The organism is Longimicrobium sp. (assembly GCA_036377595.1).
GTDB lineage: Bacteria > Gemmatimonadota > Gemmatimonadetes > Longimicrobiales > Longimicrobiaceae > Longimicrobium.
The window spans coordinates 1-48,402 of record DASUYB010000172.1 but is presented as its reverse complement, the minus strand read 5'-3'; the positions used below and the strand labels follow the sequence as shown (position 1 = coordinate 48,402).

Here is a 48,402-nt window from a genome sequence, read left to right as displayed (position 1 = left end):
TTCCGGAGGAACAGGTTCTTACAGTGGGCGGCGTCGATCCCTGCCCAGTGCTCCAGCCCCTCGTCGCCGGTCGAAATGGCGGGATGTTCATAACGGTCGAACGGAATCTCCAACTGCGCGAGACGCGCCAGCACCGGCTGCTCTTCGATAAGAACGCTCACGATTCTCCTGCTGCTGCTCGAGGGGCGGATCGGGTTGCGTGCGCCACGCGGAGCACGGCGGCGCCCGCGAGTCTGCCTGCCCGCAGGTCGTCCAGGGCGCGGTTGGCATCCTCGAGTGCGAACGCGGTCGTGTGCGTGCGGATCGGGATGCGGCCGGCGACCTCGAGGAACCTGACGGCATCCTCCCGTGTGAGATTCGCCACCGAGCGGATCGATCGCTCGCCCCAGAGCCGTTTGTACTCAAACGAGGGGATCGCGCTCATGTATATGCCTGCACAAACGACCGTGCCGCCGGGCACGACGCGCGAGAGCGCTTCGGGAACCAGCGCCCCCACGGGCGCGAAGATGATCGCCGCATCGAGTGGCAGCGGCGGCGGCTCGGTGGAGGCCCCTGCCCACGCAGCCCCCAGCCCGCGCGCAAGCGCCTGTGCCGCATGGTCGCCGGGAGACGTGAACGCGAACACCTCACGGCCGTCCGCGATCGCGACCTGCGCCAGGATGTGCGCGGCGGCACCGAAGCCGTAGATCCCCAGCCGCTCCGCGTCGCCCGTCATGCGGTACGCGCGGAAGCCGATCAGCCCCGCACACAGGAGCGGCGCGGCCTGCAGGTCGGGATATTCCGGGGGGATCGGGAAGCAGAAGCGGGCGTCGGCCGCGGCGTATTCCGCGAACCCGCCGTCGAGGTGATAGCCGGTGAAGCGCGCACGGTCGCAGAGGTTCTCGCGCCCCGAGCGGCAGAAGCGGCACCCGCCGCACGTCCACCCCAGCCAGGGCACGCCGACGCGATCGCCAATGGAGATGTCGGCGACGCCCTCGCCCAGCCGCACCACCTCGCCGACGATCTGGTGGCCCTGCACGAGGGGGAGCTTCGGCTCGCGCAGCTCGCCGTCGCGGATGTGCAGGTCGGTGCGGCACACCCCGCACGCGCGCACCCTCAGCAGGATCTGCCCGCCCCCCGGCTCGGGAACGGGCAGGTCGCGCATCGCCAGCGGCGTCCCCGGCGCGTCCAGCACCATCGCGCGCATGGCCGACCTCCGTCAGGATTCGCCCATGAGTCCCAGGATGATCCGCGACGGACCGGTCAGCGAGTACGTGACCAGGCGCCCCTCGCGACGCTGCTCCTGGACGTATCCCAGCCGCTGCAGCTCCTTCACGTTCTGGGACACGGTTCCCTGTGACAGACCCCAGAGGGCGATCAGCTCCCTTTGGGTGAACGTCCCATTCACGTTCCGGAGTGCGAAAAGGTACTCGAGCAGCGTATCAGAGAGGGTCGCCTCCGCCTCGGTCGCCAGCATCGGCGCCAGCACCGCCATGAGCTCCGGCAGCTCGATGGGGGATCCGGGAGGATCCGTCAGCCCGATCAGCTCGTTGGCGCCGGTATCGAGCGCGCGCAACGTACCTCGCAGGTCTCCCCTGTAGATCCGGTACACGGCCCGTGCGGCCTCGTCCGCCACCGGGGGCCGGACGTCGCCCTTTGCAAGGCGCAGGTGTGCGTAGCGCCGTGCGAGGAGGCGCTGGAACGCATCCTCCCCCAGCGGCTCCAGCGGACGCGCGACACCGAACACGCTGCGCAGTTGCGCGTGGGGAGCGACGATCGAGCGCACCGCCTCGGGGGTGCCGACCAGCACGAAGTGGTAGCCGTCGATCAGGAACACGTCGCGCAGATCCCGCATGACCGCGCCGGCCCTCGTCCGCTCCGCGTCGGTGACGAGGTTTTCCAGGTTGTTGATGTGGACGACGATGCCCGAGAATTTGTGCGCCCGCGCCGCAGCCGAGAGGTCGCGGAGGAGTGGAGGGATCGTGAGCAGGCCTGAGTGAAACGCCGCGCGCTCCGTTCGCTGGCTAACATCGCGGTCGAACCCGAACCCGGCGACCGACGCCGCTACCTTCACGTCACGAACGCGCGTGTCCAGCACCAGGCGCCGCGCCTCGTCGACCACCGGCTCTTTCGAGAGCGGGTGCCCGGCTTGGCTGGCGACCGCGTCGTAGACGTAGCTGAGCAGGCGAACCAGCAGCGAATCGGCCGTGTCTGCGCCGGCCGCGCTTACGGGGTCAGGGTAGCTGAGATAGCCGCCTGCGGCCGCCCGCGCCTTCACGAACTGGGTCAGCGTGGTCTTGCCGAAGCCGGACAGCCCTTCGACCGTCTGACGGCTGCTCGCCGAGCCCCCGATCACGTTCAGAAGGCGGGTCGCCTCCTGGTCGCGCCCCTCGAAAAGATCGATCGGGTAGCGGCCGGTCCCCTGGAGATCCTGCTGGAAGAACGGGCTCTCCGTCAGGTTGTACAGGTGCCAGAGGTTCTTCAGAGGCATGGATCCCCCAGCAGCAATTATTGGTTGCAATCACCACACAGCCAATAACTATGTTTTATTTGAACGGTTGTCAATAACCCTATATTATTGGTATCGGGGCACTATTCAACCAATAATCGCAACCGAGCCCGGATTGCGGCGCGAGGTTGCCATCAAAAGACCCGCTTGGGAGATCAGTAGTCGCCCTCGTCGGCCTCGGCTTCGACGCCCATCTCGGTGAGCATGTCGGCCAGCTCGTAGACGGCGGTGAAGTCGTCGATGTAGACGGAGAACTCCTTCCCGGAGATCGCCGCGTCGGCCGCCTGGCGCGCCTCGATGCGACCCATCCCCGTGTACTGCTGGATGGTGCTGGCGATGGTCTCGGGGCTCACGCCGTAGCGGACGCGGCGGATGTGCACCTGCGGCATCGTCTCACCCCCTCGTCCGGCGGAGCGCCTCGGCCAGATCGATCCGCCCCTCGTAGATCGCCTTCCCCACGATCGCGCCGCCGATCCCGCCGCGCTCGCGCGCCGCGGCCGCCACCGCGTCGACATCCTCCATCCCGCTCATCCCCCCGCTCACGATGACCTCCGCGCCGGATTCGGCCGCCAGCGCCGCGGAAAGCTCCAGGTTCGGGCCGCCCAGCATCCCGTCGCGCTCGATGTCGGTGTGCACGATCGTCCGCGCGCCGAGCTCCACCATCTTCCCCGCCAGGTCGAACAGGTCCGTCCCGCTCTCCTCCGTCCATCCCCGCGCGGCCGGCCGGCGCCCGCGCGCGTCGAGGCCGACGGCGATGCGGTCCGCGCCCCAGCGCTCCACCGCGCGGCGGACGAGCTCGGGGTTCTCGATCGCCGCGGTGCCGATCACCGCGCGCGCGGCGCCGGCGTCCAGCACCTCGGCGAGATCCTCCTCCGTCCGCAGCCCGCCGCCCGTCTGCACCTTCAGCGGCGTCTCGGAGACGATGCGGCGGATGAGCGCGCGATTGGAGCCGTCGCCGAACGCGGCGTCGAGGTCGACCACGTGGATCCACTCCGCGCCCGCGTCCGCGAACGAGCGCGCTACGGCGAGCGGGTCGTCGCCGTAGACCGTCTCGCGGCTGGCCTCGCCCTTCTCCAGCCGCACGCAGCGGCCGCGGCGCAGGTCGATGGCGGGATACAGGGCGAAGCCGTCAGCCACGATCGCGTTCGCGCCGGGGCCGCTCGGCGAGCTTGACGCCGGCCTCGCGCTCCATCGCCGCGACGCGGGCCTCGACCACCTCGCGGAAGCGCGACCCGGCCACCGGCTCGGCCTGGATCTCCTTCACCGACGCGGGGTTGATGGGCCGCCCGTTCTCGCGGAACTCGTAGTGGAGGTGCGGGCCGGTGGCCAGCCCCGTCATCCCCACGTACGCGATCACCTGCCCCTGCTTCACCCGCGTGCCCTCGTCGATCCCCTTCGCGAAGCCGCGCAGGTGGCCGTAGCGGGTCGAATACCCGCGCCCGTGGGCGATCTCCACCACGTTGCCGTATCCCCCCGCCCGGCCGGCGCGGCGCACCACGCCGTCGGCCACCGCGCGCACCGGTGTTCCCGGCGACGCGGCGTAGTCGATCCCCACGTGCGCGCGCCAGCGGTGCAGGATGGGGTGGAAGCGGGCCAGGGTGAAGCCGGACGAGATGCGGCGGAACTCCAGCGGCGCGCGCAGAAAGCCGCGCTTCATCGCCTGCCCCCGGCCGTCGTACCACCCGTCCTGCCCGTCGTGGCGGAAGAGGTACGCGTCGTACAGGCGGCCGGAGAGGAGGAAGCGCACGGCCAGCAGGCGCGAGCGGCGCGCGGTGCCGTCCGGCCGCACGGTGCGCTCGTAGAGGATCTGGTAGCTGTCGCCGGGATTGAGGTCGTTGGAGAAGTCGATCCGCGTCTCGAAGATCTGGTCGGCGATCTGGTCGGCGATCCGGGTGCGCTCGCGGCGCGGGATGTCGCCGTGCCCCTGGCTGAGCGCCTGGTAGAGCGACGAGCGCACGGTGCCGCTGAACACCGCGGTGTCGGTGCGGACCTCGACCGAGTCGACGCGGGCCTTCAGCGCGCCGCCGCGGCCGTCCACGCTCAGCACGCGGTCGGCGTCCAGCTGCAGCGTCATCCGCCGCACGCCGCCGGTGCGCGCGGCGAAGCGCAGGTCGAACTCGCGTCCCTCGCCCACCTCGTGCTCACCCGCGGAGTCGGGGAGCTGCGCGAGGATGGCGGCCGCCTGCGCGGCGTCGATCTCCAGCTGGCGCAGCAGCTCGCCCAGCGAGTGCCCGTGCCGGAGCTTCGACTGGCGCACGGTCTCCAGCGGCGCGGCGTGCGCGGCGGGAAGGAGCGCGGGCGGAGGCGGCGGCGCGTCGTCCTTCGTGCCGCGGACGAACGCCGCGCCCAGCGCAACGCCGAACACGCCCATCACCCCCATCGAGAGCAAGCGGTAGGGATTGGCCATCCCCGGTACCTCCTGGATCTGGATCTGCTGCGGTGGATCTGTGGATCTGTAGCGATTGGACTGCAGCTTCGACGAAGCCAACCTGCGGAACTGCCGCGAACCCGGCGGACTTTCAGCCTGTCAAGACGGATTCACTACAGGCCGCGGCATCGCGCCCTCTCCCGGCTCGCTTAGGCTCGCCACCCTCTCCCGTACCTGGAGAGGGTGGCACGCATGCATCCGCGCTGGCCCCTGGCGTCGCAGCCGCCCATGCGCTGAGTGGCCGCGAGCGAAGCGAGCCTCCGTCCCTCCCCCAGTCGGTTTTGGGGGAGGGACCGGCGCGAAGCGCCAGGGAGAGGGCCTCCCCGCCGGCGCGATGCATCGCAGCTCATTCACCGCGCCGCATCCGTCGAAGGCCCCCCCAAGCGAAGCGCAGCGAGCCCCCGCCGTCCAGCGGGAACTCGCTGCGCTCGCATCAACTTACCACGATCTCCCCCATCAGTCCATCTGGCGGCGGATGAAGGTGGGGATCTCGAGGTCGTTCACGTTCTTCTCCGGCTGCCGGGGCGGCACCGGCAGCCGCGTGACCGGCGTCTCGCGCGCCGGCTCGCGCTCGGGCGCGGGCGGCGGCGTGCGCGGGTGGAACGGCGTGGGCTCGCGCTCGGCCGGCGTGGCGGGGGTGCGCGGCGCGAACGGCGAGGGGCCGTCGCCCGGCATCACCACGCGCGAGCCGGAGAGCGGGCGCACCTCGGCGCGCGGCGCGCGGAAGTCGGGGCGGATCACGCCGTCGGGGCGGCGCTCGTACACCGGCTCCTGCCGCTCGAAGCCCGTGGCGATCACGGTGACGCGCACCTCCTCCTTCAGCCCGCTGTCGTGCACCGCGCCGAAGATGATCTCGGCGTCGTCGCCCGCGGCCTCCTGGATGATCGAGGAGATGGTGGTCACCTCGTCGATGGCCAGGTCCATTCCGCCGGTGATGTTGATCAGCACCCCGGTGGCGCCGCTGATGGAGATGTTGTCGAGCAGCGGGCTGGAGATGGCCTCCTGCGCCGCCTCGACCGCGCGGTTCTCGCCCTTGCCGAAGCCGGTGCCCATCAGCGCCGCGCCGCGGTTCGACATGATGGTGCGCACGTCGGCGAAGTCCACGTTCACCTCGCCGGTCACCCGGATCAGGTCCGAGATCCCCTGCGTGGCGTGCAGCAGCACCTCGTCGGCCTTCTTCAGCGCGTCCTTGAAGGTGGTGCCCTTCCCCACCACCGACAGCAGGCGCTCGTTGGGCACCACGATCATGGTGTCGGCCGAGCGCTTCAGCTCGGCGAGGCCCGCCTCGGCCTGCTGCATCCGCTTCTTCCCCTCGAAGAGGAAGGGCTTGGTGACGATGGCGATGGTGAGCGCGCCCAGCTCGCGCGCCATCTCGGCGATGAGCGGCGCCGCGCCGGTGCCGGTGCCGCCGCCCATCCCCGCGGTGACGAAGACCAGGTCGGCGCCCTCGAGGGCCTTGCGCACCTCGTCGCGGTTTTCCTCCAGCGCCTCGCGCCCCACCTCGGGGCGGGCGCCGGCGCCCAGCCCGCGGGTGAGCTTCTGGCCGATCTGGATCTTGACCGGGGCCTTGCTCTTTTTCAGGACCAGCGCGTCGGTGTTCACCGAGATGAACTCCACGCCTTCCAGGTCCTCGTCGATCATCCGGTCGACGGCGTTGCCGCCGCCGCCGCCCACGCCCACCACCTTCATGCGGGCGTTCTGGGGCATGGGGTCTTCGTACTCGAAGATCATCGTGGGTTCGCTCCTCCGGTCGCGTGGGAGGGTTCCGCCGGTAGGGTTCGCATGCACGTGTCCTGGGGCCGTTGGACCTAGAAGAAGTCCGCGAGCCAGTCCTTCACTCGGCGCAGCGCGCCGGAAACGGATGCTCCGGAAGCGGCGCCTTCGGGGGTGTCGTCGATGAGTCGGCGGGAGCCGTAGATGACGAGGCCGGCAGCGGTAGCAAACTTGGGCCGCCGCACCGAATCCGCAAGCCCGCCGAGTCCGTCTCCGGGCACCCCGATGCGCACCGGCGCGGCAAAGCTGCGCTCCGCGAGCTCGACGATTCCCGCCAGCGACGCGCCGCCGCCGGTGAGCACGATCCCGCCCCCCAGCTGGTCCGCCAGCCCGCTCCGGTCCAGCTCGGCGGCGACGAGGCCGAAGATCTCGTCCAGCCGCTGCTCGATGATGTGCGCCAGCAGCTCGCGCGCGACGTGGCGCGTCTGCCCCTGCGCCGGCCCGGGGATCTCGAACGTCTCGTTGGGATTGACGAGATCGGCCCGCGCCGAGCCCCAGCGCTCCTTCGCCCGCTGCGCCTCGGCGTAGGGGAGGGAGAGGCCCTTGGCCAGGTCGTTCGTCACCGTCGCGCCGCCCCAGGGGAGGGACGCGAGGTGGCGGATCTTCCGCTCGTGGAAGATGGCAACGTCGGTCGTCCCCCCGCCCAGCTCGACCAGCGCCGTGCCGATCTCCTTCTCGTCCTCCGACATCACCGCCTGCGACGAGGCGATGGGCTCCAGCACCAGCTCGGCCACCTGGTACCCCGCGCGCGTCACCGACTTGCGGATGTTCTGCGCGGCGCTGGCGCTGCCGGTGACGATGAAGACCTCGGCCTCGAGGCGCATGGCCGCCATCCCCACGGGGTCGCGGATGCCGCCCTGCGCGTCGACGATGTACTCCTGCGGGATGGCGTGGATCAGCTCGCGGTCGGCGGGGATGGGGACCGCGCGGGCGACCTCGTTCACGCGCTCCACGTCGCCGGCGCTCACCTCCTGGTCGCGCGAGCCCTGCGCGCGGCCCACGGCCACCACGCCGTTCGACGGCCACGCGTGGATGTGCTCGCCGGCGATCCCGGTGTAGAGGCGGTCGACCTTCACCCCCGCCATCAGCTCGGCCTCCTTCACCGCCTTGCGCACGGCCTCGGTGGTGGCCTCGATGTCGGTGACGATCTCGCGGCGGATGCCGGTGGTGCGCGCCTGGCCCACGCCCAGGATCTTGACCTGCGCGCGCTGCGGCGCCTCGCCGTCGATCTCGGCGATCACGACGGCGGTCTTGCTGGAGCCGATGTCCAGGCCGGCGACGACGGTTGGGCGCATCAGGTCGGGTGCGTGGGAACGGGGGTCTTCACGGCGTTCGGGGATTCGCGGCCAGCCGGCCAGCGGACGACCACCTGGTCGTCGAAGCGTGCGTCCACCACGGGGCGTCCGTGGCGCGTGGTGTCCGCGGCCGCCCGCCGGGCGACGTCGTCCAGCGCGGCGCGGAGGCGGAGCAGCTGCTCCTGCGGCAGCCCGGCGCGGACCAGCACGTCCAGCGCGGGGCGGCCGAGCACCAGGCGGATCTCGCCGCGGGCGGGGCGGAGCTCGCTCACCCGCGCCATCAGCGCCGGCTCCAGCTCGGCGAGCCGTCCTGCCTCGGCCAGCGCGGCGCGCACGTCCACGTCGGTCACGCGGCCGCGGTCGTCCGTCCTCACCCGCCCGTCCAGCAGCGGGAGATCGATCTGCTCGCGCGCCGGATCGACCGAGAGCACCTCGCCGTCCGCGGTGGCGGGACGCAGCGTCCCCGCCAGGACCAGCGCGGCGGGCGTCTTCTCCGTCACCCGGATGCGCAGCGTGCGCGGGAGCACCCGCACCACCTGCGCGTCGGCGACGGCTGGATGCCGCTTCAGGGCGGCGACGAAGGGCGCGGGATCGCTCCACACGTTCGTCCCCACGAGGACGCCGCTGGCGCGCAGCACCTCGTGCGGGGCCAGGAGACGCGCGCCCGTCACCTCCACCCGCTCCGCGCCGAACCAGTCGATCTCGCGGCCGAGCGGCGGCGCCCACCAGGGCGACGCGGCCGCGGCGGCCAGCGGGATCGCGAGCAGGGCGAGGCGGAGCTTCCTCATCGCGCCATCTCCGCCGGCTCGCCCAGCATCTCCAGCAGCTCGCGCGACGCCTCGTCCAGGTTCCCCGCGCCCATCGTCAGGCAGAGGTCGCCGGGCCGCAGCTCCGCGGCGACGGCGTCGACGATCTCGTCGCGCGAAGGGACGTAGCGCACGTCGCCGCCGACCTCGCGCGCGGGGGTGGCGATCAGCTCGCCGGTGATGCCGGGGATGGGCTGCTCGCGCGCGGCATAGATGTCCGTCAGGAACACCACGTCCGCCGCCGCCAGCGCCCGCCCGAACTCCGGCGCGAAGTCGCGCGTCCGCGAGTACAGGTGCGGCTGGAAGACCGCGACGAGACGGCGGTCGGGATGCGAGGCCCGCGCGGCGCGCAGCGTGGCCTCGATCTCCGTGGGATGGTGCGCGTAGTCGTCCACGAACAGCACCCCGCCCGCCTCGCCCACGTGCTCGAACCGGCGATCAATCCCCGAGTACTCCGCCAGCCCGCGCGCGATGGTCTCCCACGCGATCCCGAAGCGCCGGGCGACGGCGACGGCGGCCAGCGCGTTGCGGACGTTGTGCAGCCCCGGCGCCCGCAGCGTCGCCGTCCCCAGCACCTGCCCGCGCTCGCGCACGGTGAAGCGCTGCGCCGCGCCGTCCGCGACCACCTCCTCCGCCCGCAGCATCGATCCCGCGTTCAGCCCGTACGTCATCACCCGCTCGGGACCGCCGCGGAGACCATTCGCGAGACGCGACGCGCCGTAGTCGTCGGCGCAGCAGGCGATCATCCCGTCGTCGGGCACCGACTCGGCGTAGGTGAGGAAGGACTCCTCCACCGCCTCGAGCGAGCCGTAGATGTCCAGGTGGTCGGCCTCGAGCGTGGTGACGACGGCGATCTTCGGCGCCAGCTGGTGGAACGAGCGGTCGTACTCGTCTGCCTCCACCACGTAGACCCTGTCCCCACCCCGCCGCAGGTTGCCGCCCCACGCGGGGACGTGCGCGCCCACGAAGCCCGTGGGGTCGAGCCCGGCGGCGGCCAGGACGGTGGTGGTGAGCGTGGTGGTGGTCGTCTTCCCGTGCGTCCCCGCGATGCCGACCACGGTGCCGCGGTTGACGATGGCGCCCAGCGCCCGCGCCCGCTTCAGCACCGGGATCCCGCGCGCCCGCGCGGCGGCGATCTCCGGGTGGTCGTCCGGCACCGCGGCGGTCATCACCACGGCGAGGCAGTCGGCCACGTGGGCCGGGTCGTGCCCCTCGGTGATGAGGGCGCCGTGGCGGTGGAGGAGCCGCGCGGAGGCGTTCACGTGGTCCTGGCAGCCGGTGACCTGTCCGCCCGCCAGCAGCAGCATCTCGGCGAGCGGAGCCATCCCCGCCCCGCCGATGCCGACGAAGTGCACGGGGCCGCTGCGGGCCAGCTCCACGAGGTCGATTTCGCTCACCATTCTACGGTTCTGCAACCTTCCCTGATAGGGCAAAGGGCTCGTCTCGAAAGTGCCCGGTGCCCAGTGCCAGGTGCCCAGTTCCAAGTGCCAGGAACTGGCAGTGCGTGAGTGCGAGAGTGCATCAGTGCGCGGCTCCCTGCCTCTCCCCTGCTTCTCCGCGGCGGGCCCCCGGCGGCCCGGCTCCCGACGATCCCCATCCACCACCCGCCACCGGGGGCGATCGCCGCGGAATGATCACTCGCCAGCTTCTGCCGCGGGAGAGGCATCGTGCCCGCCCGGCGCGGTAGCCCTCTCCCCCCGACCCCCTCCCCCAAAACCGCCTGGGGGAGGGGGAGACCTCAGCGCGGGGTCAAGTTCGGCGCGGACCACCTTCATCTGCGCGGCCGCGGCCGGCCCCCTCCCCCGGCCCCTCCCCCGCTGCGCAGGGGAGGGGAGAACTGCGAACTCAGCGCACTCTCCGATGCTAGTCCGTCGCGCCGGCGCCGGCTCTGGCTACCTCTCCCGGTACGGGAGAGGTGGCGAGCCTGGGCGAGCCGGAGAGGGCTCACTTCGCCGGCACCAGCCGCAGCAGCTCGGCCGCGATCCGGTCCGCCGCATCCGGCTTGCCGCGCTCCTTCGCTCTGGCGGCCACCTCGGCGCGGCGGGCGGGGTCGGCGGCGAGGCTCATCATCTCGCCCCACAGGCGGCCCTGGCCCAGCTCGCTCTCGGGCACCAGCAGCGCGGCGCCGGCGTCGGCCAGGGCCACCGCGTTGTGGTGCTGGTGGTTGGCGGCGGCGGTGGGGAGCGGCACCAGGATCGCCGGCACGCCCCAGGCGCACAGCTCCGCCAGCGACATCGCCCCCGCGCGGCTGATCGCGAAATCGGCCGAGGCCAGCGCGCCGGGCATGTCCTCGATGTACGCCATCGGCTTCACCCACGCCGGCCGCCCGATCTCCCCCAGCCTGGCCTGGATCGAGTCGAAGTTCGCCGTCCCCGTGGCCCACAGGATCTCGAATCCCGCCGGCGGCGCCTCCAGTCTCCCTTCCGCCACGCCGCGCAGGTCCGAGAGCAGCGCCTCGTTGACCGCGCGCGCGCCCTGGCTCCCCCCCGTCACCAGGCAGACGGTTCCCTCCCCCAGCCCGAAGTTCGCGCGGGCCGTCGCCCGGTCGACCGCGAAGTCGGGCGGCTTGATGGGGTTGCCGTACTCGAACACCTCGGTGCGCGGGCCGGGCTTCAGGTACTTCCGCGCCTCGGGAAAGGCGAGGTGCAGCTGCCGCGCGCGGCCGGCCAGCTTGCGCGTCACGAACCCCGGAAACGAGTTCTGCTCCTGCAGCGCGAACGGCACCCGGCGCATCATCGCGTAGAAGACCGCGGGCCCGCTGGCGTATCCCCCCGTCCCCACCACCACGTCGGGGCGGAAGGCGGAGAAGATGCGCCGCAGCCGCGACCAGGTGCCGAACATCGCCGGCACCAGCTTCCAGTTCTCCCACGGCCGCGCGCGGCGGATCGGCTCCATCGGCAGCAGCTGGTGGGTGACGCCCTTCTCCGGCAGCACCCGGCTTTCCACCCCGCGCTGCGCGCCGACGAAGAAGACCTCCGCGTCCGGGTCCGCGCGCTTCACCGCATCGCCCAGGTTCAGCGCGGGATAGAGGTGCCCCCCGGTGCCGCCGCCGGCGAAGAGGACCCGCGCGCTCACGCCGGGCCCCGCCGGGCGGACCGCGCCACGCTCAGCAGGATGCCGACGGCGCAGAACTGCGCCAGCAGCGCGCTGCGGCCGTAGCTCATGAACGGCAGCGCCACGCCCGTGGTCGGCAGCAGCGACAGCGCCACGCCCATGTGCAGGAAGGCCGACACGGCGATCATGTTGGTCATCCCGACAGCCAGCAGGTAGCCGAAGCGGTCGGGCGCGCGCGCCGCGATCCGGTAGCCCACCCACAGGAAGCCGGCGAAGATCGCGACGACGAACACGATCCCCAGCAGCCCCCACTCCTCGGCGATCATCGAGAAGAGGAAGTCGTTGTGCGGCTCGGGAAGGAAGCCGAACTTCTGCCGGCTCCCGCCGAATCCGACTCCTCCCAATCCCCCCGATCCCACCGCGATCAGCGACTGGTAGATCTGGTAGCTGACGCCGTCGGTGTCCGCGGTCGGGTCCAGGAACGCGGCGATGCGCTGCATCCGGTAGCCCGCGTGCGTGATCTGGTGCCAGATCACGGGGACGGCGAGCAGGCCGAAGAAGATGAAGTGCCCGATGCGCGCCCCGCCCGCGAACAGCACCAGCGCGGAGAGGAGGAGGAGGAGCAGCGCGGCGCTCATGTTCGGCTCCAGCAGCACCAGCGCCACGATCGGCAGCCAGACCACCAGGAAGGGGAGGAGCCCCTTGCTGAGCGAGTGCAGCCGGTCCTGCTTCTTCACCGCCAGCGCCGCCGTCCACGCGATCAGCGCGATCTTGGCGAACTCGCTGGGCTGGAAGGAGATGCCCAGGTTCAGCCAGCGTCGCGCGCCGTTGATCCGCGGCGCGATGGCCGACGTCCCCGGCATCACGATCACCACCAGCATGGCGCCGATCACCAGCAGCAGCGGCCACGCCCACAGCCGGTAGCGGCGATGGTCCACGCGCGACAGCACCGCCGCCATCACCGCGCCCAGCCCCGCGCCGGCCACCTGGTTCAGCGCGTACCAGTGCGACGGATGCCCCTCCGCCCGCGCCATGAACGCGCTGGCGGAGTACATCTCGATCACCCCGAAGCAGAAGGCCACGAAGGTGAGGCCGACCAGCGCGCGCGCCTCCCACACGTCGGCCTGCACGGCGTCGACGGGAGATGGAGGCGCCGCCACCTTCGCCCGCCGCTCGCGCGGGGGGACGACGGGCTGCAGGACGGCGGTGCCGCCCTCGCCGCGGCGGCGGACGAGCGCGAGCACGCTCACGCGGCCTCCAGCGCGGGCTCGGGCGCCGCCTTCCCCGTCACCAGCTGGACGAAGCGGGCGCCGCGCTCCTCGTAGTTCGCGAACATGTCGAAGCTGCTGCACGCGGGGCTGAGCAGGACCGCATCCCCCGGCCGCGCGATTTCCCGCGCGCGCCGCACCACGTCGTCGAAGCCGCCGTAAACGCGCTCGACCGGCGCCTGTCCCGCGAGGTCGCCCTCGATGATCGGCCCGGCCTCGCCGTAGGCCAGGATCGCGCGGACGTTGTGGAGATCGGGAAGGAGCTCGGTGTACGGCTCGCCCTTGTGGCGCCCGCCCAGCAGGAGCACGACCGGCCGCGTCATCCCCTGCACGGCGACTCGCGTCGACGCGATGTTCGTGGCCTTGCTGTCGTTGATCCACAGCACGCCGTCGATCTCGGCCACGGGCTGCAGGCGGTGCGGCGGCGCCTCGAACGAGCGCAGCCCGCGCGCGATGGCGTCCACCGACGCGCCCGCCAGCCGCGCGGCGATGGAGGCGGCCAGCGCGTTGGCCACGTTGTGCGGCCCCAGGATGCGCAGCTCGCCGGCGGGGATGATGCGCTCGTCGCGCCCGTCCAGCCGCAGCGTCAGCCACCCGTCGTCGGAGAGGAATCCCCCCATCTCGCCCGGGGCGAGCGGCGACTGCACGCGGAAGTAGTAGCGCGTCCCCGGCGCATTGCCGGGGAGGTTGCGCGCCTTCTCGTCTTCGCCGTTCAGCACCCAGCGGCTCTCGCCGGTGGCGTTGCGGAAGAGGTGCGCCTTGTCGGCGTAGTAGGCGTCGACGCTGCTGTACCAGTCCAGGTGGTCGGGCGCCAGGTTCGTCAGCACGCCGATGCGCGGGTTGAACTCGCGGATGCCGCCCAGCTGGAACGAGCTCGTCTCCACCACGGCGATGCGGGGCTGCGGCTCGCGCAGCACCAGCTCGCTGAGCGCGGTGCCGATGTTGCCGCCGACCGCCGCGTCCTGGCCGTGCTCGTGGAGGAGATGGCCGATCAGCGAGGTGACGGTGGTCTTCCCGTTCGTCCCGGTGATGGCGACCACGGGGCACTCGAGAAGCCCGAACGCGAACTCGATCTCGGGGATGACGGGCACGTGGCGGATCTCGGGCGCGCGCAGCACCGCCGCGGTCGGCGGGATGCCGGGCGACAGGACGATGCGGTTGCAGCGCGCCAGCTTGCCCAGGTCGTGGCGGCCGGTCTCGGCCAGGCCGCCCATGGCGTTGACCTGCTCGGCGGCGCGGCGCGTCTGCGGGTTGTCGGCCATGTCGCTGGCGTATACGCGGGCGCCGCGCGAAAGCGCGAGCCGCGCGGCGGCCAGCCCGCTGCGGGCCAGCCCCAGCACGCCGATGGTTTCGCCGACGAGTGATGGATGCATGGCAGTGCCCAGTGCCAGGTGCCCGGCCGAAAAAAGTCCTGAGTCCCAAGTCCTGAGTCCTAAGTGAACTCAGCCCAACCCCAGCCTCGGTGCTGCTGAGAGAGGCATCCTGCCCGCCCGGCTGGCCCCCTCCCCCAGCCCCTCCCCCGCTTCGCAGGGGAGGGGAGAAACTGCAACCACCCCCACCCCGATCCCCAGTCCGCGAAGGCGGACTTCACTGCCGTTCCAGCCCCGGGTTTCAACCCGGGAATCCCCAGCGGCCTTTCACTCAATCCCAGCACAAAGGTCTTTGGAACCTTTCGCCCGGGTTCATCTCCCTGCGCCGCTCAGCCCCTGTACTGGGCACTAAGCACTGGGCACTGGGCACTTCCCTATCGGATCTTCAGCGTCGCAAACGCCACCAGCGCGCACATGATCCCCATGATCCAGAAGCGGATGATCACCTTGCTCTCGTGCCACCCGATCTGCTCGAAGTGGTGATGCAGCGGCGCCATCCGGAAGATCCGCCGGCCCGTGCCGTATCTCCGCTTGGTGTACTTGAAGTACGCCGTCTGCAGCATCACCGAGAGCGCTTCGGCCACGAAGATCGCGCCGATGATGCCGAGCAGGAACTCGGCGCGCAGCAGCACCGCCACGCATCCCAGCACCCCCCCGATGGCCAGCGACCCGGTGTCGCCCATGAACACCTCGGCCGGGTGCGCGTTGAACCAGAGGAAGCCCATGCATCCCCCGCCCAGGGCCACCAGGAAGATGGCCAGCTCGCCCGCGCCGGGGATGTAGAACACGTTCAGGTAGTTGGCCGCGTCCACCCGCCCCAGCAGGTACGCGAACACGCCGAAGGTCGTCGCCGCGATCGCCGACAATCCCGCCGCCAGCCCGTCGAGCCCGTCGGTGAGGTTCACCGCGTTGCTGCAGCCCACGATGATGAACGTCACGAACAGGATGTAGAGCGGCCACCAGAGCGAGATGTGCACCGTCTTGAAGAACGGGATCTGCGTCCACGCGAACGGATAGGTGGGGATCCCCGTGTCCATCCCGCGCAGCCACTGGGGGACGAACACCAGCGCCAGCCCCAGCACCAGCCCCGCCGCGGTCTGCCCCACCAGCTTGTAGCGCCCCTTCAGCCCCTCGGTCTTCTTCCGCGTGATCTTCAGGTAGTCGTCGAGGAACCCCAGCGTCCCCAGCCAGATGATGGTGACGAGCACCGCCCAGGTGTTGAACTGGTCGAGCCGCGCCCACAGCAGCGTGGGGATCACCGTGGCCATCACGATCAGCACGCCGCCCATCGTGGGGGTGCCGCTCTTCCCCAGGTGCGTCTGCGGGCCCTCGGTGCGGACGACCTGGCCCACCTTGAGCATCCGCAGCCGCGCGATGATGGCGGGGCCGAACCAGAACGCCACCAGGAACGCGGTCACCACCGCGCCTGCCGCGCGGAAGGTCACGTAGCGGAAGACGTTGAAGGCCAGGTTCTGCTCGGCCAGCGGCACCAGGAAGTAGTAGAGCATGCGCTGCTCAGGCCCCGGCGTGCGCGGTGGATGCCTCGGCGGCCTGCGCGCCGCCGGCGAAGTCACGCTCCAGCAAGGGGATCAGCCGCTCCAGCGCCACGCCGCGCGAGCCCTTGAGCAGGATGGTCTCGTCGCCTTTCAGCCGCGGCCGCAGCCGCTCGTACGCCTCCAGCGGGTCCTCGGCGGCGATCACGTCCTCGCGCGCGGTCCCGTCCACGGCGGCGACGTAATCGCCCGTGAACACCACCGCGTCGATCCCCGCGCCCAGCCGCGCCAGCGCGTCCTGCGCCAGGCCACGGTGCAGCGCGTCTCCATGCGCCCCCAGCTCCCGCATCGTCCCCAGCACGGCCACCTTCTCCCCCGCCGACGGCACCGACGCCAGCAGCTCGAGCGCGGCGCGGGTGCTGGGGGGATTGGCGTTGTAGCAGTCCGCCAGCACGTTCAGCGTCCCCACGCGCCGCCACTCCGTCCGCATCTTCGGCGCGGGCATGGCGGCGATGGCGTCCGCCGAGTCGCGCACGGGGACGCCGAGCTCGGTCGACACGCCGAGCGCGATCAGCGCGTTGCGCACGTTGTGCATCCCCGGCAGCGGCAGGTCGATCACCACGCCGCGGAACTGCCAGCGCGTGGCGCCGCCGGGGAGCACCTCGATCCCCTCCGCGCCCGCGTCGGGCCGCACGTCGGCCTCCGCGTCGAGCCCCGCCACCCGCAGCCGCATCCCCCCGACGATCTCCATCGCCTGCTCGGGGAGCTCCGCGGGATCCTCCGCGACCACCGCGAATCCGCCGGGGCGGAGATGGCGGAGGATGGAGAGCTCTTCCTCCAGCACGCCCTCAACCGATCCCAGCCCCTCCAGGTGCTCCTCGCCGATGGAGGTGATGACGGCGGCGTCGGGCTCCACGATGGCGCCGAGGATGGCGATCTCCCCCGGCTCGTTCGTCCCCGTCTCCACCACCAGCACCCCGGCGTCGTCCGGCGCCGCCAGCAGGGTGAGCGGCACGCCCACCTGGTTGTTCAGGTTCCCCTCGGTCGCGTGCACGCGGAAGCGGGGAGAAAGCGCGGCGCGGAGCAGGTCCTTGGTCGTCGTCTTCCCGTTGCTCCCGGCGACGGCGACCACCTTCACGTCCGCCCCCAGCGCGCGGCGCCGGTGGCGGCCCAGCGCGCCGAGCGCGTGCAGCGTGTCGGCCACGGTGAAGTAGACGAGCGACGCCGGCGCATCGTCAGGGCGATGCGAGACGACGGCGCCGGTCGCCCCCGCCTCGGCCGCCTGGGCCAGGTAGTCGTGCCCGTCGAACTTCTCGCCGCGCAGGGCGACGAAGAGCGATCCGGGGCCGATCTTCCGCGTGTCCGTCGACACACCCGAAAACTCCATCGCGCCAGGGCCACCTTCGAGCCCCAGCGCGCGCGACACCTCGTCGGCGGTCCAGCGGAACCCGCTCAACCTGCACCTCCACTCGCCGCATGGCGTTCGGAAAGGACCTCGCGGACCACCTGCCGTTCGTCGAACGGGCGCGTCTCCTTCCCCACGATCTGGTAGGTCTCGTGGCCCTTGCCGGCGAGCAGGATCACGTCGTCCAGGGCAGCGTGGAAGAGGGCGTGGCGGATGGCCTCACGGCGGTCGGGAACCCGGTGGCGGGGTGCACGTCCCATGCCGCGCTCGATGTCGTCGATGATCGCTTCGGGGCTCTCCGTGCGAGGGTTGTCGCTGGTCACCACGGCCACGTCGGCGGCCTCGGCGGCGATGCGCCCCATCTCCGGGCGCTTCCCCGCGTCGCGGTCGCCGCCGGCGCCGAAGACGACCCACAGGCGGCCGCGCGTGAGCGGCCTGAGCGCCGCCAGCGCGCGCTCCAGCGCGTCCGGCGTGTGCGCGTAGTCGATGATCACCGTGGCGCTCTGCGGCGGCCCGGAGACGCGCTCGAGGCGACCGGGCACCTGCGGCAGCGTGGCCAGCCCGGCGGCGATCTCGCCCACCGACCAGCCCAGCGCCCAGAGCACGGCCGCGCACCCCACGGCGTTGGCCACGTTGAAGTCGCCGAACAGCGGCAGCACCACGTCGGCGTCGCCGGACGGGGTGGAGAGGACGAACTCCATCCCCCCGTTCCCCGTCCGGACGTCGCGCGCCCTGACGTCCGCCGGGGCGGAAGTGCTGAAGCGGACGACCCGGCAGTTTCCCGATGCCCCCACACCGTTCCATGCCGGATCGTCCGCGTTCAGCACAGCCGCGCCCGCGGGCTTCAGCAGCTCCAGCAGCCGGAGCTTGGCCGCGCGGTACTCCTCCATCGTCTCGTGGTAGTCGAGATGGTCCCGCGTGAGGTTGGTGAACAGCGCCGCGTCGAACCGCACCGCCGCCAGGCGGTCCTGGTGCAGCGCGTGCGAGCTGGTCTCCATCGCCACCGCGTCCACCTTCGTGGCGGGCGTGTCCGCCGTCCCCCCGATCCCGTCCCGGTACATCCGCAGCCAGCGCGCGACGTCCGCCGGCCCCGGGGTGGTGAGCCCCTCCGTCCCCGGGATCACCTTCCCCTCGTGGTCCACCGCGCCCAGCGTCCCGATCGACCCCGCCGGTCCCCGCCGGCCGAGGAGGTGGCGGAGGATGGCGGCGCTCGTCGTCTTCCCGTTCGTTCCCGTGATCCCGACCAGCGTCAGCTCGTTCCACGGGTCGCCGTAGACGGCGGCGGCGGCGTACGCGGCGGCCAGGCGCCCGTCGGTGACCTCGATCTGCGGCAGCCCGATCATGTGGTCGCGCCGCTCCACCGTCGCGCCCGCCGCGCCGCGCGCGGAGACGTCGTGGAGGAAGCGGTGCCCGTCTCCCTCCGTCCCCTTGATGGCGCAGAAGAGGTGGCCCGACTTGACCTTGCGCGAATCCGTCCACGCCTCGGGCACGGGGCGGGCGGCGGCGCGCTCGGCCAGCCCGCGCTCGCCCTTCACCAGCCCCTCGGCCCGCAGCCGCTCGGCGATCTGCCCCAGGTTCACCCGCGCGGTCAGCGCCATCAGAGCCCCGCGCCGACGAGGGTGAGCGTATCGCCGCGCATCGCCGTCGCGCCGGCCGCGGGGAGCGTCTCCTTCACCGATCCCATCCCCCGCACGCGGACGCGGAAGCCCAGGGCGTGCAGCCGCCGCGCGGCGTCGCGCATCGGCAGCCCCACCAGCTCGGGGACGGGGAGGGGCGAGCGGTCCTCGCGCGGCGCGGGCGGAAGCTGGTTGGAGAGGAAGACGTACGTCCCCGCGTTCCCCATCCCCCCCGGTGCGTCGTCCTCCGCCGCGGGCTGATTCGTCGTGACGGGCTCGGGCGCCTGCGTCCGCATCGCCAGCAGCGCGCGGCGGTCGAGCGAGGGCGAGCGCGCGGCGAGGATGGCCTGCAGCGTGGCGCGCGTCACCGGCGCGGCGGTCAGGCCGCCGTAGTAGTCGCCCTGCGGCCGGTCGAGCTTCACGTAGATCACCAGCTGCGGCGCGCGGGCGGGGAAGAAGCCGACGAACGACGAGTTGTACGCCCCCGCCTCGTATCTCCCGTTCGCCCCCGTCCGCCGCGACGTCCCCGTCTTCCCCGCCACCTCGAAGGTCGAGAGCGCGGCGCGCGTCGCGGTCCCGTCTTCGACGACTTCGACGAGCACGTCGCGCAGCGCGGCGGCGATCTCCACCGGGATCACGCGGCGGACGCGGCGGGGCTCGCGGCGCTCCAGCGTCTTCCCGTCGGCCCCGCGCACCTCGCGCAGGAGGCGGGGCTCCATCAGCACGCCGCCGTTGGCCAGCGCGCCGTAGGCCATCGCCATCTGCAGCGGGGTCACCGACATCTCGTAGCCCATCGCCAGCGAGGCGGGGGTGAAGGGCGACCAGCGGTCCGGGCGCGGCAGACGCCCCGAAGACTCGACCGGATACTCCACCCCCGTCTGTGTCCCGAAGCCGAAGTCCCGCAGATACGCGAACTGCTGGGGCGCGGGGATCCGCTCCGACAGCTTGGCCATCACCACGTTGCTGGAGACGCGCAGCCCGTCGCGCAGCGTCAGCCACTCGTACGCGTGCACGTCGGTCACCGTGCGCCCGTTGGTCATCGTCCACGAGCCGTTCTCGGCGAACACGCGGTCCGTCAGCGCGGCGCGGTGCTCGGCGAGGAGAGAGGCGACGAAGAAGGGCTTGGCGATCGACCCCGGCTCGTACGGCTCGATGAACGCGCTCAGGTCGCGCGACGCGGCGCGGCGGGAGACGGCGGCCAGGATCTCGCCCGTGCGGGGATCGGTCAGCAGGATGTCGCCGCCCATCGCGCGGGTGACGCGGATCTGCTCGTCGAGCGCCTCGGCCGCGATCTCCTGCAGGTCGAAGTCGAGGGTGAGCACCACGTCGCTGCCGTCGCGCGGGGCCACGGCGGGGAGCGAGGGCGCGGCCTCCTTCCGCCCCCGCGCGTCGCGGCGGAGGACGGAGAAGCCGTCGGCGCCGCGCAGCAGCGAGTCCATCGCCTGCTCGATCCCCCCCATCGCGCGCCCGTCGCCGCTGACGACGCCGAGGACCTCGCGTCCGACATCCCCCTGCGGATAGAAGCGCTCCAGCTTCCGCTCCACGTAGACGCCGCGCATCTCCGCCAATCCGCGCTGCTGCTCCACGGTAAAACGTCCGGGGATCACCACCCAGCGCTCGCGGGGATCCGTCACCCGGCGGGCGGCGGCGCGGGAAAGGCCGAGGCCGTGCACGAGACGGTCGACGACGGCCGCACGCTCGCGGATCTCCTGCGGCGCGATGGAGACGGCGAAGGTCTCGCGGGTCAGCGCCAGCGCCACCCCGTCGCGGTCGTAGATGGCGCCTCGGCGCGCGGGGACGGGAACGCGCGTCTGCTGCTGCTTCTCGGCCTCGGCGCGCCAGCGGTCGCCCTCGAACCCCTGCAGCTGCACCGCGCGGCCGACGATCAGCACCGCGGCCAGCCCGACGGAGCCCATCAGCCAGATCCGCCGGCGGCGCGTCACGCCGTCGTCGGCCGTCGCCGGGGACGACGAAGGGGCGGGACGGCGATGCGGCGCGCTCACGGCCGCGCCTCCGCGCCCGAATCGCCCCGCGGCGCGGCGCCGGCGGGCACGCGCAGGAGGACGATCTCCTCGTCGCGCGCCACGTGCAGCCCCAAGCGCTGCTGCGCGTAGGCCACGATGCGCTCGCGGCGCTGCAGCTCGAGTACGCGCGTGGCGGCCTCGTCGCGCTCGGCGCGGGCCAGGCGCACGTCGTCGTGCAGCCGCTGCAGCTCGCGGAAGCGCTCGACTCCGACCGTCTGCCGCCAGACCACGGTGGAGAGGGCGGCCACCAGGATCACCGCGTACGCGACCCACCCCGCGCGCCGGCGGCGCCGCTCGCGGCGGGCCTCGGCGCCGGCGCGGGGCGCCTCGTACGGCAGCGGCGCGGCCGGGCGGCGGCTCACGCGTGCCTCCAGGCACGGAGCCGCGCGCTCCGGGCGCGCACGTTCCGCTCGATTTCTTCCGGGCGTGCGGTGATGGCCTTCCGTGCCAGAGTCTCCCCCCGAGGCACACCGCCGCACTGGCACACCGGCAATCCAGGCGGACAAGTGCACGCACGGCTCCAGTCACGGAAGGCATTCTTCACCAGCCGGTCCTCGAGCGAATGGTAGCTGAGGATCGCGAACACTCCGCCGGGGGCGAGCGTGTCGCGGAACTTCACCAGCGCCGTCTCCAGCTGCTCGATCTCGCCGTTCACCGCGATGCGCAGCGCCTGGAAGATGCGGGCGCGGTCCGCCGCGTCGCTGCGCGGCATGGCCCGGCCGATGGCCTCCAGCAGGTCGTCGCTCGTCTCGAACGGCTTCCGTGCGCGCATCTCTCCCACCACCCGCGCCAGCATTCGTGAACGCCGCTCCTCGCCGTACTTCCAGAACATGCCGGCCAGGCCGGCCTCTTCCATCTCGTTCAGCAGGTCCGCCGCGCTCGGCTCGCCGGCACCCGCGCCCGCCATCCGCATGTCCAGCGGCGCGCCGGGGCGGAAGGTGAACCCGCGCGAGGCCTCGTCGATCTGGTGCGACGAGATCCCCAGATCCAGCAGCACCCCGTCCAGCGCCCCCTCGCCGATCCCCGCCGCCTCGACCGCGTCGGCGAAGGGCGATCTCACCAATCGGACCCGGTCCCCGAACCGCTCCAGCCTCCGTCCCGCCTCCGCCAGCGCGTCGGGATCGCGGTCGACGCCGATCAGGCGCGCATCCGATCCCCGCTCCAGCAGCGCCTCGGCGTGCCCGCCGCCGCCGAGGGTCCCGTCCAGGTACACCCCGCCGCGCTCGGGGCGCAGCATCTCCATCACCTCCTCCACCATCACCGGCGCGTGATAGGCGGAGGCGTAGCCGCTCATGCCGCGCTGCGCTGCCGGAGTGCGGTCCAGGTGGTCAGCGTGCTGCGGCAGGCCCGGCAGACGCACCAGTCGGCGCCCAGCCACCCGTCCAGCTCGGGGATGGCCTCGAACGGACCCGTGTGCCGGTCGAGCCCGCAGGGCACGGGGCGGGGCGCGGCGCGCTGCGGCTCGGCGCGGGGCGTGGCGTGCATCATCGTGCCTCCACGGTGCGGGTCGTCGGGGTCAGGCGAAGATCTTGTGCGAGAAGCTCTGGACTTCGGCCGCGGGCTCGGCGGTGGCCTGCGCGAAGCGGTCGGGGTTCCACAGCTCGATCTTGTCGAGCGCGCCGACCACCAGCGTGGGCCCGGTGATCCCCACCGCGTCCTGCATCCGCTGGGGAACGAGGATGCGCCCCTGCTTGTCGGGCGCCACCTCGACCGCGTTGGCCGTCACCCGCAGCACGTAGGTACGGGCCTCGGGTGACGAGCGCATCATCTCCCGCAGGCGTTCCTCCACCGTGGCCCACGTGGACTGGGGATAGAGGGTGAGCGACTCGGGAAAGGCATGCACCAGCACCAGGGCCTCGTCGCCGCTCTCCCGCCGGAACTGCGCGGGAAGGCTGAGCCGGCCCTTCTCGTCGATCTGGTGCTGGAAGCTGCCCAGGTAGCCGCGCATCCATCTCCCGGATGGTCCGGTGCTCCCGAATCCCCCACAATCTCCCACTCCTTCCCACCAAGTCCCAAGGTAACGCGCGTTTCCGGCGCGTCAAGGCGAAGATAAGCCGAAGCGGAAACCGGTCCTACGCGCGCGCGGGGCCGCGTGAACTCTGCGTTTTCGATCTCACGGAGATGGCGGTGGGGAGAAGTGGGGAGGAAGGTGGGGTGGAGAGGCGGCGCGTCCGCCGTCCTCGCGAGGCCCTCTCCCTGGCGCTTCGCGCCTGTCCCTCCCCCAAAACCAACCTGGGGGAGGGACCTGGGCTCGCTTCGCTCGCGGCTGCTTCGCGTGCGAAGGCCGCCCGCGTGCGCGCGGCCGGCCCCGCCCCGGGGGGATGCCGCTGGCGAGGATGTTGCCCCTGCGCGGATGCGGAGTCCGCGAAGGCGGACTGTGTGTAGTTGTAGCCGCGAGTTCAGTCGCATTGTTCGCGTATCAATCGTCGCCACCGACCTTTCGCGGGCCCGGTTGCGATCGTCACCCCGCTCCCCGACCCACCTCGCGGAGGCGTAGTCGTGCGCATCGTTCTGATCGTCAAGCCGGGCTCGGTGGAGGAGGTGCGCGCGGGCGTGGAGAAGTTGCGCGCGGCCGGCCACCAGGTCGACGCGCGCGTCACCTTCGAGCAGGGAGATGCGGCGCGGTTCGCGCGCGACGCGGCCGAGGCGGGCGCCGAGCTCGTGGTCGCGGCCGGCGGCGACGGGACGGTGAACGAGGTGGTGAACGGGCTGGTGATCGGCTCCGGCGCGGACGCCGCCTCCGCCCCCCGCCTCGCCATCCTGCCGATGGGGACGGCGAACGACCTGGCGGCCGGGCTCGGCATTCCCACCGACGACGCGGAGGCGGCGCTGGCGGTGGCCGTCGCCGGCGTGCCGTTCGACGTGGACGTGCCGACGGTGAACGGGCGCTGCTTCCTGAACGTCTCCACCGGCGGCTTTGGGGCGGAGGCGACGGACGATTCGTCGGAGACGCTGAAGAGCGTGCTGGGCCCGATCGCCTACGTGATCACCGGCGTGCGCAAGTTCGCGCGGCTGGCGGCCTCCCGCGCGCGCTTCACCGCCGCGGGCGAGACGCTGCACGACGGCGAGTTCCTGGTCTTCGCGGTGGGCAACGCGCGGCGGACGGGCGGCGGCATCCATCTCACCGCCGAGGCGGAGATGGACGACCGGCTGCTCGACGTGTGCATCATCGAGGAGATGGGGCACCTGGAGTTCGCGCGCATCGCCCCGCAGATCCGCGCGGGGCGGCACGTCGACCACCCGCGCGTGACCTACCGCAAGGTCCCGTCGCTCCTCGTCGAGGCCGGCGAGGAGCTGTCCGTGAACGCCGACGGCGAGCCGATGCCGGCCCGCCGCTTCGAGTACGCCTTCGCCCCCGGGCGGCTGACGCTGATGGTGCCCGAGCCTCACCCTTCGCGCGGGTCCTGACCTCTTTTTCACTCTCGCGAGGACGCGGAGAACTCAGTGCCGCAATTGGTTCTCCGCGTCTCCGCGTGAGGCACTTCTGTCCATCCCCCGTCACCGTCAAGAAACGCGACAGGGGGCGGAGATGCAGGTGTTCCCAGGCATTCCGCGTCCTCCGCGCGCCCCGGCGTGAACTTTCGCGACGCCACCGGCGGCTGGGCCGGACGGGCGGCCGATCTCCATATCTCGTTGCAATTACAGCAGATAGGATAAATTGCGCAGGATGGCGCGGGGTGTGCCTACGGATGCGGCCGTCACCGCCGGGTGAATCTCCCCCGGCATCCCTCCCGATCCATTTCGCAGGACGCACGACCCATGAAGCTCATCCGGTTCGCCATCCCCGCCGCCGCCCTCCTGGTCGTCTCCGCCGTCGACGCGCGCGCCCAGGCCACGCAGGACGTGACGCTCGAGGTGCAGGCCATCAACCAGCTCTCCTTCACCGGCTCGCCCTCGCTGGTGATCAGCACGGCCACCGCCGGCGGCGCGCCGACGTCGGCCACGGCCAACGCCACGTACGCCATCACCACCAACGAGAGCAACCGCAAGGTGACCGCGCAGATCGACAGCGACACGCCCGCCGGGGTGGCGCTGTCGGTGTCGCTGGCGGCCCCCGCGGGCGCCACCAGCGCCGGCGCGGTGCAGCTCGGCACCACGGCGCAGGACGTGGTCACGGGGATCGGCACCGTGAGCGCGTCGGGGCTGAACGTCACCTACACGCTCTCCGCGACGGCCGCGGCGGGCGTGGTGCCGTCGACCACGCGCACCGTCACCTACACGATCACCGCCGGCGCCTGAGCCGGGTGAAGCTCTCGCGGGCGCGGCGGGGCCGTCTTCCCGCCGCGCCCGCGGCTTTCTTTTCCGCGGGATTCCGAATCATGAAGCGAGCACTCGCCCTCTCCCTTTCCCTCGTCTCCCTGGCCACCGCCGCGCGCGCGCAGGTGACCGTCGTCGGCAGCGCGGTCGAGGAGCGCGCCGCGCGCCCCGGCGAGACGTACACGGGCACGCTGCGGCTGCGCAACGACGGCCGCGAGACCGAGGAGGCCAAGCTCTACCTGAGCGACTACACCTTCTCCGCCGACGGCGCCACGCGGTACCCGGCGCCGTCGTCGCTGCCGCGCAGCAGCGCGCGCTGGGTGACCTTCTCGCCGGCGCAGGTGCGCATCGCGCCCGGCGGCGAGGCCACGGTGGGGTACACGGTGACCGTTCCCGCCGACGCGGCGCCCGGCACCTGGTGGAGCATGCTGATGGTGGAGGGGATCGCGCGCGGGAGCGCCGAGTCCACCGCCGCGGCCGGCGCGCGGGTGCGGGTGGGGATCCAGCCGTCCATCCGCTACGGCGTGCAGCTCGCCACCACGCTGGCGGGGCCGGCGCCGAAGGTGGCGTTCACCGGCGCACGCGCCTACGCCGCCGCCGACCGGAAGGTGCTGGAGGTGGAGGTCGCCAACGCGGGTGACGTGGCGTACCGCCCCGAGCTGCGCGTGGAGCTGTTCGACGCGGCGGGGCGCAAGGCGGGAACGTTCACCAGCCAGCGCGGGCTGATGTACCCGGGGACGTCGCTGCGGCAGGCGTTCGAGTTGGGCGCCGTTCCCCCGGGCGACTACCAGGCGCTCGTCGTGGCCGACGCCGGCGGCGATCAGGTCTTCGGCGCGCAGTACCGTCTGAAGCTCTGAGCGCCGATGGGGATGGATCTCACACGGAGGGAACGGAGGAAACGGAGGGCTCGCGACGAGTTCCTCCGTTTCCTCCGTTTCCTCCGTGTGATTCTTCCATCTTCCCTCGTCGCGACGCCGCTGGCCGCGCAGGTGGAGCGGGTCGGACCGGCGCGCATCGCCGCGGAGCCGGGCGCGGCGGTGACGGTGGCGTTCCGCGTCCGCAATCCCTCGGCATCTCCGGCACCCGCCGCGGCGACGCTGCCGCGGGGATGGCCGCTCGTCTCGCCGGACGCGGACGCGCCGGTGCCGGGGGGCGCATCGATGGTGCGGCTGGTGGGGATGGTGGTCCCGCGCGGCGCGGCGGCGGGCGCATACCTCGTCCGCTACCGCGCCGGGGGATTCGCCGACTCGGCGGTGATCGCCGTCGCCGCGCGGCGGGGGATCGACGTGGCGGTGGAGGAGACGCCGCGCTTCACCGTCGCCGGATCGCCGTACACGGTCGCGTTCCGGGTGACGAACCGCGGGAACGGCCGCGCCGCCGTCCGCCTCTCCGTCGAGTCGGCGCTCGGGTTCGCCGCGCGAGCCGACGCGCGGGCGCTCGACCTCGCCGCGGGCGGGAGCGCCGTCGTGCGCGTCACCGTGGCGACGAAGGCGGCTCACGGCGCCGCGGCGCACCGCGTCACCCTGCGCGCGGCGGCGGAGGGCGCGGCGGGGTCGGCGGCGGCGCGGGTGCCGCTGGTGCGGCGCGGCGCGCGCGGCGAGGACGCGCGCACGCTCCCCGTCACCGTCGCCCTGCGCGCGGGGTCGGGGACGGATGCGCGCGGCGGCGTTCCCGGGGTGGTGACGGCCTCGGGCGCGCTGGCGGCGGGAACGCGCGTGGACGTGTTCTGGCGCGGGCGCGGGGCTGCGGCGCCGGAGCTGGGCGAGCAGGAGCAGCTCTCCATCTCGCTCCGCGGCGCGCGCGGCGAGCTGCGGCTGGGCGACCAGTTCTGGTCCCTCTCGCCACTGGTCGCGCCGGGCCGCGCGGGGTACGGCGCGGGCGGACGGGTGAGCGCGGGGCCGCTCTGGGCCGAGGGCTTCTCCGCGCGCAACCGCTTCGTCGCCGGCGCGCCGCGCGTCACCGCCGGGTCGCTGGGGATCGGCGGCGCGCCCGGCTCCATCACCGCCAACTACGCCGTTCCGGGTGACGGCACCGTGCCGGCGACGTCGCTCCGCGCGCGCATCACCCCGCTCGCCGGATTCGGCGCGGAGGCCGAGTACGGCGCGGCGGCGGGCACGCGCGGCGGCCAAGCGCGGCTCTTCGCCGGCCGGCAGGGATGGGGATTGGACGCGCGCGCGATCGAGGCGGACGCCGGTTTCCCCGGCGAGCAGCGCGGGCGCTCGCTGCTGCAGGCGCACGGCCGCGCCTCGCTCGCCGGCGGGCTGCGGGTGGACGCGGGGTTCGAGCGCGAGCGGCGCGCGGACACGCTCGGCCGGGTGATCGCGGGGACGCGGCTCGGTTCGTCCTCGGCATACGCCACCGTCTCGCTCGGCAACGTCGCCACGCTGCAGCGCCGGATCCAGACGCGCGACGGGATCGGCGCGGCCGGGTCGTTCGCGCGGCGCTCAGACGCATGGCTCGCGACGGCGTCGTTCCGCGTGGGTCGCACCTCGTTCGGCGGGGGGATGGAGATGGGCACGGTGGTGGACGAGCTCGCCGACGCTTCATCGCCCTTCCGGCGCGCCTGGCTGCGCGTGGGGACGTCGGCACGGATCGGCTCGGCGTGGGCCGCGGTGGAGCGCCGGACGGGCGCCAGCGTGGAGACGGGCGGGGAGATGGACCGCGTGCTCGGCTCGCTGGGCGTGCAGCTCCAGCCCGCGGCGGACACGCGGCTGTCGCTGATGGCGCAGGCGGGCGCCGCGGAGTGGACGGACGCCCGCGACGGCGTGGTGGACGGCACCGTCGAGCAGCGCCTTCCCGGCGGCCACACGCTGCGGCTGCGCGTCCGCGCCTTCCCGTGGGCGGAGCCGGGGCGCCGCCGGCCGCTCGTCTACCTCGACTACGCCATCCCCCTGCGCCTCCCCGTCGGCCGCGCGGGCGGGACGGGAACGGTGTCCGGGCGCGTGGTGGACCAGGAGACGGGCGCCCCCATCGCCGACGCGCTGGTCCGCGTGGGCGACCGCGCCGTCGCGACGGACGGGCGCGGGCGCTGGGCCATCGCCGGGCTGGCGCCGGGCGGCTACACGGTGGAGATCGACCCGGTGAGCGTGGGGGTGGGCCGCGTGGCCGTGCGCCCCGACGCGCTGAAGGTGGACGTCGCCGGCGGCCGCGAGCGCGCGGTGGAGGTCGGCGTCTCGCGCGCGGCACGGATCGAGGGGCGCATCGCCGTCGCCGATCCGGAGGCCGGCGACGGCGGGGTGGGCGGCGCGGTGGTCGAGCTGCGGCGCGGGAGCGATCGCCGGCGCCGGGTCACGGACGCGGGCGGGCGCTTCCTCTTCACCGACCTGGCGCCGGGGGAGTGGACGGTGGCTGTGGTGAGCGCCGACCTCCCGCCCAACCACGCGCTCGAGCGAGACGCCGCGGCCGTGACCCTGGAGGCGGGCGCCACCGCGGCCGTCGAGCTCCGCGCGGTACCGCGGCGGCGGGAGATGGTGATCGTCTCCGGCGGCGAGCTCGTGCTCGGCGGCGCGCCCGTCCGCGGCGCGGCGCCTCCCGCGGTGCACCCCGCGCCCGCCGTCGCGGGGATCCTGACATCCCCATCGCGCCCAGCGAAGCCGATCGAGATCGCCGCCCCGTCCGCGCCCGTGGCGATGAGACCGTCGTCACCAAGCGTCACATCAGCGGCGCCGGCGGAGCGGCCGGAACTGGCGGCGTCCGCGCGGCCGTGGCGCGAGCGGGGCGCCTCCGGCTTCTCGGACTGGCCGAACGACACCTACGTCGTGCGCGAGGGCGACGAGAGCCTGGTCGCCGTCGCCTGGCTCGTCTACCGCGACGGCAGCCTGTGGCCGAAGATCTGGCTGGCCAACCGCACCGTCCTCGACGCGCCGGACCGGCTCCCCGTCGGCGTGGAGCTCCTCATCCCCCCGCTGGCCCCGCTCACCGCCGAGGAGCGCGATGCCGCCCGCGCGTGGCCGAACGCCAGACGGGCACAATCCCGTTCGCGCTAGCTGTCCAGCGACGTTCCCGCGGCGCCCAGCATGCGGACGGTCTCGTGCTGCACGTTCGCGGCGAAAGTTCTGAGCATCCACATCGCTCTATCGTATCGACGCTGTTTCTCAAGCGCGTCCTCTGCAGTGATCGAGGGATCATCGATCCCATGCACCAGTCCGTTTCGCAACTCTCTCACGGCCTTCAGGTCTGCATAGCCCAACTGTTCGAAATCACCAGCCCAACCGGGCACCGGCAGTACGGCCACGAATGGGCTGGCAGGGAACACTTCGTTGTGGAGCAGGTCGAGAAATCGGGCCGTTCCTTTGGTAGAGAGCTTTGCGACCAGGCTTTGAGACAGCAGGCCCGCTACACTCAACCGCGTTATCAGCTTCCGCAGAACGTTCTCAAACAGATTCCATTGGAAGCTGAAGCATGTGTAGAAAGCAAAGTTCAGCACATCATCCGGCAGCGTCCGGGAATCGATCGCACCCGGTGGCTCTGCAAAGATCTGTGTAGCGGCAAGTTGCGCGAATACGTACGATGCGCCGGAAAGGGTATCCGTGATTTCCGGGGGAAGCGACAACGGGTCGTAACGCGTTCGAGCGAGTTCTCCAGCTACAAACTGCAGGCGGGAATGATGTAAACCGTAGATGCAAACGAAATGAAAGTAGCGGTCGACCCGGACTGAGAAGTCCGCATAAGCTGTGAACTCTGGCAACACTCCACCAGTTGCAGTCATCGCGGCAAGCTCGCCAGCTCGGCGATGCGCTCGGCGCAGCCCCAGGAGAGGGTGACGCCCGCGCCGCCGTGGCCGTAGTTGTGGATGACGGTCGCGCCGCCGGGGAGCGCTTCCGCCTCCAGCCGGATCTCGGGGCGCCACGGACGCAGGCCCACGCGGTGCTCCAGCAGCCGCGCGTCGGCCAGGTCCGGCTCCAGCTCCGCGCACCGCCAGCGGATCTGCTCGGAGACGTCCATGTCGGGCGTGGTGTCCTCCTCGCCCTCCTCCGCGGTGCCACCCAGGATGCAGTCGCCGCTGCGGGGGATGATGTACAGCAGCCCGTCGGGGTGGTACTCGTCGAGCCAGAAGCGCGTCAGCCCCGGGTTCTCCACCCGCAGCACCTGCCCGCGGACGGGCCGCATCGCCCCATCCCCCACCAGCTCGCGCGCGCCGAGCCCCGAGCAGTTGACGACCAGCGGGCACGCCGCCGCGGCCTCGGCCAGCGACGCGACGCGCCGAATCTCCATCATCCCGCCGTTGTCCGCGAAGCGCGCGGCCAGCCAGCGCAGGTACACGCCCGTGTCGGCGACGGGCACCGTCAGCGCCCATCCCACGCGCCCGTCCGGGATATCGCCGCCCGTCGCCACGCGGAAGTCGGCGATGTGCGACGCCCACTCGGGCACGTCGTGCGGGTCGGCGCGCCGCGGCAGCAGCTCGATGCCGGGAAGCATGCGCACGCCCGTCGATCCGTCGCGCGCGAGCTCCTCGAACACGGCGAAGCTGCGCTCGCCCCACGCCTTCACCAGCGCCTCGGGGCCCACGCGGTACGGATACCAGATCGCCGCGGCCACCGCGCTGGTGGTGCGCTCCGGCGCCTCGGCGGCCCAGATGCGCACGCGCCATCCCGCCTCCTGCAGCCGGATGGCCGACGTCAGCCCGATCACCCCCGCCCCCACCACCAGCGCCTCGCGCTCCGCCATCACCCTTCCTCTCCCCCCTCGCCGCGCTTCAACGGCGCCCACGCCGCCGGATCCTGCCGGTAGTACTGGCACAGCTCGGCGTACAGCTCCGGGTGCTCGCGCAGCAGCTTCTCCGGGCGCTCGAAGAACGTCTCCGAAGCGACGGCGAAGAACTCCGCCTCGTTCTTCGCGCCGTAGTCGTCCAGCACGTGCGGCCCCCGCCCCTCGCGCAACTCCAGGTACTCGGCGGAGAGGATGCGCACCCACGGCCCGTATGCCCGGAACGGCAGCGGCGGGGTGCCGTCGTGCGCGCCGTCCTCGGCGTCGAGCTGATGGGCGAACTCGTGCACCACCACGTTGCGCGCGTCGCCCGCATCGCGCAGGTCGCTCTCCACCGACGCCCACGACAGCACCACGGCGCCGTCGGCCCACGCCTCGCCCAGCATCGCCTCATGGTCCTCGTGCTCCACCCATCCGTCGCGGCGCGTGCGGCGGGCCACGAAGGTGTCGGGATAGACGAGGATGGAGCGGAGACGCGGATAGTAGTGGTCCTCGAAGCGCAGGATGGGGATGCACGCCTGCGCCGCCACGGTCACGCGGATCTCGTCCGTCATCTCCAAGCCGCCGCATCCCTCGAAGTTCTTCTCCTCGAGGAAGACGAGCACCTTGCGCAGCAGCTCCTGCCGGTCGTGGAAGGACAGGCGGTGGTACATGGCCACGTTCCGCTCCACGATCGCCAGCCACTCCTCCGGGAACGGGCGATCGCGGATCTCGTCGCGGCGGCGCTTTCGGAAGAAGTCGAGCACCATCGGCCACTCCGCCCGCGGTGTTGGTGGGGGGATCAGCGCTCCGGCGGCGGAGGCGGCGCCGGCGGAGAGGGCGGTGCGGGCGGCACCGCCGGCTGCGGGAGCGGATTCGCGGGCTGCGTTCCGGACACCGCCGGCGCGGCCGAGTCGGCTGGCGCTGGAGACGCCGTCCCGGAATCAGCGGGCGCGGGAGATGTCGTCGCCGCGGAATCGGCGGAGGATGCCGCTGGATCGGCCGCCGTCGCTGCGCCGGAAGATGCGGGCGCGGCCGCTTCCGCCGGCATCGGCTCGCCGGGCGCAGGGAGGTTGCGGCGCGGGACCACCGTAAGCCGCTGCCACCGCCGCGGCGCGACGAAGAAGCCGATCAGCCCGCCCGTGAGCGCGCCCGCGGCGCTCCCCAGCACCGCCTGCGACGCCTCGTGCACGCCGCGCCCCTCCGACGCCGGCGAGCGGTGCAGCTGCGCCAGCCCGATCCCCACCGCCACGCCGGCCAGCGCGCCCAGTCCGCTCCACGTCTCGCGGCGGCGGCGCAGCACGTCCACGCGCTGCTCCGAGACGCGCACCCGCACCGCCGTGTCGCCGGGGCGCGACAGCATCAGCGTGTCGCCGCCGAGCGCGGCCAGGCTCCCCAGGATCGGCTCGCCGTCGGGCACGGTCACGCGGATCTGCTCGCCCACGGCGGGCATGGGACGTACGCGCGCGCCCTGCGCCCGCGCGCCGGTGGCGCCGCACGCGAGCAGCACGGCAACGATGGACTTCGCTCTCACGGAGATACGTATTCTACAGAAGATAACCCGCGCGGATCGGATGCCGCGCCGACAAGTTGACCCGCCGCCGCGGACCGGGCAAGAACACCGCCGCGATCAGACGGACGCCAGGACCACGAGGGAGATGAACATCAGGATCGCCCCGGTCCACTGGATGGCGGTGGCCGCGAGCAGCGTGCGGTAGAAGCGGCGGCCCTCGGGGCTTTCATAGTTCCTCGGGTTCAGCGCGTTGAGCTGCCAGAACGGGGAACGGCCCCGGCCGAAGTGCTGGCCCGGCCGCAGGTCCGTGCGGAACTGCCGCGAGCGCGGAAGCAGGATCGTCGCCTGCACCACCACCGAGCCCACCGCCATCGCGGCGCCGATGACGAACAGGATATTCCACATCACGGCGACGGCGACGCCCCGCCGGCGGTCTTCAGGCGGCGGTCGAAGAAGTCGGCGGTGGCGTGGTAGGCGCGCAGCCAGGCCGAGTGCGTCAGGAAGCCGTGGATCTCGTCGGGGAAGACGAGCTGCTCGACGGTCACCTTGCGCTTCCGCAGCTCTTCGACGAGCCGCACCGTCTCGCTGAACGGCACGTTGCGGTCGTCGTCGCCGTGGATCACCAGCACGGGCGAGCGCCACCCGTCGATATACGCCATCGGCGACGCCTGGAACGCCTGCCGCGCCAGGTCGCCCAGCCGCAGCGAGTCGTACGACGCGTCGAAGTTCGGGATCTCGGTGTTCCAGTCGTGCACCCCGTGGAAGTCCACCCCCGCGGCGAAGAGGTCCGACGCGCGCGCCAGCCCCATCGCCGTCAAATACCCGCCGTACGAGCCGCCCCACAGGCCGATCCGCCGCGGATCGACGTCCGCCCGCGAGCGCAGGTAGAGCCCCGCGCCGAACACGTCCGCCACCTCCGACGCCCCCGACGCGCCGTAGTTCAGCGCCTCGCGGAACTCCATCCCGTAGCCGATCCCGCTGCGGTAGTTCACGGAGAGGACGAGGTAGCCCTGGCTGGCGAGGTACTGGTTGAGCGCGTAGGCGCGGTTGTAGTAGTCGCCGTAGTGCCACCCCAGCAGCATCTGCCGGCGGCTGCCGCCGTGGAAGAAGATGACCGCCGGGTGCCGCCCGCCGCCGCGCGGGGCGAAGAGCTGCGCGTGGATCTGCATCCCGTCCGCGGCGGTGAAGACGACGGGCTGCGGCTCCACCAGCTCACGCGCCGGGAAGTCCGCGGGGACGGTCCCCGGCGCCAGCTCGCGCGCCGCGCCGCCGTCCGCCATCACCATCGCCGCGGCGGGCTCGCGCGCGCCGGAGCGGAAGAAGGCGATCGTCCGCCCGTCGCTCGCCGCGGCGGGATCCCACTCGATCATCGCCCCGCGCGTCACCGCCCGCGGCGGCCCGCCGGAGACCGAGACGCGCCAGATATCGCGCCGGTCGATGTCGCCGCCCTGGTTGGAGTTGAAGATGATCTCGCGGCGGTCGGGCGAGAGCGTGGCGTACTCGACCTCGCCCTCGCCCGGCGTCAGCAGCGTCGCCGCGCCGCCCGCGGCGGGGATGGAGTAGAGGTGCGTCCACCCGTCGCGCTCCCACGGGAAGACGAGGCGGTCGCCCGCCCACATCAGCTGGTCGTCGGCCACGATCTCGCGGAAGGCGCTTCCCCGCCCCTCCAGCGCGGTCCACGCGGCGCGCGCCTCGCCCGTGGCCACGTCCGCCACCATCACCGACCACGGGTGCGCGGTGCGGACGGGGCGGAACGACGTCTCGGCCGACGACGCGGGAACGCGCAGGAAGGCGAGGCGCGCGCCGTCGGGCGACCACGCGGGCGATCCGTCCTGGTCCACGCTGGGCTGCATCCACCGCAGCGTCTTCGCGGCCACGTCGTACACGCCCACGAACGCGTGGTCGCCGCGCCCGCTGACGAACGCCAGCCGGCTCCCGTCCGGCGACCAGCGCAGCGATCCCGCGCCGCCGCGCGCGTTCACCAGCTGCGTCGCCTCCGCCTGCTTCTCTCCGCCCAGCGGCGCCCACCAGACCTGCCCGCCGCGCGTGAACGCCACCCCGTCGCCCTTCGGCGAGACGGCGGGCGAGCCGCCGACGGCCACCTTCACCGGCGCCCCGCCGTCCGCGGAGACGCGCCAGATGGCCTGCTCCACGCCGGCGGGGTCGCTCGTGGGGTTGGGGCGCTGCCCCGCGCGGTTGGCGCCGCCGCCGCGCACGTACAGCAGCGTGCGCCCGTCCGGCGTCCACGCGATCCCGCCGATGTCCTGCCCGTCGTCCCGCGCGTACGCGGTGAGCTGGCGTCCGCGATAGTCCGGCGGCGCGGCGACCCACAGGTTGCGCGCGCCGCGCTCGTTCTGCACCCACGCGAACCGTCCGCCCGCCGGCGCCGCCGACAGCTGCGACGGAAACGGCGCGCCCATCACCTGCTCCAGCGTAAACGACTGGGCAGCCGCGCGATGCGGGGAGAGCAAGGAGATGGCGAGCGCGATCGGGGCGGCGGACGTGCGGATGCGGGGCATGGCGTGCCTGCGCGGGACGGGTGGGACGGCGTGCCGGACGGATGCGGATGATGCGCGGAAGGTGCGAAGATGCGGGGGCGGGGGCAAGATCGGCTTCTCGACCCGCGCCGCATTCGTCCCGGACGCGGCATCGGCGGGGCGGGGCGGAGAGATGCGCGGTCGCCGCCGCGGTTCCCCCCCACCCCCGGCCCCTCCCCCACGAGGGGGGAGGGATGGGGGAGGGGAGACCTGATCGCGGACCGAAGTTTTCATCATTTATGCAGTTACCTCTCCCACGCTGTTTGGGAGAGGTCGAAAAAATGGAGAGTCGAGACGGCTGTTACGTCTCGACTCTCCATTTTTTCGGGTGAGGGCCCCATCCGGGTGAGGCCCACATCAATGTTGTCTCCACGATCCTGATCGCCCGATCCCGATCACCCCGCCCCGCTCATCATCATCTCCCTCGCCGTCTCCGTTGTTGCTGGCGTCGCGACCACACTCGCCGCGCGTTCGTGGAAGCCCTGGCCCTCGCCGCGGCCGAGCTCGAGCACCCAGCGGTAGGCCTGCACCACGTCGCGCTGGAAGCCGTCGACGCACCCCCACAGGTACACCTGGAAGCGGCGGTACTGCGCGACGCCCCAGCGCCGCTCGATCTCCTCGCGGTGCGCGTCCAGGTTCTCGGCCCAGCGGCGCGTGGTCAGCTCGTAGTTGTGCGTGTCGTTCGCCACCGACAGGATCGAGAACGGCGACCTTGCGACGTGCTTCAGGTAGTCGTGGATGCAGACGGTGGTGCCGTTGCCGGGGAAGATGTGCTTCTCGAAGAACGCCGACACCGCGTACTTGCGGCGGCTGGCGCTGGCGTCCAGGCACACCCGGCCGCCGGGCTTCAGCAGCGCCGCGTAGTGCTGCAGCGTGCGGCCGTAGTCGGGGAGGTGCTCCGTCACGCCCAGGTTGACGATGGCGTCGTACTTCTGCCCGGGATCGTGCTCGAACAGGTGCTCGCGCACCACGCGGCAGGGGAGCCGCAGCCGCGTGATCAGCCCGTTGATGAAGCGCTCCGACGCCTTCGAGATGGTCAGCGACGTCACCCGGATCCCGCGCTCGCCGGCGAACTGCGTCCACGCGCCCCAGCCGCCGCCCACGTCCAGCACGCGGTCGCCCTCCTTCACGCCGATCTGGTCCAGCGCGAACTCCAGCTTGCGGCGGATGCCGGCCTCCAGCGGCTCGTCGTCGCGCTCGAACACGCCCTGGCTGTAGCAGCGGTAGCCGCGGTCGAGGAACGTGAGGTAGAAGTCCGGGTCCTCGTCGTAGTGCCCGGCGATGTGGACGGCGTCGGACTTCACCTGCCCGAAGAGGAGCGGGCGCACGAACTTCCACGCCCAGCGCAGGGGATGCCGGTCGCTGAACAGGTCGCGCAGCGACAGCACGCGCAGGAAGTCGCCCTCCACGTCGAACGCGCCGCGCAGGTAGGCCTCGCCCACGGCCATCATGTCCAGCGTGTTCAGCGCGGCCAGGGCGCTGCGGTCCTTCACCACCAACGTGAACGCCGGCTCGTCGGCGCCGAACACGTGGCGCGGCCCGCCGGTCAGTTGCAGCCCGAACGGCACCGGCTGGCCGCCGCCGAAGAACGCGCCGTAGTGCCGCTCCAGCATCTTCACCAGCCGCCCGAACGCCCGCTCCATCTGCGTCTCTCCAGGTTGCTCTCGATGCGCGGAAGAACCTCAGGACAACTGCTCGAACTGCAGGAGGATGCGGGCGTGTCCCCCGCTGCGCGGGGGCCGGGCTGCGCGCGCCGTAGGCAACGATACTACTGTTGCCAACGGCGCCGGGCCCCCGGCGGGTTCGTCGCCGCCCCGGCCTCGTCGCGGATGCTCCGCCCTTCCCGCCGCCGCCCCGCCGGGGTCCCGGCCCTCCGGGCGCGCATCCCTCACGCATCCGGTGCGGTCGCCCCCTTTTTCGCGGAGTTCGCCCAACTTGCGCCGCACGATGCGGACAGACAAGAATCTCGTCACTCCGCACAACAAGAAGCCCGCTCCGGAGCGTCCGCAGCGGGCCTCTTCCTGCGCGATGATTCATCACGCACCCCACACAGTCCGCGAAGGCGGACTTCCTGCCGTTCCAGCCCCGGGTTCAACCCGGGGACCCTAGCGGCCGAGCCAATCTCTCCACCTTCGGGCGAATGCCGCCCCGGGAGTCCGCGAAGGCGGACTTCGGGCCGTTGTTGCCGCGATTTCAATCGCCCGTCCCAGCCCCGCCCGGCGAGTCCATCTCTTACCCCCGCACCCTCTTCCCATCCCCGCGCGATTGCCCATCCCCCCGCCACCTGATCCCCATCTCCCTTGACACCGCGGCCGGTCGCGGCGAACGTGAGCATGAGTCTCGCGCCACGTCGCCATCGAATTGCAATGACGAACGCCGCCCGCTGCACCTGTCGCTGTATCGCCCGTCTCGCCCATGGCGGGGCCGGAGCGTTGCGCGTGCACGGCGGCGTCGGGCGAACCTGACGCATCGCGAGCCACACACGGCACACAGCTACGGCCCCGGCCTGCACCACGCAGCCCGGGGCCGCTTCATTTGCACGAAACGAGAGGAGAGCGCATGTCGCGCATCGACCGGTACATCGGCACCACGCCCACCGTGCGGCTGGACCGCGTGGCGGAGCCCGGGATGGCCGAGGTGTGGGTCAAGGTCGAGGGGATGAACCCCGGCGGGTCGATCAAGGACCGCACCGCGCTGGCCATGATCGTCGACGCCGAGCGCCGCGGCCTCCTTCCGCCCGGCGGCACCATCGTGGAGCCCACCTCGGGGAACACGGGGATCGGCCTGGCGCAGGTGGCCTCGGCGCGCGGCTACCGGCTGGTGCTCTGCCTCCCCGCGCAGATGAGCGAGGAGCGCAAGGCCACGCTGCGCGCGTACGGCGCCGAGCTGGTGCTGACCGACCCCGAGCGGCGCATGCTGGCCGCCATCGAGGAGGCCGAGCGCATCCGCGACGAGACGGGCGCCTTCCTCCCCAACCAGTTCTCCAACCCGGCCAACCCGCGCATCCACTACGAGACCACGGGCCCGGAGATCTGGGAGCAGATGGACGGCCGCATCGACGCGTTCGTGTACGGCACGGGCACCGGCGGCACCATCTCGGGCGTGGGGCGATACCTCAAGGAGCGCGACCCGCGCATCGAGGTGATCGCGGTGGAACCGGGGCGGTCGGCGGTGCTCCACGGCGAGCCGCGGGGACAGCACCAGTTCCAGGGGATGGGCCCCGGCTTCATCCCCGACAACCTGGACCGCACGGTGATCGACCGGGTGATCAAGGCGTGGGAGGAAGACGCCTTCCCCGTGGCGCGGCGGCTCGCACGCGAGGAGGGGCTGTTCGTGGGGATGAGCTCCGGCGCCATCGCCTGGGCGGCGCTGGAGGTGGCGCGCGAGTTGGGCGCGGGCGCGCGCGTGGTCACCATCTCCCCCGACACCGGCGCGCGCTACCTCAGCACCGCCCTCTTCGCCGCCCCCGACGAGGAGGAGGCGCAGGCGCTGGCCGCGCACGGATGATCTGTAGCGGAGGACGTATCGTAAACAGCATGTCTCACGCAGAGTCAGCAGGGTAAGCAGTTGAACTGCAGTTCTCTGCTGACCCTGCTAACTCTGCGTGAGACATTCTCTGGAGAAAGACGACTCCGGCGCCGCCCGCCACCCTTGCGCCGCTACGGCGCACCCGCGTCCGCGACGGCGTAGTCGAGCTCGAACCACGGGAGCGTGTCGCCCGGGGCGAGGCGCGCCGGCAGGATGGTCCCGGGCACCTGCGCCACCCAAGCGAGATGCAGCCGCCCCGCCGCGTCGGCGCGCAGCGAGGGCTGCGTACCCATGCGCCCGGCGAACAGCGGCTCGGGCCGCGACCACCCGCCGCGTACCCACGAGGCGTGCAGCAGCTCTGGGCGCCGCTGCTGGTACGAGGTGAGCACCACGTGCACCGCGCCGCGGGCATCGGCGACGGCCTGCACGCCGTTGGGCAGGCCGTCCAGCGGCAGTTCGCGCATCTCCTCCCAGTTCCGCCCACCGTCGCGCGACGATGCGTGCCAGAGCGCGGCGCGACCCTGCATCGCTCCACGCAACCAGACGAGATGGATGGCGCCGTCACGGCCCGCCACAAGCCGCGGCTCGGTCGCCGGCCAGTGCTCGGGCGCGCCCACGGTCCGCGGCGGCGACCAGGTCGCCCCTCCATCGCTCGACGCGGCGACGAGGAGCGCGTTGGTGTAGTCGCGTCCGCCGACGTTCTGGCCGGCGACGTACGCCATCAGCGTGCGCCCGGCGCGCAGCGGCAGCACGTCCACGTACACCGGCGGCACGCGGGATTGGATCTCCGACGCGTGCCATCCACGGCCGTCGTGCCACACGTGCACCGCGCGCGGCATCCCGGCCGCGTCCTCGCCGGGAAAGCCGACGTGCAGGCCGCCCGATGCATCGACCGACAGCGCGGACGAAAGGACGGGCTCCAGCTTGATTCGCGCCCCCCGGTAGATCCGCTCGGGCGCCGACCAGCGGCCGCTCCGCCAGCCGGCGTGCCAGACGCTGCCGAGGGGCACCAGCCGCCGATCGCGTGCGCGGCCCCAGTCGGCGCGCATCGCGGGCTCGGCCCAGACCAGGTGCAGCGCTCCGTCCGGCGTCACCGCGGCGCGGGGGTGGACGAACGTGAAATCGCCCGGCGGTGCGGGCAGCGCCGCGCCGCCGGGGCGATAGAGCAGGAGATTCGCGCGGTCTGGCCCGACCTCGCCGCGCACCGTCTGCAGCCCTTCGAGCTGCGGCCCCGCCGCGACGTACGCGCCTTGCGGGGACGAGGCCACGGATGGAAAGCGGAACAGGATGGTGGGCCCACTCGCCAGCCGGCGCGGGACGGACCAGCGCAGGTCCGCTGCGGCGGCGGGATCCTGTGAGTCGCGGCCCCGGTTCCCGGACGGCGCGGGATGCCGGAGCGCTACGGCCGCAAACGGCGCGAGCAGCGCCAGCAACGGCGCTGCCCGGAGCGAAGCGTGGAGCGCCACGCCCCTAGACCTGCGAGCTCGCCGATGACGAGGTGTGCGGATCCGGCCCGAGGTAGACGTCGATCAAGTGATCGGTGTAGACGACTCTCTGCTGCGCCGCACCGCTGACCGACGTGGTCACGTCTCCTTCCGGGTAGCCGGGGTAACCGCCGAAATACCGGCTCGTGTTCAGCGTCTGAACGCTCCCCGCGTACTGCCGCACCTGCATCTGTCCGTACGGCCGGTCGTAGTTGTAGCAATCGACGCAGGACGTGTAGGCCTTGTAATGGACTTCCCGGAAGTATGGGTCCGGCTTTACCCAGATCCACGAGGATCCGGCGGGAGTCGGCATCCCGTACACCGCCGCGCCATCCGGCTGGATCGCACCGGATCCGTCCATTCGTGCCAGGGTGGCCCGGAGCTCGGACAGGAGTGCCTGTGACGACGTAGCGGTTACACCGACGCGCTCCAATTCCGAGATCGTCGCCACGAGCGCGGCACGGCCGCCCGACGCCTTCGTGCTCACCACACTGGTGGAGGGCGAAGAGGCGTCCACCGGACCACGCTCGCATCCGGCAAATCCGGCGAATCCGAAAGGAATCAGCAGCGAGGCTATACGGTGCCGACGTGTGACCATGATGTACCTCCAGGATGATGGGGGGGGATGTGAATTGCGGAAAGACAGACGATTCCACGGTAATTTGACTGAAATCGGCGGTCAATAAAGTCGTGGCTACATCGGTTTTCCAGCGGAAACACCTTCCGCGCGCCGAGGTGGAGTCCGCCACGCTCACGCGGTCTCCGAGTGACGGTCATCCGGAACCTTTGCCTTCGCGTAAGTCGCGCGGCATCGTTCGATGCGGGTTCGTCCGAACGCGAACGCTGTTCACCCCACGGTCTCCCGGCGGCGGTGACTTCGCGATCCGCTGCTGTACCATCGACCGGTTGACCCTTATCCCCATCCATCCCACCGAAGCCGTGGCCCCCGCATCCGCCCTCACCCCGCGCGCACGGCTCCGCGCCTTCGCCGCGTCGTTCGACCGGGGCATGCTGCTCGACGTGGTGGTGTTCGCGCTGAACCTGCTGGTGATGCGGCGGCTCGCGCGCGAGTTCGTCGCCATCGCGCGCCACGCCAACGCGGGCGACGCGGCGGCCACGCGCTTCCTGGGGATCTACTTCCTGCTCATGCTGGTGCTTCCCGCCGCGGGCGCGGTGCTCACGCGCTGGCACTTCCATCGCCGGCGCGCGGCCCGCGGCGAGCGCGGCGAGGCGGGCGACGCGTCGTGGGGATGCCTGCTGAACCCGGCGTTCTTCCTCTCCGTCTCGCTCGTCCTCACCACCGTCGTGGCCGTGGTGTTCACGACGGAGATCTTCGGCGACGACATCAGCAACCGCGCGGAAATCTTCCTGCCGACGATCCTGGGGGTGATGGTGTTCGCCATCGCCCAGACGGTGCTCGTCTACCGCTACCTCTCGCCGCCGAGCCGGCCGCCGCGCGCCGCGTTCCTGCGCGACGAGCGCGGCCTGGCGCTGGGCGACGCCTGCATCTTCCTGAACATGATCCTCTTCCAGGTGCTCTGGAACGTGATGATGTCCGGCCGCTTCGCGCCGCCCACCGGCGTGGAGGACTTGCTCGGGCGTCTCTTCTTCCTCTGGTTCGCGTCGATCCTGGTCTACTTCCCGCCGCGCATCTTCTACCTGGCCGAAGACGGGGACCGCGGCCGCGCCTGGGCCACCATGGCGCTGGCCAACACGCCGCTGGTGCTGCACGCCGTCTTCGGGGTGATCTGACCGTGGACGACGCCGCGCCCGCCCCGCTCCGCGCCTGGCGCTGCGACACCGGGTGGCTGGTGTGGCGCGGCCCCGCGGCGTCGCCCGTGCCCGACGGGCTGGGGCTGCGCCGAGTCTCCGGCCAGCCGCTCCCCGATCCACCGGGCGACTACTGGCTCTTCGGCGACGACGGAAAGCTGGCGCGCGCGTGCGAGACGATGCCGTGGAGCGTGGAGGACGAGCTCGGCGCCAGCGCGTTCGTCGTCACCGACGGCGAGCTGGTGGAGATCGTAGTGGTCAGCCACCCGCGCCACGATCCGGTCATCCGGGAGACGGTGGTGGCCCGCGGCCTCCAGCCAGTGGGCGATGGAGATGGAGACGCGCGCCGGTCGATCTCCGACGCGATCGCGCGGGAGCTGGAGAAGCGGGCGAGGCGGGAGGAAAAGTCGGCGCGCATGGGCCGGGATCGCGTCGCCTCGATCCCCGGCGCGCTGGAGACGTACGAGGGCGCGGGCGACGATTTCCACCGCGCGCACGAATCCCTGCGCAACTGCCTGGCCGCCTTCTTCGCGCCCACGTACGCGTCGCTGCTGCACGCGCTGATGCTGTTCGGCGCGCGCCACCGCGGCGCGTCGGGCGAGTGGCGCGCCGCGCTGGAGTGGGCGATGGAGCCCTACGTCGCCGCGTGCCGCATCGCCGCGAATGCTCCACAGTCGCGCGAGCTGCGGGACCGCGCCTGGGAGACGGAACCCGGCGGCCACGTGGTCCCGCCCGCGCAGCGGCCGCACGCGCGCGAGCTCGCCGGGGCGCTGCGCCGCGTCCACGCCGACCTCCTCCAGGCCGCCGGGTGGGCCGACGACACCGACGCGCGCAACACCGCCATCCAGTACCGCCAAGCCGCGGCCGCCGTCGACGCCTCGCGCGCCCGCCTGGAAGCAGCGTCCGTCGAGGGGTCGGCGTAAATCGCCAAATAACTGCACATGCGAAACGGGGACCGGCGGAGTCGCTGTGCTCGGCCGGTCCCGCTGTTTCACCATCTCCCGCTGCTGGCGGATTCAGGTTTCGTGGCTGTCGAAGATCAGGATGTCGAAGCCGCCGGTGGAGAAGTTGGCGAGGTCCGCGGCCGCGGCCATCCCCTCGGGCGAGCCCATCCCCGCCTGCAGGTCCGCGAGCGAATCGAAGCGCAGCAGGCCCACGCGGTGGTACGGCGCCGGCCCCTCCGGCGTCATCACCGGCCCGTCGCTCACCTCGACCGAGCGGATGCCGGGGATGCTCTTCGCGAGCGGTGTGTGGACGTCGTCGAAGTGGGCGTCGAACGCCGCGATGTCGGCCGGCGTCTTGTGCAGCGCGAGGATGAACGCCATCGACCATCTCCATCGTGAGGTAAACGATTCAACTGCCGAGAGTGCGCGCGTAGAATCGCCCTTCGAGTGCGAGACGGCAAGTGCGCCCTCGAGAGATCTTCGCCTCGCCGTCGAGTTGCGGCCGGCGCCGACAGCCTCGCGCAGTTTGCGAGGTTTTTCGTAGTTGTTGCTGCGGCTTCAGCCGCCGGTGGAAGGCAGGCGGCCAAGTTCCACGCAGGTCCCGATCTGCGATCGGGAGACGGGGAGATCCTTGTACCAGAGGATCTGCGTCTCGTGGGGGAGGTCGGGGTAGGCGAAACGGTGGATGGCGCCGACGTCGTATCCCATCGCGGCGTAGAAGCGGCAGGCGGCGACGTTGATGTTCTGCGTCTCGATCTTCATCCGCCGGGCCCCGCGCGCGACCGCCCACGCCTCCGCCGCACGGACGAGCGCCGCGCCGACGCCGCGGCCGCGCATCTCCGGCGCCACGCGCAGGTCCCACAGCACGGCCAAGTCGCGGCGTTCCTCCAGCATGTGCACGCCCGGCGTGTCGAACGCCACCGCGGCGCCACCCACGCGCCGCCCCTCCGCGCGCGCGGCGAAGAATCCCCAGCGCGACACGTCGAACCGCGCCGCCCAGCGCGCCGGCCCCTCGCCCGCGATGGCGTCGTAGTCCTTCACGTACGGCGGGTCGACGGGGCGCTCGGCCATCACCAGCCCGCCGAGCCCGCCGTCCGGCGCGGAGACCTCGAGCACGCTCCGCACCTCGAACGCGATCGGGACGCGCCCGTAGTCGCGGAGCGCGTCCGCCGTCTCCTCCGCGATCTCGATCTCCATCCCCCGCCGTCAGTCGCAGTCCAGCGCACCCTCGCGCGCGAACGCCTCCAGCCGCCCGCCCGCCCGCAGCTCGGCGAAGCGCTCCATCACCTCGTCCCTCGCGCGGGCACCCTGCTGAGCCTCGAGCGCGGCGTAGGTGGCCATGATCCCCTCCAGCCCGCCCAGTGCCACGCGCCCCGCATCCGCGTCGGGGTGCTCGATGGCGTACGCGCCGCTGGAGAGGACGAACTGAAGGAGCAGGAGATCGTGATACGCACTGCGCGAGCGCGGCAGCTCGCCGATCACGCCGTGGCAGACGCTGATGGTGACGTCGGGGGATTCGGAGAGCCAGGCGAAGAGCTCCTGCCGCGCGGCGGCCGCGTCGGGCGCCAGCGGGCTGGCCTCCAGCCGGTGGATGTCGCGCGCCACGGCCAGCAGCTGCTCGCGCGTCATGCTCCCCACCGGCGGCGACGCGACGTTGAGCGGCGCGTTCTGCTGTGCGCTGACGCTGCCGGCGCACACCAGGAGGGCGAATGCGATCGAGATGATGCGGATCAAGCGGACCTCGTGATCGTTGGAGACCGGCGTGGGAGATTCGGAACGAACCGCCGTTGAAGTCCGCGAAGGCGGACTGTGTGTCGTCGTAGCCGCGAGTTCACTCGCATCGTCCCCACGACATCGCGATTCACTCGCCGCTCACGCTTCGTCGATGCGCACGCCGTCGAGCGCGCGCTCGCCCATCAGGTACAGCGCGTCGAGCAGGTGCTGGCGGAAGCTGCCGGGCCCCGGCGCCTCGCGCGCGGCGATCTCGCCCGCCAGGCCGATGACCGAGAGCGCGGCGGCCGTGGCGAACACCGCGTCGTCGTGCACGGCCAGGAACGCGCCGACGATGGCCGACGCCGAGCAGCCGAGCGCCGTCACCCGCGTCATCATCGGGTGCCCGTTGGCCACGGAGAGCGTGCGCGTACCGTCCGTCACGTAGTCCACCGCCCCGGTGACGGCCACGACGCAGCCGAGCCGCTTCGCCAGCGCCTTCGCGCAGCCCAGCGCGTCGTCGGACGCGTGCGTGCTGTCGACGCCGCGGGTGGCCTCGGCGCCGCCGGCCACCGCCAGGATCTCCGACGCGTTGCCGCGGATGACGGTGGGGTGGCGGCCGGCCAGCTCGCGCGCGGTCTGCGTGCGGTACTGCGTGGCGCCGGCGCCCACGGGGTCGAGCACCCATGGCTTCCCGAGCGACACCGCGCGCGCGGCGCCGCGGCGCATCGCCTCGACCCACTGCGGCGACAGCGTGCCGATGTTCACCACCAGCGCGTGCGAGATGCCGGTGAACTCCTCGACCTCCTCCAGCGCGTGCACCATGGCGGGCGCGGCACCCACGGCCAGCAGCGCGTTGGCGCTGACGTCCATCGCCACGTAGTTGGTGATGTTGTGCACCAGCGGCGAGCGCTCGCGCAGGGTGCGCAGCGCGCTCCAGACCTCGGCAGGATAGTCCATCTCACGTCGGGTTCAGGGTGGGTCCGTTCCGCACGAAAGGACGGCGCGTCGGCGCCGCACGCAAGGGGCAGTGACAGTGATCCCGTAACACCGGTGATGACAGCGATCTCGCAACGGGAGCGATGACAGCGATTTCGCGACAAGGCGATGAAAGCGATCTCGCAACGTGGTGGGAGTATGCGAGTGAACTCGCGGCTACAACAACACGCAGTCCGCCTTCGCGGGCTTCATCTGCAGCGGATACACGGCAAACCGCAATCGACACAAATGCAGACGGGCTACCTCTCCCGGTACGGGAGAGGTGGCGAGCCCCGGCGAGCCGGAGAGGGCGCGATGCCGCGGACACACACTAGGCACTGGGCACTGGGCACTGGGCACTGGGCACTGGGCACTCAGCACTCAGCACTCAGCACTCAGCACTCAGCACTCAGCACTCCCCGACACTTTCGCGCATCCCCCACCCGCCGTTATCCTCCCGACCCAACCCGACACCCGAGCACCGCCGCGCGTTGCCCGAGACCACCGCGCCGCTCGACGTGCGCGCGCTCCGCGAGCGCGAGTTCCCGCACCTCGACGGCCAACCACCGTACCTGAACGCCGCCTCGATGGCGCCGCTCCCCGAGCGCGCGCGCCGGGCCTGCGACGCGTACAACGCGCGCCGCGCCGCCGTGCACCAGCTGCGCGGGGCGGACTTCGAGCCGACCATGCGGCGCGCGCGCGAGGCGGCCGCGCGCCTGGTGAACGCCGACGCGGACGAGATCGCGCTGCTGCCCAACACCAGCTACGGGATCAACCTCGCCGCGCAGGCGCTGAAGATCGAGCCGGGGCGCCGCGTCCTCGTCAGCGGATTCGAGTTCCCCGCGAACGTCTATCCCTGGCTCAAGCTGGCCGAAGAGGGGCGCGCGCCGGTGGAGATCATCCCTCCCGACGCGCTCGGGCGGCCCGACGAGGAGCGGCTGCTGGAGGAGATCGCGCGCGGCGACGTGGCCGTCCTGGCCCTCTCTGCCGTGCAGTTCGCCACCGGGTGGAACGCCGACCTGGCAAGGTTCGGCCGTGCCTGCCGCGCGCAGGGCACCTGGTTCGTGGTCGACGCCATCCAGGCGCTCGGCTGCATCCCCGTGGACGTGCGCGCGGCCGACGCCGACATCCTGGCGACGGCGGGACACAAGTGGCTGTGCGCGCCGTTCGGCACCGGCTTCGCGTACGTGCGCGGCGAGCTGGCGCGGCAGCTGGAGCCGGCCGTGGTCGGGTGGACGGCGATGAAGGCGGGCGCCGACCTCGCGCGCTGCGTGGACTACCGCTGGGAATTCGTCGACGACGCGCGGCGCTTCGAGGTGTCCACCCAGGCGTGGCAGGACGTCGCCGGCTTCGCGGAGGCGATGGAGCTGCTGCTGGAGACGGGGATCGAGCGCATCCGCGGGCACGTCTTCGGGCTGATCGACCCGCTCGCCGCGTGGCTGGGGGAGCAGGAGGATGGGGTGATCGTGAGCGGGATGGAGCCGGGACAGCGCTCCGGCGTCTTCGCGTTCCGGCTGGGCGATTCGGAGAGGGCGTACGCGGCGCTCTACCGCGCGGGCGTGCGCTGCGCGCTGCGCGAGGGGGCGATCCGCATCGCCCCGCACCTGTACAACACGGCGGAGGAGATGGCCACGGTGATGGACGTGCTGGAGCGGCGCGAGCGATGGTGACGGTGACGAAGCACGCCGCCGCGGCCGAGGTGGCCGCGCTGGTGGAGGCCGTCCGCGCCGAGTTCGCGCCCGACCCGCGGCTGGCGGTGTTCGAGGTGACGGTGGAGGTGCGCGGCGACGCCGTCGCGCTCGTCGGGGCGACGTCGGAACCGGAGGCGGCGCTCGCGCTGTCGTCGCGCGCGGCGGGGCTCAGCGGCTGGAGCGCGGTGCAGGACGAGGTGCAACGCCTGCCGGAAGCCGACCCGGACGAGATGGTGCACGCGCTCGTCTGCTCCGCCGCCGCGCCGATGCTGCTGGAGGCGAAGGTCACCACCACGCAGGTCAGCCAGGTGGTGCTGGGGAGCCGGGTGATCGTGCTGCGCCGCAAGGGCCGCTGGCTGCAGTGCCGCTCGCCCGACGGCTACATCGGCTGGATCCACGCGGGCTACATTGCTCTCTGCGACGAGGCGGCCGCGCGCGCGTGGGAGACGGGGGTGGACGGCGAGCCCGCGATCTCCCTGGGCGGCGCCGTGCTCGACCCCTCCAGCAGCGGCGAGGTGATGATGCGCCTCCCCTGGGGCGCGCGCGTGATGCGCGAGGGCGCCGAGGTGGTGCGCCTTCCCGACGGCCGCTCGGGACAGCCCACCGGCGAGCTCGTGAACGCCGCCCTGCGCCCCCTCGCCTTCCCCGCGGACGGCGCGGCGGCGTGCGAGTCGGCGTCGCGGTGGCTGGGGTCGCCCTACCTGTGGGGCGGGGTAACGTTCGGCGGCGTGGACTGCAGCGGCTTCGTGCAGTCCGTGTGGAAGCTGCACGGCCGCCAGATCCCCCGCGACAGCGACCAGCAGTCGCGCTTCGGCCAGGAGGTCGATCCCGGGCCGGAGTTCGAGAACCTGCAGCCGGGCGACCTCTGCTTCTTCGCCGAGGAGCCCGGCCGCGTCACCCACGTGGTGATGTCGACCGGCGGCCCGAAGATCATCCACGCCTCGCTCGGCAACGGCGGCGTCGCCCGCAACGACCTCATGGGCCGGCGCAGCTACGAGCGCGAGTTGCGGCGTCTCTTCCACAACGCGCGGCGGGTGGTGTGAAATGCTGATATGAGTGCCCAGTGCCCAGTGCCCAGTGCCCAGTGCCCAGTGCCCAGTGCCCAGTGGGCGCGTGAGGTACGCGCCTCGGTCCCCGCCCGAACGTCATCCTGAGCTCGACTTTGTCCTATTCACGCGGCGTAGGCAAGAAGATCAGTCAGGCGATGCCAGACGGAGACTGGAATTCGGGCGCAGTCGGTGGTTTGCGGGGAATAGGAAAGATTCGCTGCAGACCAGAGGTGACG

The 48,402-nt window shown here is 72.3% G+C and carries 42 protein-coding genes; 9 read left to right on the top strand and 33 right to left on the bottom strand.

Annotation, left to right across the window (positions count from 1 at the left end; genetic code table 11):
• Positions 1-157 precede the first annotated feature (157 nt).
• The 20 genes from VF092_28820 to VF092_28725 form a co-directional block, all read right to left on the bottom strand.
• Positions 158-1,186, bottom strand: a complete 1,029-nt coding sequence (locus tag VF092_28820; GenBank protein ID HEX6751329.1) for a zinc-dependent alcohol dehydrogenase family protein — start codon at positions 1,184-1,186, stop codon at positions 158-160.
• A gap of 12 nt (positions 1,187-1,198) precedes the next feature.
• On the bottom strand, positions 1,199-2,470 hold the full coding sequence (locus VF092_28815) for a winged helix-turn-helix domain-containing protein (protein HEX6751328.1): 1,272 nt from the start codon (positions 2,468-2,470) through the stop codon (positions 1,199-1,201).
• 173 nt (positions 2,471-2,643) lie between these two features.
• Positions 2,644-2,877: a hypothetical protein gene (locus tag VF092_28810; GenBank protein HEX6751327.1), complete on the bottom strand. Its 234-nt coding sequence runs from the start codon at positions 2,875-2,877 to the stop codon at positions 2,644-2,646.
• Positions 2,878-2,881: 4 nt separating this feature from the next.
• A complete protein-coding gene (gene hisA / locus VF092_28805; protein HEX6751326.1) occupies positions 2,882-3,625 on the bottom strand; it encodes a 1-(5-phosphoribosyl)-5-[(5-phosphoribosylamino)methylideneamino]imidazole-4-carboxamide isomerase in 744 nt (247 codons plus the stop codon).
• Positions 3,618-4,895: a peptidoglycan DD-metalloendopeptidase family protein gene (locus VF092_28800; protein ID HEX6751325.1), complete on the bottom strand. Its 1,278-nt coding sequence runs from the start codon at positions 4,893-4,895 to the stop codon at positions 3,618-3,620. The genes hisA and VF092_28800 overlap by 8 nt, the downstream gene beginning before the upstream one ends.
• A 477-nt stretch (positions 4,896-5,372) precedes the next feature.
• Complete coding sequence (ftsZ, locus tag VF092_28795; GenBank protein ID HEX6751324.1) at positions 5,373-6,647, bottom strand: cell division protein FtsZ; 1,275 nt, start codon at positions 6,645-6,647, stop codon at positions 5,373-5,375.
• A gap of 77 nt (positions 6,648-6,724) precedes the next feature.
• Positions 6,725-7,984, bottom strand: coding sequence for a cell division protein FtsA (gene ftsA / locus VF092_28790; GenBank protein ID HEX6751323.1), 1,260 nt, complete (start codon positions 7,982-7,984; stop codon positions 6,725-6,727).
• Positions 7,984-8,772 carry an FtsQ-type POTRA domain-containing protein gene (locus tag VF092_28785; protein ID HEX6751322.1) on the bottom strand — a complete coding sequence of 263 codons (789 nt, stop codon included), beginning with the start codon at positions 8,770-8,772 and terminating at the stop codon, positions 7,984-7,986. Before VF092_28785 ends, ftsA begins: the two co-directional genes overlap by 1 nt.
• Positions 8,769-10,187, bottom strand: coding sequence for a UDP-N-acetylmuramate--L-alanine ligase (gene murC / locus VF092_28780; protein ID HEX6751321.1), 1,419 nt, complete (start codon positions 10,185-10,187; stop codon positions 8,769-8,771). The genes VF092_28785 and murC overlap by 4 nt, the downstream gene beginning before the upstream one ends.
• Before the next feature lie 547 nt (positions 10,188-10,734).
• Positions 10,735-11,865 carry a UDP-N-acetylglucosamine--N-acetylmuramyl-(pentapeptide) pyrophosphoryl-undecaprenol N-acetylglucosamine transferase gene (locus VF092_28775; GenBank protein HEX6751320.1) on the bottom strand — a complete coding sequence of 377 codons (1,131 nt, stop codon included), beginning with the start codon at positions 11,863-11,865 and terminating at the stop codon, positions 10,735-10,737.
• The gene (locus VF092_28770; protein ID HEX6751319.1) at positions 11,862-13,094 is read right to left on the bottom strand and encodes a putative peptidoglycan glycosyltransferase FtsW; all 1,233 of its coding nucleotides are present in this window, start codon (positions 13,092-13,094) and stop codon (positions 11,862-11,864) included. Before VF092_28770 ends, VF092_28775 begins: the two co-directional genes overlap by 4 nt.
• Entirely contained in the window at positions 13,091-14,485 is a 1,395-nt protein-coding gene (murD, locus tag VF092_28765) for a UDP-N-acetylmuramoyl-L-alanine--D-glutamate ligase (GenBank protein ID HEX6751318.1), read from the bottom strand. The genes VF092_28770 and murD overlap by 4 nt, the downstream gene beginning before the upstream one ends.
• Before the next feature lie 371 nt (positions 14,486-14,856).
• The gene (mraY, locus tag VF092_28760) at positions 14,857-15,990 is read right to left on the bottom strand and encodes a phospho-N-acetylmuramoyl-pentapeptide-transferase (protein HEX6751317.1); all 1,134 of its coding nucleotides are present in this window, start codon (positions 15,988-15,990) and stop codon (positions 14,857-14,859) included.
• Between the two features lie 7 nt (positions 15,991-15,997).
• A complete protein-coding gene (gene murF / locus VF092_28755) occupies positions 15,998-17,431 on the bottom strand; it encodes a UDP-N-acetylmuramoyl-tripeptide--D-alanyl-D-alanine ligase (protein HEX6751316.1) in 1,434 nt (477 codons plus the stop codon).
• Entirely contained in the window at positions 17,428-18,978 is a 1,551-nt protein-coding gene (locus VF092_28750; protein HEX6751315.1) for a UDP-N-acetylmuramoyl-L-alanyl-D-glutamate--2,6-diaminopimelate ligase, read from the bottom strand. Before VF092_28750 ends, murF begins: the two co-directional genes overlap by 4 nt.
• Complete coding sequence (locus VF092_28745) at positions 18,978-20,999, bottom strand: penicillin-binding transpeptidase domain-containing protein (GenBank protein HEX6751314.1); 2,022 nt, start codon at positions 20,997-20,999, stop codon at positions 18,978-18,980. The genes VF092_28750 and VF092_28745 overlap by 1 nt, the downstream gene beginning before the upstream one ends.
• Complete coding sequence (locus VF092_28740) at positions 20,996-21,382, bottom strand: hypothetical protein (GenBank protein HEX6751313.1); 387 nt, start codon at positions 21,380-21,382, stop codon at positions 20,996-20,998. The genes VF092_28745 and VF092_28740 overlap by 4 nt, the downstream gene beginning before the upstream one ends.
• Positions 21,379-22,314: a 16S rRNA (cytosine(1402)-N(4))-methyltransferase RsmH gene (gene rsmH, locus VF092_28735; GenBank protein HEX6751312.1), complete on the bottom strand. Its 936-nt coding sequence runs from the start codon at positions 22,312-22,314 to the stop codon at positions 21,379-21,381. Before rsmH ends, VF092_28740 begins: the two co-directional genes overlap by 4 nt.
• Positions 22,311-22,505, bottom strand: coding sequence for a hypothetical protein (locus tag VF092_28730; protein HEX6751311.1), 195 nt, complete (start codon positions 22,503-22,505; stop codon positions 22,311-22,313). Before VF092_28730 ends, rsmH begins: the two co-directional genes overlap by 4 nt.
• Positions 22,506-22,536: 31 nt before the next feature.
• A complete protein-coding gene (locus VF092_28725) occupies positions 22,537-22,968 on the bottom strand; it encodes a division/cell wall cluster transcriptional repressor MraZ (GenBank protein ID HEX6751310.1) in 432 nt (143 codons plus the stop codon).
• A gap of 551 nt (positions 22,969-23,519) precedes the next feature.
• Between VF092_28725 and VF092_28720 the strand changes: the two genes are divergently transcribed.
• From VF092_28720 to VF092_28705, 4 genes are all read left to right on the top strand, one after another.
• Positions 23,520-24,428 (top strand): YegS/Rv2252/BmrU family lipid kinase, encoded by a 909-nt coding sequence (locus tag VF092_28720; protein ID HEX6751309.1) that lies wholly within the window; start codon positions 23,520-23,522, stop codon positions 24,426-24,428.
• 351 nt (positions 24,429-24,779) lie between these two features.
• On the top strand, positions 24,780-25,259 hold the full coding sequence (locus VF092_28715; GenBank protein ID HEX6751308.1) for a hypothetical protein: 480 nt from the start codon (positions 24,780-24,782) through the stop codon (positions 25,257-25,259).
• An 80-nt stretch (positions 25,260-25,339) separates the two neighbouring features.
• The gene (locus VF092_28710; protein HEX6751307.1) at positions 25,340-26,134 is read left to right on the top strand and encodes a hypothetical protein; all 795 of its coding nucleotides are present in this window, start codon (positions 25,340-25,342) and stop codon (positions 26,132-26,134) included.
• 87 nt (positions 26,135-26,221) lie between these two features.
• On the top strand, positions 26,222-29,263 hold the full coding sequence (locus VF092_28705; GenBank protein HEX6751306.1) for a carboxypeptidase regulatory-like domain-containing protein: 3,042 nt from the start codon (positions 26,222-26,224) through the stop codon (positions 29,261-29,263).
• Here the strand turns inward: VF092_28705 and VF092_28700 are convergent.
• The 7 genes from VF092_28700 to VF092_28670 all read right to left on the bottom strand — a co-directional run bounded on the left by VF092_28700 (position 29,260) and on the right by VF092_28670 (position 36,655).
• Complete coding sequence (locus tag VF092_28700) at positions 29,260-29,964, bottom strand: hypothetical protein (protein HEX6751305.1); 705 nt, start codon at positions 29,962-29,964, stop codon at positions 29,260-29,262. The genes VF092_28705 and VF092_28700 overlap by 4 nt on opposite strands.
• Positions 29,965-29,981: 17 nt before the next feature.
• On the bottom strand, positions 29,982-30,944 hold the full coding sequence (locus VF092_28695; GenBank protein ID HEX6751304.1) for an FAD-dependent oxidoreductase: 963 nt from the start codon (positions 30,942-30,944) through the stop codon (positions 29,982-29,984).
• A complete protein-coding gene (locus VF092_28690) occupies positions 30,944-31,732 on the bottom strand; it encodes a M90 family metallopeptidase (protein HEX6751303.1) in 789 nt (262 codons plus the stop codon). The genes VF092_28695 and VF092_28690 overlap by 1 nt, the downstream gene beginning before the upstream one ends.
• A 32-nt stretch (positions 31,733-31,764) precedes the next feature.
• Positions 31,765-32,496 (bottom strand): hypothetical protein, encoded by a 732-nt coding sequence (locus VF092_28685; GenBank protein HEX6751302.1) that lies wholly within the window; start codon positions 32,494-32,496, stop codon positions 31,765-31,767.
• Between the two features lie 96 nt (positions 32,497-32,592).
• The gene (locus tag VF092_28680; GenBank protein HEX6751301.1) at positions 32,593-32,880 is read right to left on the bottom strand and encodes a hypothetical protein; all 288 of its coding nucleotides are present in this window, start codon (positions 32,878-32,880) and stop codon (positions 32,593-32,595) included.
• Complete coding sequence (locus VF092_28675) at positions 32,880-34,994, bottom strand: prolyl oligopeptidase family serine peptidase (protein ID HEX6751300.1); 2,115 nt, start codon at positions 34,992-34,994, stop codon at positions 32,880-32,882. Before VF092_28675 ends, VF092_28680 begins: the two co-directional genes overlap by 1 nt.
• A gap of 413 nt (positions 34,995-35,407) precedes the next feature.
• Positions 35,408-36,655, bottom strand: a complete 1,248-nt coding sequence (locus VF092_28670) for a class I SAM-dependent methyltransferase (GenBank protein ID HEX6751299.1) — start codon at positions 36,653-36,655, stop codon at positions 35,408-35,410.
• Between the two features lie 916 nt (positions 36,656-37,571).
• Here VF092_28670 and cysK point away from each other — a divergent pair.
• Entirely contained in the window at positions 37,572-38,519 is a 948-nt protein-coding gene (cysK, locus tag VF092_28665) for a cysteine synthase A (GenBank protein ID HEX6751298.1), read from the top strand.
• Between the two features lie 152 nt (positions 38,520-38,671).
• Here the strand turns inward: cysK and VF092_28660 are convergent, their stop codons facing one another.
• On the bottom strand, positions 38,672-39,808 hold the full coding sequence (locus tag VF092_28660) for a sialidase family protein (protein ID HEX6751297.1): 1,137 nt from the start codon (positions 39,806-39,808) through the stop codon (positions 38,672-38,674).
• A gap of 202 nt (positions 39,809-40,010) precedes the next feature.
• Positions 40,011-40,622 (bottom strand): hypothetical protein, encoded by a 612-nt coding sequence (locus tag VF092_28655; protein HEX6751296.1) that lies wholly within the window; start codon positions 40,620-40,622, stop codon positions 40,011-40,013.
• A gap of 341 nt (positions 40,623-40,963) precedes the next feature.
• Between VF092_28655 and VF092_28650 the strand changes: the two genes are divergently transcribed.
• Positions 40,964-41,776 carry a hypothetical protein gene (locus tag VF092_28650; GenBank protein HEX6751295.1) on the top strand — a complete coding sequence of 271 codons (813 nt, stop codon included), beginning with the start codon at positions 40,964-40,966 and terminating at the stop codon, positions 41,774-41,776.
• Positions 41,777-41,778: 2 nt separating this feature from the next.
• Positions 41,779-42,717 (top strand): hypothetical protein, encoded by a 939-nt coding sequence (locus VF092_28645; GenBank protein ID HEX6751294.1) that lies wholly within the window; start codon positions 41,779-41,781, stop codon positions 42,715-42,717.
• A 93-nt stretch (positions 42,718-42,810) separates the two neighbouring features.
• Here the strand turns inward: VF092_28645 and VF092_28640 are convergent, their stop codons facing one another.
• The 4 genes from VF092_28640 to thiM all read right to left on the bottom strand — a co-directional run bounded on the left by VF092_28640 (position 42,811) and on the right by thiM (position 45,408).
• Entirely contained in the window at positions 42,811-43,119 is a 309-nt protein-coding gene (locus VF092_28640; GenBank protein ID HEX6751293.1) for an EthD family reductase, read from the bottom strand.
• Between the two features lie 177 nt (positions 43,120-43,296).
• Positions 43,297-43,935 (bottom strand): GNAT family N-acetyltransferase, encoded by a 639-nt coding sequence (locus VF092_28635; GenBank protein ID HEX6751292.1) that lies wholly within the window; start codon positions 43,933-43,935, stop codon positions 43,297-43,299.
• Positions 43,936-43,944: 9 nt separating this feature from the next.
• On the bottom strand, positions 43,945-44,472 hold the full coding sequence (locus VF092_28630) for a hypothetical protein (protein HEX6751291.1): 528 nt from the start codon (positions 44,470-44,472) through the stop codon (positions 43,945-43,947).
• 138 nt (positions 44,473-44,610) lie between these two features.
• Entirely contained in the window at positions 44,611-45,408 is a 798-nt protein-coding gene (gene thiM / locus VF092_28625; protein HEX6751290.1) for a hydroxyethylthiazole kinase, read from the bottom strand.
• 509 nt (positions 45,409-45,917) lie between these two features.
• Here thiM and VF092_28620 point away from each other — a divergent pair.
• Both VF092_28620 and VF092_28615 read left to right on the top strand, forming a co-directional pair.
• Positions 45,918-47,096, top strand: a complete 1,179-nt coding sequence (locus VF092_28620) for an aminotransferase class V-fold PLP-dependent enzyme (GenBank protein ID HEX6751289.1) — start codon at positions 45,918-45,920, stop codon at positions 47,094-47,096.
• Between the two features lie 2 nt (positions 47,097-47,098).
• The gene (locus VF092_28615) at positions 47,099-48,160 is read left to right on the top strand and encodes a C40 family peptidase (protein HEX6751288.1); all 1,062 of its coding nucleotides are present in this window, start codon (positions 47,099-47,101) and stop codon (positions 48,158-48,160) included.
• The last annotated feature ends 242 nt before the right edge of the window (positions 48,161-48,402 follow it).

What these genes read in the sequence shown, in the direction of transcription:
- VF092_28820 (HEX6751329.1), bottom strand. Translation starts at nt 1,186, where the DNA reads ATGCGCGCGATGGTGCTGGACGCGCCGGGGACGCCGCTGGCGATGCGC.
- VF092_28815 (HEX6751328.1), bottom strand. Translation starts at nt 2,470, where the DNA reads ATGCCTCTGAAGAACCTCTGGCACCTGTACAACCTGACGGAGAGCCCG.
- VF092_28810 (HEX6751327.1), bottom strand. Translation starts at nt 2,877, where the DNA reads ATGCCGCAGGTGCACATCCGCCGCGTCCGCTACGGCGTGAGCCCCGAG.
- VF092_28800 (HEX6751325.1), bottom strand. Translation starts at nt 4,895, where the DNA reads ATGGCCAATCCCTACCGCTTGCTCTCGATGGGGGTGATGGGCGTGTTC.
- ftsZ (HEX6751324.1), bottom strand. Translation starts at nt 6,647, where the DNA reads ATGATCTTCGAGTACGAAGACCCCATGCCCCAGAACGCCCGCATGAAG.
- ftsA (HEX6751323.1), bottom strand. Translation starts at nt 7,984, where the DNA reads ATGCGCCCAACCGTCGTCGCCGGCCTGGACATCGGCTCCAGCAAGACC.
- VF092_28785 (HEX6751322.1), bottom strand. Translation starts at nt 8,772, where the DNA reads ATGAGGAAGCTCCGCCTCGCCCTGCTCGCGATCCCGCTGGCCGCCGCG.
- murD (HEX6751318.1), bottom strand. Translation starts at nt 14,485, where the DNA reads ATGCATCCATCACTCGTCGGCGAAACCATCGGCGTGCTGGGGCTGGCC.
- mraY (HEX6751317.1), bottom strand. Translation starts at nt 15,990, where the DNA reads ATGCTCTACTACTTCCTGGTGCCGCTGGCCGAGCAGAACCTGGCCTTC.
- VF092_28750 (HEX6751315.1), bottom strand. Translation starts at nt 18,978, where the DNA reads ATGGCGCTGACCGCGCGGGTGAACCTGGGGCAGATCGCCGAGCGGCTG.
- rsmH (HEX6751312.1), bottom strand. Translation starts at nt 22,314, where the DNA reads ATGAGCGGCTACGCCTCCGCCTATCACGCGCCGGTGATGGTGGAGGAG.
- VF092_28730 (HEX6751311.1), bottom strand. Translation starts at nt 22,505, where the DNA reads ATGCACGCCACGCCCCGCGCCGAGCCGCAGCGCGCCGCGCCCCGCCCC.
- VF092_28725 (HEX6751310.1), bottom strand. Translation starts at nt 22,968, where the DNA reads ATGCGCGGCTACCTGGGCAGCTTCCAGCACCAGATCGACGAGAAGGGC.
- VF092_28715 (HEX6751308.1), top strand. Translation starts at nt 24,780, where the DNA reads ATGAAGCTCATCCGGTTCGCCATCCCCGCCGCCGCCCTCCTGGTCGTC.
- VF092_28710 (HEX6751307.1), top strand. Translation starts at nt 25,340, where the DNA reads ATGAAGCGAGCACTCGCCCTCTCCCTTTCCCTCGTCTCCCTGGCCACC.
- VF092_28695 (HEX6751304.1), bottom strand. Translation starts at nt 30,944, where the DNA reads ATGGCGGAGCGCGAGGCGCTGGTGGTGGGGGCGGGGGTGATCGGGCTG.
- VF092_28690 (HEX6751303.1), bottom strand. Translation starts at nt 31,732, where the DNA reads ATGGTGCTCGACTTCTTCCGAAAGCGCCGCCGCGACGAGATCCGCGAT.
- VF092_28680 (HEX6751301.1), bottom strand. Translation starts at nt 32,880, where the DNA reads ATGTGGAATATCCTGTTCGTCATCGGCGCCGCGATGGCGGTGGGCTCG.
- VF092_28675 (HEX6751300.1), bottom strand. Translation starts at nt 34,994, where the DNA reads ATGCCCCGCATCCGCACGTCCGCCGCCCCGATCGCGCTCGCCATCTCC.
- VF092_28670 (HEX6751299.1), bottom strand. Translation starts at nt 36,655, where the DNA reads ATGGAGCGGGCGTTCGGGCGGCTGGTGAAGATGCTGGAGCGGCACTAC.
- cysK (HEX6751298.1), top strand. Translation starts at nt 37,572, where the DNA reads ATGTCGCGCATCGACCGGTACATCGGCACCACGCCCACCGTGCGGCTG.
- VF092_28655 (HEX6751296.1), bottom strand. Translation starts at nt 40,622, where the DNA reads ATGGTCACACGTCGGCACCGTATAGCCTCGCTGCTGATTCCTTTCGGA.
- VF092_28640 (HEX6751293.1), bottom strand. Translation starts at nt 43,119, where the DNA reads ATGGCGTTCATCCTCGCGCTGCACAAGACGCCGGCCGACATCGCGGCG.
- VF092_28635 (HEX6751292.1), bottom strand. Translation starts at nt 43,935, where the DNA reads ATGGAGATCGAGATCGCGGAGGAGACGGCGGACGCGCTCCGCGACTAC.
- thiM (HEX6751290.1), bottom strand. Translation starts at nt 45,408, where the DNA reads ATGGACTATCCTGCCGAGGTCTGGAGCGCGCTGCGCACCCTGCGCGAG.